The sequence below is a fragment of the Dickeya aquatica genome (assembly GCF_900095885.1).
Lineage (GTDB): Bacteria > Pseudomonadota > Gammaproteobacteria > Enterobacterales > Enterobacteriaceae > Dickeya > Dickeya aquatica.
In genome coordinates this window covers 403,455-461,125 of the sequence record NZ_LT615367.1, presented here as the reverse complement: position 1 = coordinate 461,125, position 57,671 = coordinate 403,455, and the positions used below count along the sequence as shown (strand labels likewise).

Sequence of the window (57,671 nt, the reverse complement as noted above, 5' to 3'; positions counted from 1 at the left end):
AGTGAAAACATGAACCTACCTCTTCAGTAAGGCCTCATCCGTGAGGTCGTCATGATTCCTGTTATTGTTTTCTGCCTCCGCGCGGCCAGAGTCCGCGCCAGCGGCACCGATGTTTCCCGGTGAACAAAAACTGCCTGAGCAGCAAAAAATCTTTTAAAAACAGCCTTGTTACGTTGAAGCTGTGACCAACAGCTCCATGGGTATAAAGACAAATTGATGCCGGTAACGATGGAGCATTTCTTGTTTACAACCTTAAAAGCACCCTATTACCCGGCTACTTTGCTATTCAGTCCGCCGCAACCAACCCGGTGTCTGCACGGTAGTAATGCGCCGCCTCACCCGGCGTGAGCAGTAATACCTGCGCGCCGGGGCGATGCAGGTGTTGCCGGAAGCGTTCCAGTTCATCGCCCTGTAACGTCGGCCAGCCGTTTTGGTGTTGCTGCCACCAGTTCTTGCGTACCGACAGGCGGCTTCTCTCCCAGCTAAACTCGCCGTCGCCAGCGTAGGGCTGCGGTAGCGCATCACCACTCTCGGCACGCCAGGCCAGATACACATCCTGCGATTCTTCGCCTGTGCGGGTGAACAGCTCGGCGTCATCACTCCAGCCGCGCTGTGCGGCGGCCACGCAGTACCCCAATGAAAACGTCAGCGAAGATTGCGCCGCAACGGTGCGATCGCCCAGTTGCTTGCCTTGCGCCTGATAATCCCCCTCCTCCAGTATGGCAGGGGCCGCAATACGCTGCTCATACACGCTGTCTATCAGCAAGCGCGCCTCATCCGGCATGCGTAACGCCCCGCGCTCACGCAGTATTGCCTGGGTGCGCCACAACACCGCCTGATGCGAATACACCGCACCGGTGCCACGCAATTCCGCGCCCAGCCAGTCGCGCCCGGCATCCGGTTGCCACGCCGGGGCCAGCACCCACAACACCGGCGCGGCGCGCGCGTCCCGCGCTGGCGCGTCGTCACCCGGCGGTTTACAGCGCCCGTCCGCCCGGCGAATATGCCGTTGCAACCGCCCCGCGCGCTGGATTAACAAATCCACCGGTGCCAGGTCGCTTATCATCACGTCCACATCGATATCCAGCGATTGCTCGACCACCTGCGTGGCAATCAGCACCTTGCCGCTCCGCGTCTCGCCGTTGCTGTGTTTGCCAAAGCGCTCAATCGCCCTGTCTTCAATCGCGATACGGTCACAAAACGCAAACCGGCTGTGGAACAGCAACACGTCATCTGCGGCTATCTCACCGCCCTGACACAGTTGTTGCCAGGCGGTTATCGCGTCGTCCACCGTGTTGCGCACCCAACAGACACACAGCCCGCTCGCCACCGCCTGACGAATGCGCTCAATGGCCTCAGCACGCTGGGATAACCACGCCACCTCGACGGTACGGCGCACCTCGGCACGGGTTGCCACCGGCCATTCATGCAGCGCCTGCGCATTGACCTGGGTAAACCACGGATAGTCGGCCTGCTCTGCCAGTTGACCAGCCGGTTGCTGCACACCCCGGTAAAACGCCTGCACCAACCGCTCGCGCTGCGATGCCGCAAGCGTAGCCGTCAGAACGATCGCACTGCCGCCCTGGCTGGCGTGGAAAGCCAGCAGGTTTTCCAGCAAGCGGCCGGTGTAGGCATCGTATGCATGCACCTCGTCCAGCAGCAGGATTTTGCCGCTCAACCCCAACAGGCGCAGCGACTGGTGCCGAAACGGCATCACCGCCATCAATGCCTGATCGAGCGTGCCGACGCCCACATCGGCCAGCAGCGCTTTCTTGCGCGAATCGGCAAACCACTGGTTGCACGCGGCACTGGCGCTCCCTTCATCCGGGCCGTAGCGCACCGGCCCGGCCTGCTCTGCGCCCCATAACGACAACCGGAAATCCGCCACCATATCGCGCGCGCCGTGCGCCAGCATCAGCGAAGGCAAACCGGACTCGCTAAACAGTGTGCGATAGGCTTGCGATAACCGGCGGTACATGGCGTTAGCGGTCGCCATGGTCGGCAGGCCGACATACAGCCCGTCGCCATATCCGGCGCTCAATAAGCGATGCGTCAGCACCAATGCCGCCTCGGTCTTGCCTGCCCCGGTGACGTCTTCCAGTAAAAAAAGCTGCGGGCCGGGCGTGCTGATATCCACCGTCATGGCCTGCTGCTGCAACGGTGTCGGCTGGCTAATAAAAGGAAACAGCGCTGGCATGCCCTGAAACGGCGCAACGTCGCAGGCGGCGGGCAGACGCAGCACCGCGTTTTCCGCCTGCGGTAACGCATATTCACGCCAGTAATCCGCCAGCGCCATCGGCTGTGAGCAATAAGGGAAATCGGCCTGTGAGGAGCCTATCCAGTCCGCCAGTACCACACAACCGGCCAGCGGCCAGCTGCGCTGCTGCAAAAGCGCGCGCCAGCTTTTATCGCTAAACGCATCGGGAAACGCGGTTAACTGCGGGAACACCGTGCGCAAATCGGTCAGGTAAGCCTGCGCTGCCAGAATGTCATCCGGGTGAAACGCCAGCGCACCGTTATCGTCTTCCAGCGGCGGCTGACCATGGTGGCCGCACATCAAGCGCAGCCACTGATCCATCACATGATGGAATTTATCCGCGCGGGCAACCGCCGGTAGCCAGCCTGCGTCCTGCTCCCAGCGCTCGTAGAGCCGATGACGCCATAACCATAGCCCTAGCGAATCATGCCGCACTGGCGACGCATGCCCGGTGGCACGCACCAGCGGCGCATCAGGGTTCTGGTATAGCCGTTGAAAACTGCGGGCAAATTTACCGATATCGTGCCAGGCCAAAAACCATGCCAGCCATAACGCGGCGCGCTCTTCCTCTAATCCCAGCGACCGCATGTGCCCGTGAACATGAAAACGATGATGTTTCACCAGCCAATAACCACAGGCCGCCACATCCAGACAGTGATAAGGCAATAAATGATACGGCGCAGTGTTTTCATTTTCAGAAGACGACTGTGCTTTACCCCAATAATGAAAATAAGGTGCAAATAACCGCTCCAAATGGACTGCCTCAGGCATGACATACCTCATCGGCTGATGAGTGATTGACTATAAAGTATGGAAAATTAATATTCTGTGACAAGATAATTTTTATAAATAAAAAAGCGACTTAACAACACTGTTGTTTTAATTAGCGAAGGAATAATATCTTTAGGTTATATTTTCACACTTCTTTTCCCTGCCCTGTTGATTGCATTATTCGTTTCACGGATATAGCACCTCGGCCAGAGAGCCACCCACAAAAATTAGTGCTAATGCCGCAACACATTGCCTGCCATTATCAAAAATGATCCTCCTCAATTTTTGCTGTCACTCACCTGGCAACACGTCAGGCCCAACTCAGCCCAGGCAAGAGGAAAACCCGGAAATCAGGATTGCTTATCAACCGATTCGCTCACTGTGGGTGAATCATATAAATGATGGCGTCAGGTCATCCTCTGGGAAAGAATAGACTGACTAACGTGCGGTCGTATTAAGAAAGGCTGTTAAAACGCTCTTTTTAAAGGATGCCATTCTGAACAACGTTATATCAGACTCATGGCAATAAAACCGATAAAAAAATATAATCACAAGAAAAATAATTTCATATAAATTAATTACATTTCTGCATATGACATTCTTAAAATCCGCTTCCAATCATTTTTCTTATTCATCAATTTATTGATTGACTGTTTGCTTTAACCAATGATACTCATGTTATCGAGATGATATTTAAATACATCTTTTTAACAATTCACCTGCATTTATTAAAACCATTCAACTAGGAAGTGAGGTTTTTTATGAGCAAAGCTAACGACATCGCGAGTTTGTATAAAACACCGAAAATGGTTAATAGCGACGATGTAGAAGGTAATAGCTTTACCGATATGCTTTTACAGACGAAAGCAACTGCATCGGCTGCTTTTGATAAACTCGCTTATTTAGCGGGTATCAAAAATGCACCGGCAGACGATAAATATGCACAACTGAATACCAGCAGTCTCAGCGAACTGATGAAGAGCGCTAAAAATGCCGGGTACGATGTTGAAATCGTAAGTATCTAATGACCAGGGGCAATCTTTATGATTGCCCCAATTTTATTGGAGAGGCCGTTAAATGAAAAATGAAATTGATGCGATTAACCAGAAAATAACTATTGATGGCCTTCGTTGGGTTCCTCGCTGGCGAGTTAACAACGGTAAGTCGGATTCATTTGTCGTACCTTTTTCAACAACCTACCCAATAAACATTGTATTTCACGGTGAGAGTGAGTTTAAATATGGACAATACGGAATTCATTTAGGGCAACAAGATACGCTCACATTTCTGGGGCATGAAGACCAGGTTATTTTGGCCAAGTTTATTGATTGCCGAGCGAATTCGCCAACATTCAGGCAAGCTTTAACATTTACTATCAAGCCATCGTCCTCTAAAACCCTTATCATTCCACCCGGTGTTGCCCATACGTTCCATAACCTGGAAAATGTCTTCACGCTAAATTCATATACACTTTTCCTTCCAGATATTGATATATTATCCAGTGCCAATCTGAACTGGTCGCCAGGGAATGACGTGATTAATATCCCTGAAGACACTTCTCCAGCAGAGGTACATGGCTATCATCCAATGACCGAGGAAGCAGCCAGCATTGTCTATTATCGTATCGGGGAGTTCCAACAGGAAAACCTTAAAAAACATAAATTCCAACATTCAGAAACCAGAGAGTTCTTATTAGATGATGGAAGTAAAATCAATCTGAGGATAAGAGAAAAAATTGATGACAGTGCAACAGTAAAATTTCCCCAATCAAAAATTACTGGTGTCGAATTCAGAGAAACCCCATCAATAAAGACGGGAAAAGAGAGTTGTATTGTACCGTTAACCCGAAAATCTCCAATGTATATTGTTGAGCATGGCAATCAGCATTATGACTTTGATTCTTATGGTTTACATTTAGGTCAGGAGGATCATCTAACCTTTTTAGGGAAAATGGATCATGAAATAAAATTAAAACTGGTTGATATGAGGAAAGGCTCGGATACCCTGTTTATTGAAGAAGAGTTAACATTTACCCCTCACCCTAATGTAGAATTAGTCATACCCTGTGGGGTTGCACATGCCTTATTCAACATGGCAAATATCATTACCGTCAATCGGCCTATCATATTTCTCAGCCGCGACAAAGAGTACATCCCCGGTCATGATGTTATTGACTGGCCAATCAATAATAGAGAATACATGAGCTACAGCGTGAATGATGTAGAGGCTGATACCGCGTACTATGAATTTCTGGTTTCTCAACAAAAAGAAATTGCCCGTGAAGAGCCAACACATAACACGCCAAAGTCTGTCATTGTTTTTGATGAAAGCTCAGGAAAGCATGTTAAGGTCCTCTTAAAGGAAAAAGTATAAAGGTCACTTATGAACGTCCCATTCTTTTTTATGTTGTTTTTAGTTTTAACAGCAGATGGACTAATGGTTTTTCTGACTCCCGTTATTGTCTATCAACTTACCGGAAGTATTGGATACTCAGGACTATCATATGCCCTATGGTGGTTGCCGAGAGTAATTATTATTCCATTAGTCGGGACATTTATTGATAAACTGGGTATTCGCCCATTATCCATCATGTCTGATGTCATTAAATCAGCAGGGTGCATTTTTCTGGCACTGACGGAATTCTCATCCAATTTGATGATAGCAATCTCATTTGGAATCATTGGGAGCATCATATCCATCGGTAATTCCCAAACGATTATCACATACGAAAAATTAGTATCATCACTCAGTAAGACTAAAGATCATCACGCCAACCTGATTTCAAGAATGGATTTTTTAGGCATGATAGTCGGCCCGTTGATGGGTATGTTACTCATTGAGTATGGATTTAAAATAGCACTCATATTACCCTGCGTATTTTATATCATGAACGCAATTTTCTTTTCCCTTGAGAAGAAAGATCTCGGCACTTCAGCTACTGAGATAAAACAACATGCTGCCGAGAAAAATGACCGTGGAAACGGCATAAAAGACTGTGCACTTTATCTTCTTTCGACGCCAATACTCATCTTTTCTGTTTTCTTAGCCGTAGGTAATAACATGTTTGATGGGTTGGTTGAATCAAGCGGCGCAGCCTTAATTGAAAGAGGAATGAACCTTCCCGTCAAATACTTCGGTTTGATAGATGTTGCCGCTGGTCTCTGCGGGGTTTTGGGTACGTATTGTTATAGTTATTTAAGACCACTCCTCGGCAGGAAGGCGCTTTTACTACTTGCTATTATGATTATCGCTTCCAGCTCAATATCATTGATAGCATTTAAGGAATCGTTTATCGTCTTTATTGGTTGTTATGCTTTATCAATAATAGGTAAAGTTTTCACCGGAAATATTTGTCGCATGATTCGTATTGAAGTTATCAATCCGAGCATGTTCGCCAGTACATCGTCATTGATCGTTTTATTAAACCAGTCAGTGCTTCCCATTATAGGTCTTATCTTATATATCGCAGGTGATTCAACACAGTTTGTTTATCTCTTGATGGCTATTAGCATTGTTATTTCCTCAGGGGCAGGATTTCTTCTATATAAAAGAATGATGTTACCTGAAGCGAAACCGGACGCTCCTCAAGCGACCTAAATAGCGTGGTGTACTCATACTGCACAACTCTTGTTAAGTAGAAAACCACCCTACGATCAACGTTGATAAACCCGTACCCGATTTCAGTATGGCGCGGGTTTATTGAACGCAAATACACTTCCGTTTTATCTACCGGACTGATAAAGCCTGCCGGACATCCTGCTCATAACGCTCCTGGCCCTACTTTAGCGCATCATTAAGTTGATTAGCTAAACCGTTTCTTCTATGTTAGCAAACAGTTTAGTCATTCTGAAAAAGAGAGCCATCATGTCTCATAAAGTATGGGTTTTGGGCGATGCCGTCGTTGACCTTATTCCTGAAGACGAGGAACGCTACCTGAAATGCCCCGGTGGCGCGCCGGCCAATGTTGCCGTCGGCGTGGCGCGCCTTGGCGGCGCAAGCGGCTTTATCGGCCGGGTGGGCGATGATGCCTTTGGCCGCTTCCTGAAACAGGTGCTGGCGCAAGAACAGGTAGACATACGCCATATGCTGCTGGATAACGAGCACCGCACTTCCACTGTGGTCGTGAGTCTGGATGACCACGGTGAACGCACCTTCACGTTTATGGTGCGGCCCAGCGCCGATCTGTTTTTACAACCGCAAGACCTGCCCGCTTTCAAGCGCGGAGAGTGGTTACACCTGTGCTCCATTGCGCTCGCGCGCGAGCCGTCACGCACCAGTGCACTGGAAGCGATGCGCCGCATCCGCGCAGCGCAAGGCTGGGTCAGCTTTGACCCCAATATTCGCCCTGACCTCTGGGGCAACGAAGAGGCGTTGCGCGCCTGTCTGGATAGCGCGCTGGCGCTGGCCGATGTCGTGAAGCTCTCCGAAGAGGAGTTCTGGTTTCTCAGCGGCAGCACCGACATACACCAGGGCGCAGCCTTGCTGATGCAGCGTTACCCCATCAAGCGGTTGCTGATTACGCAGGGCGGCGACGGCGTCTGGCTGCATGACGGCCAGCAATTGCGCCATTTTCCGGCGCTGCGGGTAGACCCGATAGACACCACCGGTGCAGGCGATGCGTTCGTCGCCGGCATGCTGGCAGCGCTGGCACGTTACGACGACCCTTACCAGCCGGGAGACTGGCAGGCCGTACTGGCGCAGGCACAACGCTGTGGTGCGCTGGCGACCACGGCGAAAGGCGCGATGACGGCCCTGCCGTTTGCCGAACAGTTGTTCACCCTTTAACCGATTGCCATTAACCCGGTATGGCGCAATCACGTCTGGCCGGGTTTTGCAAACGCGATCACAGTTAGCACAGCAGGACAATAAAATTCCTTGCCAATTCCCTCTCTGCCCATTTAGTTTTCGTTGGCATAACCGGTTTAGCAATTTAGCAAAACAAAAAAACCACTCCAGCCAAGGGAACACAACAATGATAAAGCCAGGTTATCTTGCCACCGCCGTGGGTCTCGCCCTCTGTACCACTCAGGCATTGGCAGCACCTTCTGACAGCATTGAAGCGCGCCTTAACGCGCTTGAGCAACGTTTACAGCAAGCAGAAAGCCGCGCAAAACAGGCTGAAGCCCGCGCCGACGCAGCGGAAAAGCAGGCCAAACAGCTGGCGGCCCGCACCACGCAGGTTGAACAGAAGACCCAGCAGGTCGAAAACGTCACTCAACAGGTGGCGCAACAGACCCAGCAGGTCGCCGCCCGCGCCACGCAAAACGAACAACAAACCCAGCAAGTGGCGCAGAAAACCGCTGCCCTTGCCAGTAAAAGCAGCCTGGCCGATGGTTTTGAATTCCACGGCTACGCCCGTTCTGGCCTGGCGGTACATAACTCGGCGACCAGTTCACAAGCGGATATCGGCCCCGGCATGACGCCCGCCGGCCAGACCGGTGGTCATGTCGGCCGGCTCGGTAACGAAGATGACACCTATCTTGAGCTGAAACTTGAGCACCGCACCAGGCTGGATAATGGCGCGACCACCCGCTTCAAAGTGATGATGGCCGATGGCCAGCGCAGCTATAACGATTGGACGGCCACCACCAGCCAGTTCAACGTACGCGAAGCGTTTGTCGAACTTGGCTCACTGCCCACCTTTACCGGCGCGTTTAAGGACACCACGCTGTGGGCCGGTAAACGGTTTGACCGCGATAATTTCGACATCCACTGGATTGACTCCGATGTGGTGTTTCTGGCCGGTACTGGCGGCGGGATTTATGACGTCAAACCGGTCGATGGCTGGAAAACCAACCTCTCGGTCTATGGCCGTAGCCTCGGTGAAATCAGCGCACTGGATAATGAAATTCAGAACTATGTTGTCACCAGTAACAACAGGGTCGGCCCGTTCCAGTTCATGCTCAGTGGCCTGCATGCGCGCAACAACGATGCGAAGGAAAACACCGGTCGTAACAACGCCAACGCCGTCACCAACACCAATGCCGGTGATAGCGGTTATCACGCGCTGGTGGCCTGGCACGGCGACAGTTTCTACGGCCTGCGCGACGGGACATCCAAAGTGGCGTTGCTCTATGGTCATGGGCTGGGTGGCGAGGTGAAGAGCATCGGCTCTGACGGCAACCTGACGCAGAACGCCAACACCTGGCGGCTGGCGACCTATGGCACCACGGCGTTGAATAACACCTGGAGCTTTGCCCCGACGATTCTGGCACAAAGCAGTAAAGATCGTTATGTGCAGGGTGATGATTACCGCTGGATAACATTTAATGCGCGCTTCATTCAGGAAATCACCGAAAATTTCGCCATGGCGTATGAAGGCAGCTATCAATATATGGACCTGAACCCTCAACGCTATTTGGCACGTAATCAGGTCAGCGGCGGGTTTTATAAACTGACGGTAGCGCCAACGTTCAAAGTGGGCAATATTGCCAATTTCTTCAGCCGCCCGGAATTGCGCTTTTTTACCAGCTACATGAACTGGGATAAACGGCTGGATAACTACTCAAGCAGTGATGCCTTTGGCTCAACCGGCTTCAAAGCTGGCGGCGAATGGACTTTCGGCGTCCAGATGGAAACCTGGTTCTAACCATTAACGGGGCCCGTCACCGCCAGACGGTGACGGACATATGCCCATCGGTTATTGATAATGAGGAATAGTATGGATATTCGTGCCACTGCGGCCTCCCTGCTCCCGTTACTGGGTGGTAAGGACAATATCGCCAGCGCCGCCCACTGCGCCACTCGCTTGCGCCTGGTGCTAAACGATGACGGGCTGGCGGATAAAGCCGCTATCGAAAAGGTTGACGGCGTAAAAGGGTGTTTCCAGAATGCGGGCCAGATGCAGATAATCTTTGGCTCAGGCCTGGTGAACAAAGTGTATGCGGAATTTATTCAGGTCGCCGGTATCACCGAAGCCAGCACCCGTGATACCGCGACGCTGGCCGCGCAAAAACTCAATCCGCTCCAGCGGTTAGCCCGGTTATTGTCCAACATTTTCGTGCCGATTATTCCGGCGATTGTGGCCTCCGGGCTGCTGATGGGCCTGCTGGGTATGATCAAGACCTATGGCTGGGTCGATGCCGGTAGCGCCATTTTCGTGATGCTGGACATGTTCAGCTCTGCGGCGTTTATCATTCTGCCCGTCCTGATTGGTTTTACGGCGGCGCGCGAATTTGGCGGCAACCCCTATCTGGGCGCAACGCTGGGCGGCATTCTCACTCACCCGGCGCTCACTAACGCCTGGGGCGTGGCCGGCGGTTTCAAGACCATGCATTTGTTCGGTCTGGAATTCGCGATGATAGGCTATCAGGGCACAGTATTCCCGGTGCTGCTGGCCGTCTGGTTCATGAGCCTGGTGGAAAAGCGGCTGCGCCGCATGGTGCCAAACGCGCTGGATATCATTGTCACGCCTTTTTTGACCGTGATTATTTCCGGTTTCGTTGCCATGCTGGTGATTGGCCCGGCCGGACGCATGCTGGGCGATGGCATCTCATTGGTGCTCAGTTCACTGATAAGCCACGCAGGTTGGCTGGCGGGGTTGCTGTTTGGCGGCCTGTATTCCGCCATCGTCATTACCGGTGTTCACCACAGTTTTCATGCTATTGAAGCCGGGCTGTTGGGTAATCCATCGATTGGCGTGAATTTCCTGCTGCCTATCTGGGCCATGGCGAATGTGGCACAGGGCGGCGCGTGTCTGGCGGTGTATTTCAAAACGAAAGACAGCAAAATCCGCGCTATTGCCGTGCCATCTGCACTCTCTTGCCTGCTGGGCATCACCGAAGCGGCCATTTTCGGTATCAACCTGCGCTTTATCAAACCGTTTTTGGCAGCGCTGACCGGTGGTGCGCTCGGCGGAGCCTGGGTGGTCGCTAACCATGTCAACATGACGGCTGTGGGCCTGACCGGTTTTCCGGGGCTGGCGATTGTGCAGGCCGGTTCGCTACTGAATTACCTGATTGGTATGGTGATCGCTTTTGGCAGCGCCTTTGTACTCTCGCTGTTGTTGAAATATAAGACGGACAACGCATAGGAAAATGCATCACATGAAGGAAATCCACCTGTTAAAACGCATGGCGTACTCGCTGATGTCCGGGCCATTGCGGCAGTCGTATGATCCGCATCGGCCGCAGTGGCACCTGTCGCCGTTGGTCGGGCTGATGAATGACCCTAACGGCTTTGTGCAGCATAAAGGACGTTACCATCTGTTTTATCAGTGGAACCCGCAGGCCTGCGCCCACGGAGCCAAGTTCTGGGGGCACTGGAGCTCGGCGGATCTGGTGCACTGGCGTCACGAACCCGTGGCGCTGGTGCCTGCCGAGAGCTATGAAAGCCACGGCTGCTACTCTGGCTCTGCGGTGGTCGATAACGACCGGCTGGCGCTGATATATACCGGCAATGTGAAGTATGACGATGGCTCGCGTACCGCTTATCAGTGCCTGGCCTATGCCAACCCGGAAGGTGAGTTTGACAAAACCGGCCCGGTGTTGTCGCTGCCGCAAGGCTATACCGGCCATGTGCGTGACCCGAAGGTCTGGCAGCATCAGGGCCACTGGTACATGGTGCTCGGCGCACAAGACCTCGATTTACAGGGTAAAATCCTGCTCTATCGCTCACCGGATCTGCGCGACTGGCAACGGCTGGGAGAGATTGCCGGTTCGCGGCTCAACGGACTGGGGGATTTCGGCTACATGTGGGAATGCCCGGACCTGTTCACACTGGGCGATGCCGAGGTGCTGCTCTGCTGCCCGCAGGGACTTCCTGCCGAAGAGGAGCGCTATCTCAACACGCATCAGTCTGGTTATTTCGTCGGCACGCTCGATTACACCGCGGCGCGTTTTAACCATCAGGCATTTCATGAACTGGATGTGGGGTTTGAATTTTATGCCCCGCAAACCACCTGTGATGAAAAGGGCAGAAGATTGCTGTTTGGCTGGATGGGTGTGCCGGATCAGGATGAATTTTTCCAGCCTACGATTACCCACGGCTGGATCCACACCATGACCTGCCCGCGTGAGCTTACGCTGCACGACGGCAAACTTTATCAGCAACCGGCTCGGGAACTGCAAAACCTGCGCCAGTCAGAACACTTGTGGCAAGGCGTGGCTGATTACGCACCGGTGCTGCCGATAAGCAGCGCAGAGCTGACGCTGGAAACACAGGGCGAATTCCAGATTCATTTTGCCGGGCTCATGGTGCTGTGCTGGGACGGTGAGCGCCTGACGTTAAGCCGCCGTAACCGGCGTACTCATGAACCGGAACACCGCTACTGGCATGATGGCCCGCTGCACCATCTGCACATTTTATGCGACCGCTCCAGCATAGAAATTTTCATCAATCACGGCAAAGGCGTGATGTCATCACGCTATTTTCCCGACAGTGACGCCACCGCAAGCTTCAGTGGTTCGGGGCGTATCACGCTGCGGCACTGGTTGTTAGCCCCGTGCGTGATAGAATAGGACTCCTTTTTTATGCCATTGACGGCGTATCACGCTCTTAAGATATCACGGTGAAACCAACCAAACGCGTCACAATCAGCGACATCGCCAGGCTGGCAGGGGTCTCAAAATCCACTGCCAGTCTGGTACTTAATGGCCGCAGCAAAGAGTTCCGCGTGTCGGATGAAACCCGCGACCGGGTGCTGGCCCTTGCACAACAGCAACGTTACCAGCCCAGCATTCATGCCCGCTCCCTGCGCTCAAGCCGCAGTAATACGCTGGGGCTGGTGGTGCCTGAGATGACGAACTACGGTTTTGCCGTGATCTCGCGTGAACTGGAGTGCCTGTGCCGGGAAGCCGGGTTACAGTTGCTGATAGCCTGTACCGATGAAAATGCCGCGCAGGAAATGATGGCCGTCAATAGCCTTATCCAGCGGCAGGTGGATGGGTTGATAGTCGCCTCCAGCATGTTAAGCGACGTCGAATATCAGAAAATCAACCAGCAATTACCGGTATTGCAGTTTGACCGGGTTATCGGTGAATCCACGCTGCCGATGGTGGTGTCTGAGGCGGTGGAGTCAACCGCAACGCTGGTGGAAAATATCGCGCGCCACCACCCGGATGAATTCTATTTCATCGGTGGCCAGGCGCGAATCTCGCCGACCCGTGACCGTCTGGCCGGTTTTCAGCTCGGGCTGCAACGCGCCGGGCTCGCCTGCCCGGCCGAGTGGATTATTCACGGCAGTTACCACTCCAGCGCCGGTTATGAGATGTTTGCGCAACTGTGTGCCAGACTGGGGCGACCGCCCAAAGCACTGTTTACCGCCGCCTGTGGCTTACTCGAAGGGGTATTGCGCTACCTCAACCAGCACAACCTGATGGATTGCGATATGCGGTTGTGCAGCTTTGACGATCACTATCTGTTTGACTGCCTGCCAATGAAAATCGACACCGTCGCACAGGATTGCGAAACGCTGGCGCGCAGCAGTTTCGAGATGATAAATCAGCTTATCGCCGGGCAGCCACTGGCCGAGAGCCGGGTCTATGTGCCCACACGTCTGCACTGGCGTCACCCTGGTTTGCATGACTGAGTTGCGCGGCCAAGCCTAACCTCAGTTCGCACCTCCCATGGATAAAAAAACCACCGCCGCTGGCGGTGGTTCGCCTCACGCCCCCGATTAAATGCAAGGCGCAAGCTGTTATAGCATCAAAAAACGGCTGGGGTTATCGACCGCGCCGGGAGCCGTACACTTCAGCGTACTTTCTCTGAGCCCATCAGGCCGATTTTGAGATAGCCCGCCTCACGCAGTGAGTCCATCACCCGCATCAGGGTTTCATAATCGACGCTTTTATCCGCCTGAAAAAACACCGTAGTGTCTTTATTACCCTGCGTTTTGGCCGCCAGCGCCTGGGGCAGCAATGCTTCACTGACGGGATCTTCTCCCAGGTAAAGCTGCTTATCGGCTTTTACCGTCAGGAACACCGGCTTTTCCGGGCGCGGCTGGGGAGTGGCGCTGGAAGCGGGCAAATTCACACGCACATCCACCGTTGCCAGCGGTGCCGCCACCATAAAGATAATCAACAGCACCAGCATGACATCAATAAACGGCGTGACGTTGATATCATGCATTTCGCCGTTTTCACTCTGCCCGTCATTCAAATGCATCGCCATCGCGTTACCCTACCCGCAGCGTGTGGGCAGGCGTGCTCACACGAGCGCCATTGCTGGCGGCGATATCCAAATCACGGCTTTGCAGCAACAGTACCTGGGCCGCCACATCACTCACGACAGCCTTATAACTGGCAGTCCAGCGCGCAAATACGTTGTAGATAACCACCGCCGGGATAGCCGCGACCAGACCGATAGCGGTGGCCAGCAACGCTTCGGCAATACCCGGAGCCACAACCGCCAGATTGGTGGTCTGCGACTGGGCGATACCGATAAAACTGTTCATGATGCCCCACACTGTACCGAACAAACCGATAAACGGCGCGATGGCCCCAACGGTTGCCAGATAGCCGGTACCACGCCCCATCTGACGCCCGGTCGCCGCGACCTGACGTTCGAGACGAAAAGCGGTGCGCTCTTTAATACCAGCGTTGTCATCGGAACGGGCGGATAGCTCTTGCTCGTTACGGGCATTGGCCAGCAATTGCAGCGTCACACTGCCCGGCGTAAACACCCCGGCAATATCCGTGGCATCATCCAGCGTGCGGGCTTCACTGAGTGCCTGATATTCGCGGCGAATACGTTTTTTCGCCGTCATCAGGCTGAGACTTTTACTGAAGAAAATCGCCCAGGTGACGACCGATGCCAGCAGCAGCCCAATCATGACGGCCTTAACCACCACATCAGCATGCTGGTACATTCCCCAGACAGATAAATCGGTACGCATCATATTACCGGCTACAGCAGTCGTTGCGGGGGTCGCGCTGCCAGTGGCCAGCGGTAGCGAAGCCGGTGCCGCCAGCGCGTGCCCTGCCATAACGATTGACAGCGTCAAGACCACAAGCCGCCCGGCCGCTGCCCGAAACACGCTGCCGGGCTTGTGCCAGGCTGAAGAAACCCGTTGTTTAGTATTATTGTCAGCCGTATACACGCTGTGCCTCCACCAATTATCTCTGCTATCCCTTCGGGCTATATCGCCCTTCACTGGCGAAAATGATACCAAACCCAGAATTAATTGATAGTCGTTCTCATTATTATTTGCGTATTTCCCCTCCCGAGCAGGTGATGGTCATGAGACCTCTTCATCTGGCGGAAAAAGCCCCCCTAACGCCCTCTCAGCCGTGATAACGTAGGAAAAAGTGCCAAACATGTTTTAGCGACAGGTGATTGCTTTATGACAAGTAAGAAAATAGCCACCACGCTGGTGGCTGCCGGACGCAGCAAGCGCGTCACCCAGGGGGCCGTCAACCCGGTGATTCAACGCGCCTCTTCTCTGGTATTTGACAGTGTGCAGGAAAAAAAACACGCCACGATTAACCGCGCCAAAGGGGGGCTGTTCTATGGCCGCCGAGGCACCCTGACCCACTTTGCCTTGCAAGATGCCATGACCGAGCTGGAAGGCGGTGCCGGTTGTGCGCTCTACCCCTGTGGCGCGGCCGCGATTGCCAACGCCATCACCTCATTTGTTAGCGCAGGCGATCACCTGTTAGTTACCGGTTCCGCCTACGAACCCACGCAGGATTTTTGTAACAAAGTGCTGGGTAAAATGAACATCCGCACCACCTTTTTCGACCCGATGGTTGGCGAAGGGATTGCGGCACTCATTCAGCCCAACACCCGGGTGGTGTTTCTCGAATCTCCCGGCTCCATCACGATGGAAGTGCAAGACGTTCCGGCCATTGTCGCCGCCGTTCGCCGCGTAAACCCGGATATTATCATCATGATCGACAATACCTGGGCCGCAGGGGTGCTGTTCCGGCCGCTGGCGCTCGGTGTGGATATCTCGATTCAATCGGCAACCAAGTATATTGTCGGGCATTCCGATGCCATGTTAGGCACGGCGGTCGCCAATGCCCGCTGCTGGGATCAACTGCGCGAGCAATCCTACCTGATGGGGCAAATGGCTGACGCCGATAGCGCCTATATGGCCAGCCGGGGCTTACGTACTCTGGGGTGCGTTTGCAGCAGCATCAGGAAAATGGCCTGCGTATCGCTCACTGGCTGGCAGAGCGCCCAGAAGTGGCTGTCGTCAAGCATCCTGCACTACCGGGCTGTAAAGGCCATGCGTTTTTCACCCGGGATTTCAGCGGCAGCAACGGGTTATTCTCGTTTGTGCTACGGGAAAAACTCAGCCCCTCGCAACTGGCGAACTACCTTGACCACTTCAGCCACTTCCGTATGGCGTATTCATGGGGTGGTTTTGAGTCGCTGATTCTGGCTAACCAACCCGACGATTTAGCCTCGATTCGCCCGGCCGGTGGCGTCGATTTCACCGGTACGCTGATTCGTCTGCATATCGGGCTGGAAGACAGCGATGACCTGATCGCCGATTTGGAATCCGGTTTCAACAGATTGCAGAAAATGTGACGCCGCCAACTCTTCACCCCTTGCAAGCCGCTGTGGTAAGCGCGCTAAAGCGTATATGATGAACAGTAACAATGATGACAATACGTTTACCTTTTTTACCCTATGCTGAGGTTCGTTTTTTCGGGCTTCAGGACGACGCAGCCTTGGCATAGCGTATCATCAGATACCGGGCCTTTTGCTACGCGGCTTTAGGGGTTAAGCAAACCAGACAGGATGCATTATGAGTGTTGTACATGAAATCGTTGATGCGCTGTGGCGGCATGACTTCAGCGCTTTGGCCGATCCGCAAGTGTTGTGGTTTATTTATGCCATTTTGTTCACCACTCTGTTTCTGGAAAATGGTTTGCTACCTGCCTCCTTCCTGCCGGGAGACAGCCTGCTATTGCTGACCGGGGCGTTGATAGCCAAAGGAGTGATGCACTTCGCTACAACGATAACCCTGCTGACGGTAGCGGCCAGTCTCGGTTGCTGGTTGAGCTATCTGCAAGGGCGCTGGCTGGGCGATACCCCGCTGGTGAAAAAATGGCTGTACCAGCTCCCCGCCCACTATCATCAACGCACCCATGACTTGTTCCACCAGCACGGTTTGTCCGCGCTCCTGGTGGGGCGTTTTCTGGCCTTCGTGCGTACCCTGCTGCCGACCATCGCCGGTGTTTCCGGCCTCAGCAACACCCGTTTTCAGATTTTCAACTGGTTAAGCGGCTTTCTGTGGGTCGGTGGTATCGTTACCATGGGATATGCCTTCAGCCACATCCCGCTGGTCAAACGCTATGAAGATCAGGTGATGGCGGTGCTGTGCATTCTGCCGCTGGTGCTGTTATTGAGCGGCCTGGTGGGCGTACTGCTGATGGTATGGCGCAAACGCCGCGCCATTGCCTGACCTCCTGAGATACGGCCAGCGATCATGGCCGTATCGCTACCACGCATTTCTTTCCATCACCGCCTGACCGGAACGCAGCCTGGCCACTTCATCGCCCGGCGTTGCGCCAAAAAAGCGTTTGAACTCACGACTAAATTGCGAGGGGCTTTCGTAGCCAACCTGCATCGACGCGGTATTGGCTTTCAGGCCATCCTGTAACATCAGCAAACGGGCTTTGTGCAAGCGGTAGGATTTCAGGTATTGCAGCGGCGAGGTATTCGTCACCGCTTTGAAGTTATGGTGGAACGCCGACACGCTCATATTCACATCCATCGCCAGCGCTTCAACGCTCAGGCTATCGGCATAGTGATTTTCAATATGGCGCAGCGCACGCGCTATCTGGCTGAAATGGCTGTAGCGGTTCATCAGCGCCTGTAGCGAATCACCGCAAGGGCCACACAGCACATGGTAAAGAATTTCGCGCACAATCCACGGCCCGAGCACTCTGGCATCACGCGCATTCGCCATCGCTTCCAGTAGCCGCTCCGCTGCGCATAACACCGCATCATTTAGCGGTACGCTGTTTATACTGGTGGTATCCGCGCGGCGCTTTTCACCGTACCCGTCATCCCCCATTTCTATCAGCAGGTCTTGCAGGATAGGGATATCCACCCGAATGGAGATACCAACAATCGGGTTTTCCCGGCTGGCAAAACTTTCGCACTCAAACGGCAGCGGTACCGTCATCAGCAGGTAGTTTTCCGGGTCATAATGAAAACGCTTACCGCCCAAATAGCCAACCTTATGCCCCTGAAAAATAATCACGATACAAGGGTCATACAGCACCGGCGTGCGGGCTCCGTGGCGATCGGTGTAGATAACCTTCACCTGAGGGATCGGCGTCTGGCTGATGCAATTCGGGCTGGCGAAAGGCATCGCCAGATTAATTAAGCGCTGGCGTGTAGTTAAGTTTTGCATATATTCATCTCATTCTGACAACAGAAATAAAATGACATATAACCCCCACATAATCACCCTTTCCTTCTATTTTTTGCAGAAACAGGCAATACATAGCGAGAAATGAGCATTGCCGGAAACGCCCGGGAAGACGAGAATAAAATCCCTATTTTGGCAGGTATGCGTTGAGGATCGTCATGAACCAACCCATTGAATTACTTAAACAACATCGCAGTGAACGTAGCTACCTGGATAAACCGATCCCGCAAGAGGTGTTGTCGGCGATTATTGAGAGCGCGCATTTAGCGCCAACCTCCGTCAATTCCCAGCAAGTTTCGATTGTCGTCACCCAAGACCCGGCTCGCCGGGCTCGCATCGCAGAACTGGCAGGCGGGCAGCCGTGGATTGCCAAAGCGCCGGTGTTTCTCACGCTGGTACTGGATATGCATAAAACCGCCACCGGTATCGCCATGAGCGGCAGTGAGCAACACGCCCATGAAAGCGTCGAGAGCATGATTTCCGGTGCCACCGACGTTGGCATCGCGCTGGGTACGCTTATCGCCGCCGCGCACGCTTTTGGCCTCGGCATTGTGCCGATAGGCGGCATACGTCGCCAGCCGCAAGGCATCATTGACCTGCTGGAGCTACCGCCACTGACCTTCCCGGTAGCAGGACTGGTGCTGGGATATGTCGATAAACCGGCCAGCCAGAAACCGCGCTTGCCGCTATCCACATTCCGCCATGACGAGGTCTACCAGCGCGAGGCGCTGGCTGGCGCAATTGAGCAATATAACCAACGATTAATGGAGCACTGGCAGCAAACAGGACGTCACGACGGTGAGCCCTGGGGCAGCAATACCGCCAGCTACTATCAACACGTCTATTTTCCGAATGTCCTGCCGGCACTGTTACAGCAGGGCTTTAAACTGGATCAATAAAATCACAAGAGAGACAACCATGCAGAACTTTACGCTTCATACCCCGACGAAAATTCTCTTTGGCGAAGGCCAAATCGCCGCCCTGGCAGCGCAGATCCCGGCGGATGCGCGCATCCTTATCACCTACGGCGGCGGCAGCATCAAACAAAACGGCGTATTCGACCAGGTGATGACGGCACTGGCAGGCCACAATGTGCTGGAATTTTCCGGTATTGAACCGAACCCGACTTACGAAACGCTGATGAAAGCCGTAGACATCGTGCGTAAGGAGAACATTGACTTCCTGCTGGCCGTGGGCGGTGGCTCCGTCGCCGATGGCACCAAATTTATCGCCGCCGCCGCACACTACAGCGCGGCTGAAGATCCGTGGCATATTCTGCAAACCTGGGGCGCAGAAATCACTCAGGCGCTGCCACTGGGCGTGGTGCTCACCTTACCGGCCACCGGTTCGGAATCCAACAGCGGCGCAGTGATTACCCGTAAAACCACCGGCGACAAACAGGCGTTTATGAACGACCTCGTGCGCCCGGTCTTTGCCGTGCTTGATCCGGTTGTCACCTATACGTTGCCTGCACGCCAGATAGCCAACGGCGTTGTTGATGCCTTCGTGCACACCGTTGAACAGTATCTGACCTACCCGGTCGATGGCAAAGTCCAGGATCGCTTCAGTGAAGGGCTGTTGCTGACCCTGATTGAAGAAGGCCCGCGCGCGCTGCAAGAGCCGCAGAATTACGCGGTGCGCGCTAACGTGATGTGGAGCGCGACGATGGCGCTCAATGGCCTGATTGGTGCCGGTGTTCCTCAGGATTGGTCAACCCATATGCTGGGCCATGAAATCACCGCCATGCACGGTCTGGATCACGCCCAGACGCTGGCGATTGTGCTGCCTGCCATGCTCAACGAACGCCGGGTGCAGAAACGCGAAAAACTGCTGCAATACGCCGAGCGCGTCTGGGGCCTGCGCGAGGGTACGGATGATGAGCGTATCGACGGGGCTATTGCTGCAACGCGCGCTTTCTTCGAAAAAATGGGCGTCCCTACCCGCTTCTCCGACTACCAGCTTGATGGCAGCTCGATCCCTGCGCTGGTGGCGAAACTGGCAGAACACGGGATGACGGCGTTAGGCGAACACCAGGATATTTCGCTGGAGATAAGCCAGCGCGTATACGAGGCGGCTCGCTAACTCACGCAATGCCGGTTTTTCGGCTACGCTTAAGAAGATGTCCGGGCGGCTCATCGGCCCGGACTGTCTTCGGCGAAACACGCATTCAGACGCCGCCGCTCAGGCAGCGTCACCATCCTGACACCTCGCCTTCGTTCTGCCACACTGCCGGGCTTCACCGCCACAGGCTCAAAAGGTAACCTCACAAGGAGAACACCATGACGATGCAACCGCTGGTCAAACTGGCTGATGGCAATGTGATGCCCCAATTGGGCTTAGGCGTCTGGCAGGCCAGCAATGAGCAGGCCACTGCTGCCGTCACCGAAGCGCTCAATATCGGCTATCGTGCCATTGATACTGCCGCCATTTACCGTAATGAGGTCGGTGTGGGTCGGGCATTGCAGAGCACCGACATCCCGCGCAGTGACCTGTTTATCACCACCAAACTCTGGAACAGCGATCAGGCGCATCCGCGTCAGGCGCTGGAAGAGAGCCTGCGTAAATTGCAGCTGGAGTATGTTGATTTATATCTGATTCACTGGCCGCTGCCGGAACAGGGAACCTATGTGGAAGCCTGGCGCGGCTTGCTTAATCTCAAAGCACAGGGGCTGGCGCGCAGCGTCGGTGTGTGCAATTTCCATCCTCACCACCTGCAACGCCTGAAAGAAGAGACCGGGGTAATGCCGGTTATCAACCAGATAGAACTGCACCCGTTGTTTCAACAGCGCATGCTACACACGTGGAATACCACGCATCACATTCAAACCGAGTCATGGAGCCCGCTGGCTCAGGGCGGTGACGGCGTATTTGACCATCCGGTGATTCATCGGCTGGCGAAAAAGTATGGCAAAAGCCCGGCGCAAATCGTCATCCGCTGGCATTTAGACAGCGGCCTGGTGGTTATCCCCAAATCCATTACGCCTGCGCGTATTCGGGAAAACTTCACCGTGTTTGATTTCAGGCTGGAAAAAGAGGAACTGAGTGAGATAGCCACGCTGGACTGCGGCAAACGGCTGGGGCCCGACCCGGATCTACCGCGCACTGACGCCGCGCGTAAAGTATAACCCAGCGCTCCCGCCCCTATCGCGTGGGCGGGAACAGCGGGCCTGCGTTACGGTTGCACCACTAACTGACCGGTTGACCCTCTGTCGGCCATTTCCAGCGTCTGGCTGTAATAGAGAAAGGGGAACTGGGCGGTAGAAAACTGGCCAAAATAAACCAGCAGTTCAACATTATTGTCTACCCATACCGTGTCTTTCCAGCCGCTGTCCTCTGGTGGCGTCAGCCCGCCGTTGACGCTACGCACCAAAAACGCAGCCCCCTGAATGTGAAACGGTTGTGGCTGGTCAGCATGCACTATCCAGCGCTCATAACGCCCTTGTTGGGTTTGCACATCGACACGGTTCACATCCCAAAGAGCTCCGTTAATTCCCGGCTGGCTGTCCCCCAGGCGAAACTCGCGCGTGCGGCTGACCGCGCCTTCCATCAGGTTATCGGATAACAATCGAGCAGGCAGAGTATTGGTGACCAGCGGCAGTAACCCGGTTGGCCGCAACGTCAGCACATTCGAGGACACCAGAATATTCGAAGGCTCAAACAGGCCACGCAGGCGCTGCATAATCGTGGCCGACGCCCCGGCCGTCAGGGTGACGTCACTGCCCTGCGACATGTCTATCAACACTTCACGACGCTCACCGGGTGCCAATGAAAGCTGATTGAGCACCATCGGCGCGGGCAAAAAGCCCTGATCGTTGGCGATAAGGCTCATCGGGCGTCCGTCGCTCATGCGCATCACATAGCGACGGGCATTCGAGGCATTCAATAAGCGCAACCTGACCCAGCCGCGAGAAACCTCGACAAACGGGTTCTGCGCGCCATTGACCAGCAGCGTATCGCCCATAAAACCGCCGTTGCCGGGCGGGTTGTAGAGCATTGCGCCAAAATTATCCAGCCGCTTGTCCTGAAGAATGAGCGGAAAATCATCCACCCCATAGTGATTGGGAACAGGCAGCGATTTACTGCTCTCATCTTCCACCAGCCACAAACCGGCCAGACCATTGTAGACGTGCGATGCCATACGGTTGGGCGTATTGGCGTGATACCAGCAGGTCGCCGCCGCCTGGCGAACGGGCAACACCGGTGCCCAGTCCATATTGGGCTGGATAAGACGCCCGCCACCGCCCATCAGTGACCCAGGCACTTGCAGGCCGCTCACCGTCATCGCCACCGGCTCGTTCAGGCGGTTACTGTAAATCAGCTTCACATCATCATTGCTGAACACCCGCACCGTCGGGCCGAGATAGCGCCCGTTAAACCCCCAGGCCGGATTTCTGCGTTCACCAGAAAACACCCACTGTGCGCGCTGAAGGGTCAGAAAAACCGGTTGCCCGCGACGGGACTCCAGCAACGGGGGCACCGGCAGCGGGTTTTGCCCACCGGATGCCCGCGCCGTCAACGGCATGGCTCCGGCACACAGGGCAACCCCGCTTGCCTTAAGGAACTGACGCCGGTTCAATGACATAATGACTCCGAAACACTGTTCAATCCGTTATCCATAACGGGACACCTTCTCGCTTTCGCCCCAGAATTAGCGTTTATCCGCCGCTTCCCGCTGAGCGACTTCTTCATCCAGCGCGGCAATTTTTGCTGCCATCACCTCATGACAGTGAGCCGCCAGCTCACGCACCTGCTCTTTGCTGTAAGCACGGGTGTCAATCGGCGGCAGCATCTCAACAATTACATGACCGTTGTTCCAGCGGTTGAGTTTGATTTTGTTATGGGTGGTGGACACACAAATGGGCACCACCGGCACACCGGCAGCAATTGCGGCATGAAATGCGCCGGTCTTGAACGGCAGTAAACCGCGCCCGCGGCTACGGGTGCCTTCCGGGAACATCCACACGGAAATGTCATGCTCTTTAATGTGCTTCACTACCTGGGCGATGGTGCCGTGTGCTTTGGCACGGTTATCTCTGTCTATCAGCAAATTACCGGCCAGCCAGTACAGCGGGCCGAAAAACGGGATCCACACCAAGCTTTTTTTGCCGACCGTAACCGTGCCGGGCATCACCATATTGGCCGCTGTCACCATGTCGTAATTGTTCTGATGATTGGCGATATAGATACAGTTACCGTTAAAACCGGATGCCTGTGGCTGGCGCAGCTCCAGTTTAATACCGAACACGACGGACAGACGGCCAAACAAGCGGCCAAAACGGGAGACATGACGGGGGTTCTTCGGGGTAAACAGGCAATAGACAAACCCCACCAGAGACACCACCACACAGAAGACGATGACCACTAAAAACCGCAAAATGAATAACATAGCAACCTCATGAGCCAATAGCCGCCGCTAGTATAACGACTTGGCGCAAAAACACACGGCGAACCTGCCAGCGATGCCGGCTGCGGCCCGCTTCGGGCTATCCGCCGCCAGACGAAAGAGCAAGGTCTTAGGGCTGCGCGGGGTGCCTGTCGTACACGACATGCAGTACACGACATAAAGTACGCGGCAACCACGCGCCGTTGCCCTGTCAGGGGCGCTTACTCTTCACTGCTGTTACGGCTGTGCGTACCTTCACCGGGCGAAGGCGGTTGCAGACTGACCGGCACATCAACATCGATGCGATCAACTCGCTGTAGCCCACGCGGTAACGCCGTGCCTTTGCAGCCGCGGCTGGCCTGATATTTTTGCAGCTCTTCCGGGCGCAGTGAATACTTACGCTTGCCTGCGTAAAGCGTTACCGATGCCTGTGGCGCTATCGTCATCAGCCACTGCACCCGGTCTTCACCACGGGCCAGCTCTGCGGCGGCGATAGAAACCATCTTGTTACCTTTCCCTTTGGAGAGCACTGGCAAGTCAGAGACAGGGAACAGTAATATCCGACCGGCGGCGGTAATGGTCAGCAGCAGGTCATCGTCACGCACAATCTCCAGCGGTGGCAGCACGCGCGCATGGTCTGGCAGCGTCAATAGCGCTTTGCCGACGCGGTTGCGCGCAACAAGGTCGGCAAAGGTACAGATAAAACCGTAACCAGCGTCAGACGCGAGCAACAGGCGCTGGTCATCCGGTGCCATCAGCACCTGTTCAACGCTTGCGCCCGCAGGCAGCGTCAGTTTACCGGTCAGCGGCTCACCCTGACCGCGCGCGGAAGGCAGCGTCAGCGGGTCAAGTGCGTAACTGCGCCCGGTGGAGTCGATAAACACCACCGGCTGGTTACTCTTACCACGCGCCGCCGCGCGAAAGGCATCACCGGCTTTGTAGCTCAGGCCAGACGGGTCAATATCATGCCCTTTGGCACTGCGTACCCAGCCCATTTCCGACAGCACAATCGTCACCGGCTCAGAGGGCGACAAATCATGCTCGCTCATGGCTTTGGCTTCACCGCGCTCTTGCAGCGGCGAGCGGCGCTCATCGCCATAGGCTTTCACGTCATCCTGAAGCTCTTTTTTCAGCAGGTTGCTCATCTTACGTTCAGAAGCCAGCACCGCCTGAATCTGGTCACGCTCTTTGGCCAGTTCATCCTGCTCACCGCGAATTTTCACCTCTTCAAGCTTCGCTAAATGACGCAGTTTCAGCTCCAGAATCGCCTCGGCCTGAATATCGCTCAGGCCAAATTTCGCCATTAAGACCGGTTTGGGCTCATCTTCGTTGCGGATAACCTCGATGACGTCATCAATCTTCAGGAACGCGATCAGCAGGCCTTCCAGCACATGCAGCCGTTTGAGCACTTTATCCAGGCGGAAACTCAGGCGACGGCGCACCGTGTCACGGCGAAACGCCAGCCATTCGGTCAGGATCTCACGCAGCCCCTTCACCGCCGGGCGGCCATCCAGACCAATCATGTTCATGTTGATGCGATAGCTCTTTTCCAGATCGGTGGTCGCAAACAGATGATTCATGACCTGATCAGGATTAAGGCGGCTGGAATAGGGCATTTGCAGCACCAGCCGCGTCGGATTCTCGTGATCGGATTCATCACGCAAATCATCGATCATCGGCAGCTTTTTCGCCCGCATCTGGCTGGCAATTTGCTCCAGCACTTTCGCGCCAGACACCTGATGCGGTAAGGCGGTAATGATAATTTCAACTTTCTTCTTGTTGTCATCATCTTTTATCGACTCTTGCTTCCACACCGCCCGCATACGCACCGAGCCACGGCCGCTTTCGTACATTTTGCGAATGTCATCACGCGCAGTGATAATTTCTGCTTCGGTCGGGTAATCGGGAGCCTGTACGTGCTCTAACAGCACGGCCAGCGAGGTATCAGGGTCGTCAATCAGCGCCATCGCCGCGGCCGCCACTTCCCGCACATTGTGCGGCGGAATGTCGGTGGCCATGCCCACGGCAATACCGGTGGTACCGTTCAGCAGAATATTCGGCAGCCGCGCGGGCAGCATTTTCGGCTCTTGCAGCGTGCCGTCGAAATTGGGCACATAATCTACCGTGCCTTGCCCCAGCTCACGCAGCAGCACATCGGCATACTTCGACAGGCGCGATTCGGTATAACGCATGGCGGCGAACGATTTGGGATCGTCCGGTGCCCCCCAGTTGCCCTGACCGTCTACCAACGGGTAGCGGTAGGAGAAAGGCTGCGCCATCAGTACCATCGCCTCGTAACAGGCGCTGTCGCCGTGCGGATGATATTTACCCAGCACGTCGCCCACGGTGCGGGCGGATTTCTTGAATTTCGCGCTGGCGCTCAGCCCCAGTTCCGACATCGCATACACGATACGACGCTGAACCGGCTTGAGGCCATCGCCAATAAAGGGAAGCGCCCGATCCATGATGACGTACATGGAGTAATTGAGGTAGGCGTTCTCAGTAAATGTGTGCAGCGCAAGACGCTCTGCGCCGTCATGAGTCATGTCACTCATTGATAATCCTTAAACCGTGGCGTATCGCCATGTTCAAAAAACTCGCTTATTGTTGCGCGATGAACCACAACGTGGCAAAACCGACCGGACAACACTGACCGGATAGTAACGTAAGTTGTGTCTCTCTTCACGGCATCCTGTTACCGCAATGCGTTGTTCGATTCAACACCCGCGATTATTGACTATTTGGCAATAGTGTTGTGCGCCACCGCACGTTTTTCCCCATCACGCAATTAGATAGACTGATCTTCAACGCTTGTTTATCTCATTTGAGGTCATCTGCCATGCAAAACGTACTCATCATCAATGCCGGAAAAGCCTTCGGCCATTCCAAAGGGGAACTCAACCGTACCCTGACCGATGTCGCCGCCACGTTCCTGCGCGACAAAGGCCGCGAGATCCGCATCACCACCGTCGATGACGGTTACGACATCGAACAGGAAGTGCAGAATATTCTGTGGGCCGACGCCGTCATCTACCAAATGCCAGGCTGGTGGATGGGTACCCCCTGGATCCTGAAAAAATACATCGACGACGTATTCACTGCGGGACATGGCTCTCTGTACGCCAGCGATGGCCGCACCCGCGCAGACGCCAGCAAGAAATACGGTTCCGGCGGCTTATTACAGGGCAAACACTACCTGCTGTCGCTAACCTGGAACGCCCCGCTGGACGCCTTCACCGACCCGGATCAGTTCTTCCACGGTGTCGGCGTGGACGGCGTCTACCTGCCGTTTCACAAGGCCAACCAGTTCATCGGCCTGTCGCCGTTACCCACCTTCATCTGCAACGATGTCATCAAACAGCCGGACGTAGAGCAGGACATTGCCCGCTACCGCGCCCACCTCGATCAGGTATTCGCCTGATCCCCGGTTTGCGGCCCTCGGCGCGGCATTCACTTCACCACTACAGTGGATGCTGCGCCACTTTTTCACTGAGAAAATCCAGAAAACAGACAATCCGGCTGGCCAGCTCCGTATTGCGGTAGTACACCGCATTCACCGGCAGACGCCGGTCTAACGTCTCTTGCGCCAGCACCTGCACCAGTCGCCCCGCCGCCACATCATCCCGGGTCATGAAATCCGACAGCCGGACAATCCCCTCTCCACACAACGCCAGCTGGCGCAGCATTTCACCGTTAGACGCGGCAATTGTCGGTGAAATGGGGTAATCATCGCCAAATGCGTTGCGTAATGGCCAGAGATTGAGCGACTCGGACTGGGTAAACCCCAGCAAGGTGTGGCCCGCCAGTGCATCGACACTGAGTGGCGTGCCGTGACGGCTCAGGTAGGCAGGGCTTGCCAGAATGCGCAACCGGGTGGCACCCAGCGGCCGGGCATGGATACTGGAATCGCGCAGTTCGCCGATGCGAATCGCGATATCGGTATGCTGTTCCAGCAAATCGATAATCACGTCATCGGTATTCAGTTCAAGCGAAATACAGGGATAACGACGACGAAACTCCGGGATTAACGGCACGACCACATGCTGCATAAATGACGCGGCAGCGTTTATGCGCAACCGACCGCTGGGTGTCCTGCGGCGCAGCGCAATTTGCTCTTCCGCCAGTTCGACCGAATACAGTGCGTCCCGAGCATGTTGCAAAAAGATCTTCCCCTCTTCCGACAAGGCCTGACGACGGGTAGTTCGGTGCATTAACGTCATGCCGAGCTTGCTTTCCAGACGACCCAGCGCCCGGCTGATCCCCGAGGTAGTCTGCCCCAATTGTGCAGCCGCCGCGGTGACAGACCCACAGTCCACCACCACCACAAATGCCTGCATCTCTTCCAGCGTGACTTTCATCGTATCCGTTCGTCAGACGTCAAGCTCGGCCTTGTCGCCTTTTTCCTGCAACCAGTTACGGCGGTCTTCGGCGCGCTTTTTCGCCAGCAGCATATCCATCATCGCCAATGTCTGCGCCATATCCTCTTCGTTCACGGTGAGCTGCACCAGGCGGCGGGTGTTCGGGTCCAGCGTGGTTTCGCGCAGTTGCATCGGGTTCATTTCCCCCAGGCCTTTAAAGCGCTGCACGTTCGGTTTGCCCTTTTTACGCTTGAGCCGGTCGAGAATACCGGCCTTCTCTTCTTCATCGAGCGCGTAATAAACCTCTTTACCCAAATCGATGCGATAGAGCGGCGGCATGGCGACATAGACATGGCCGTGCTGCACCAGCGCGCGGAAATGGCGCACAAACAGCGCACACAGCAGTGTGGCGATATGCAGACCATCAGAGTCGGCATCCGCCAGAATGCAGATCTTGCCGTAGCGCAGTTGGCTGAGATCGTCACTGTCAGGATCGATACCGATCGCCACCGAAATGTCATGCACTTCCTGCGACGCCAGCACTTCATCCGACGACACTTCCCAGGTATTCAGGATCTTGCCTTTGAGCGGCATGATAGCCTGATACTCGCGATCGCGCGCTTGCTTGGCCGAACCGCCTGCGGAATCCCCCTCCACCAGAAACAGCTCGGTTTTATTCAGATCCTGCAAGGTGCAATCCGCCAGCTTGCCGGGCAGCGCCGGGCCGCTGGTGAGCTTCTTGCGCACCACTTTTTTAGCCGCGCGCAAGCGCCGTTGGGCACTGGCGATAGCCAGTTCCGCCAGTTGCTCCGCCGCCTGCACATTCTGGTTCAGCCACAGGCTAAAGGCATCTTTCACCACGCCGGAAACAAACGCCGCCGACTGGCGCGATGACAGCCGCTCTTTGGTTTGCCCGGCAAACTGCGGGTCTTGCATCTTCAGCGACAGCACATACGCGCAGCGCTCCCAGAGATCTTCCGCGCTCAGTTTGACCCCGCGCGGCATCAGGTTGCGAAACTCGCAAAATTCGCGCATCGCATCCAGCAAGCCCTGACGCAGGCCATTAACGTGGGTGCCGCCCTGCACGGTCGGGATCAGGTTGACGTAACTTTCGCCCAGCAATTCGCCGCCTTCCGGCAGCCACAGCAGCGCCCACTCCACCGCTTCGGTGTCACCGGGAATGCTGGCGACAAACGGTTTTTCCGGCAGCGTCGTCAGGCCGTTTACCGCTTCGCACAGGTAATCACTCAGCCCGCCCTGATAGCACCAGCGTTGCTCGGTGTTGTTGACGCCATCTTTAAAGACGATTTCTACCCCAGGGCACAGTACCGCTTTGGCTTTGAGCAGGTGCGTCAGGGAGGTGACGGAAAAGCGCGGGCTGTCAAAAAATGCGGCATCAGGCCAGAAATGTACCCGGGTGCCGGTATTACGACGCCCACAGCTGCCCGTTACCGTCAGTTCCTGTACTTTGTTGCCTTTTTCAAAGGCGATGTCGTAGACCTGCCCGTCGCGGCGCACGGTGACTTCCACCCGGGTAGACAGCGCGTTCACCACCGAAATCCCCACCCCGTGCAGGCCACCGGAGAACTGGTAGTTTTTGTTGGAGAATTTGCCGCCTGCGTGTAAACGGCACAGGATCAGCTCAACGGCGGGCACGCCCTCTTCCGGGTGAATATCGACCGGCATGCCGCGACCGTCATCGATCACTTCCAGCGACTGATCGGGATGGAGAATGACGTCTATGCGGCGGGCATGACCTGCCAGCGCTTCATCAACGCTGTTATCAATCACCTCTTGCCCAAGATGGTTGGGACGAGTGGTATCGGTATACATGCCCGGCCGACGGCGTACCGGCTCCAGCCCGCTGAGGACTTCAATCGCATCAGCGTTATAACTTGATTGCGTCATGGTTTGAATGAATGTTGTCGTTGTTTGAATGAATGTTTTCGTTGTTTGAAAGCAGACGATATCCCGCGATTATACGTAGCAAAGGCGATAGGCCAAGCGCAGATCACCGGCCAGAAACCGAGTCAAAAAACACGGCGCTCACAAGCCGGATATCACAGGAATTCGGGTGATGGCGCAGTCTCAGCCATTGCTGCCTGCGCCTTGAGGTGTCAGTCTGTCGTCAATCCGAGGAAATCAATAATCGGCGCAAAATAGTGCTCAAATCCCACAAACGCATGATTACCACCAGATTCCACCGTCTGCCGACAGGCCGTGTAGTAGGCAACAGCCTGACGATAATCCAGCACCTCATCCCCGGTTTGTAACAGGCACCAGAGCAAATCTGGCGATTCCAGCGGCCCTACCTGCATCACCTTGAGATCGTAAATGTGCCGAGACTCTAACACATATTGCTCGCCGGTGTAGGGGTTCTGCTGTTGGCCCAAAAAATCCTGCAACAACTCATACGGCCGTACCGCCGGGTTTACCACCACCGCAGGCAGGTGAAAACGCTGTGATAGCCAGGTCGCGTAGTACCCGCCAAGGGATGAGCCCACCAGCCCTAAAGGTCGGCCTGCCCGCGCCATCACCATATTCTCAATGAGCTCGGCGGCCTGCGCCGGATAAGGGGGCAGTTGCGGCACCACCATCTCGATATGCGGGTGTTGCTGGGCCAGCCACTGCTGGATGGCCGTCGCCTTGGCGGACAGAGGGGAGCTATTAAAACCATGAAGATAAAGCAGGGTAGGCATCAGTAACCGTCCGAATCCATATCCGGCAGGAATTCACAGCCTTCCAGACGACCAATACGGGTTTCCACCGTGCCGTCTGCCAGCAGATCAAGATAACGCCAGCCGGGTGCGACATTATCGATAGTAAAATTGGTGCAATGGGGCTTGAACTGAACGCAGGTTGACGGCGTTGCCAGCAAGCGGCGACCGTTCCAGTCCTCATCCAGTTCCTGATGAATATGACCGCACACCACCGTTTTCACCCGAGGATAATGCGCCAGCAGCGCATCCAGACTGTGCGCATTGCGCAGGCTATGCTGGTCAAGCCAGGTGCATCCGGAAGGCAGCGGATGATGGTGTAACATCAGCAGCGTGTGCCGTTCAGGCTGACCTTGCAGGCTACGCTCCAGCCATTCCAGTTGGTAGTCACTGAGCGCCCCGTGCGGCACACCGAATACCTGGCTGTCGAGCAGAATTACCTGCCATTGCTCCCCTAACAGCACATGCTTAGAAGGCGCAATACCGCAACGGGCTAACACATCAACCATCGCAGGCTGGAAGTCATGGTTGCCAGGCAGCCAGACACAAGGGGCATTAAAGCGGCGAATGCCATCAGCAAAATGCGTGTAGGCTTCCTGCGTATGATCCTGCGCCAAATCCCCTGTGGCGGTGATTAAATCGAAGGCGTCCTGCTGGGCGGCAATCGCATCCAGCACCGCATGATAGCTGCGATAAGTGTCTACGCCGAGCAGTGTCCCCCGCTCGTCGGCAAACAGGTGGGTATCTGTTATTTGTAAAATCCTGATTCTGGCCCCACGCGCCACAGGAAGTGTCAACAGGCTTTCCAAATAGTGTCCTTCGGTCTTTGCAATCTGCCTAACAACGTCATAAAACCATCGCTCTCACTCGGCGATCGGTATAAACGCGAGCACAATCAAGATAACCGTTATCAAGACGGTGGGTATCAATATGCCTGCGCGCTAACAAACGGGAACCGACAATGAACCCCAGGCCAGACAATACCTGAGCCAATCGGCGAGAAATTGATTAATCTGATGCTTTTCATCACGTTGATGTAATTTTTTATTCGGATAATCATAACGTGCCTTAAAACGGAAGATCTGCTGCGTGGAACACACTTCCGCAACCCTCGCATCGTAATACAGCCGCACCACCAGTGTTGGCAGGCTCCAGTAGCTGACCGTGGGGGCGACCTGCTGAATTTCCACCAGCGCGGTATAGCGCGTAGACTCCAGAATCGTTAAACGATAACGGGCTCCCTGCACCTGATACTCCACCGCGGCCCCCACCTCTTCACTGCGGGGCAACAGGCGGCGCAACTGGGCGAAATTCACTTCGTTCAGGCGCATCATTTCAGGGAAATCCGGGGTATAACGCTTCATGGCTCGCCCACCCAGGCTTTTTTCAGTGATTCATGGTGCAATGCCAACCATTGCAAGGCAATGACAGATGCAGCGTTGTCAATAATCCCCTGTTCGACCCACTGATAACTTTGCTCACGGCTGACCACATGTACCCGGATGTCTTCATTTTCTTCTGCCAGCCCATGAATACCGCTGGCCGCTGTCGCATCCACTTCGCCGACCCAGATTGCCAGCCGCTCACTGGTGCCACCGGGGCTGGCCAGATAACTGAGTGCCGGGCGACAGCGCCTGACCGCCAGGCCCGCCTCTTCCTGCGCTTCGCGCCGGGCGACCTCTTCTTCGCTCTCGCCAGGCTCAATCATACCGGCCACCAGTTCGAACAACCACGGCGACGGGCTGGTGTCGTAGGCGGCGATGCGAATTTGCTCTATCAGCACCACTTCATCACGCACCGGGTCGTACGGCAGCAGCACGACGGCATGGCCGCGCTCAAGAATCTCCCGGCTGACCTCACCACTCATGCCTCCGTGAAACAAGCGATGGCGAAAACGGTAGCGCTGCAATGAAAAAAAACCTTTATACAGCGTTTCCCGTGCAATAATTTCTACATCATCCTGGCTGAATGTACCGGGATGGGCGCTTGGCAAGGCCATAACTCAACTCCTATGGACAATACGGCGGGCAAGCCATTTTGTGTGGCGAAAACATAGACAGAGGCTCACCATTTTGTGCAATATTTATCGTGCCGACCCGATAAGGATAGTCAGGCACGGAAAATTATCGGTTAAGGATGAGAGGTTCCGGGTATTAACGCAATGCCTTTATACCCGCCAGCGCCCTGTCATGCCGGAGCGGCGCTCACCGTGCCGTCAGGCATTGTGCCCGACCCCAAACCGTTAAGTAAAATAGGCTTTTGGGATAACCGCAAGCAAAAGATGGCACGTTCAGCCACCTAATGCGATTGGCCGATTCTGATAGAATCGGCAAGTCTCTCATCTCCAGATGGCGCAACCCTAAGCAACTTTGCTGCACAACAAGGAACGCAAATGAAGAAATTGCTCCCGCTTCTTATCAGCCTGGGTCTGTTCGGCTTTAGCGCCGCAAGCCAGGCAGAAGATCTGTTACAGGTTTATCAGCAGGCCAAAACCACCAATCCAGACTTACGCAGCGCTGCCGCCACCCGTGATGCGGCATTTGAGAAAATCAACGAAGCCCGCTCTTCCCTGCTGCCACAGTTGGGGCTGGGGTCTGACTACACCTACACCAACGGCTACCGCGATCGTAAAAATATCAACAGCAATGCCACCAGTGCCTCACTGCAACTGACGCAATCGATTTTCAATATGTCGCTGTGGCGCTCTCTGACATTACAGGAAAAACAAGCCGGTATTCAGGACGTCAGCTATCAGAGCTCTCAGCAGACGCTGGTGCTCAACACCGCCACGGCGTACTTCAACGTCCTGCGCGCCATTGATGCCTTGTCGTATGTCAGCGCACAGAAACAGTCTATCTACCGCCAGTTAGATCAAACCACCCAGCGTTTTAATGTCGGCCTGGTCGCCATTACCGACGTGCAAAACGCCCGCGCGCAGTATGACAGCGTGCTGGCCAGCGAAGTGAGTGCCCGCAATAATCTCGATAACGCGATGGAAACCCTGCGTCAGGTGACAGGAAACTTCTATCCGCAACTGGCCGCACTGAATATTGACCGCTTCTCACCGCAAAAACCGGATGCCGTTAACGGCCTGCTGAAAGAAGCAGAGAACCGCAACCTCAGCCTGTTGTCAGCGCGCCTGAGTCAGGATCTGGCTCGCGAGCAGATTCGCTCGGCAGAAACGGGGCATTTGCCAACGCTGAACCTGACCGCCTCAACTGGCGTAACCAATACCGATTATTCCGGCTCACGGGCTGTGGGCAGCAGTTTCAACAGCTCATATGTCGGCCAAAATCAGGTCGGCCTGAACTTCTCGCTGCCTATCTACAGCGGCGGGGCCACCTCGTCCAAAGTGAAGCAGGCGCAATACAACTTTGTTGCCTCCAGTGAAAGCATGGACAGCGCCCACCGCTCCGTGGTTCAGACACTGCGCTCGGCACACAACAACATTTCAGCCTCTATCAGCAGCATCAATGCATATAAACAGGCGGTTATCTCTGCACAGAGCTCACTGGATGCGATGGAAGCCGGTTATCAGGTGGGGACGCGTACCATCGTCGATGTGCTGGATGCAACAACCACGCTGTATAACGCCAAACAGCAGTTATCCGGTGCCCGTTACGATTACCTGATTAATCAGCTAAATCTCAAACAAGCACTGGGAACATTAAATGAGGAAGATTTGCGTACACTGAACGCACTGCTCGGCAAGCCGGTTCCTACTACCGCGGCCATTGGTGATGATGCCCCCGCCCAAGCCACTCCGGCTGGCGCTAAAGTCTCGGCTAAAGCCAAATCCTGATATCGCCAGCAAGGGGAAACACCCGTGTTTTCCCTTGCGCGCTCTGTCGCGCTAACCGGGAACTGATGCCGCCGGATTTATTCCGTTTCTGTCCGCCCATCATGTTGGATTAGCGCACCCACGGCGAATAACAGACACCCATCACAACCAGCGTAATGTGTGTCTGCCCCGTCATCCTACCTGCACTGACATCATGCTCAGTGACCCCATAACGATACCGTCCGTCGGCACCGAAACAGGCTCATCACCATTCCAGCTTCCCAACACATACAGCAGCGGCAGGAAGTGATCCGGCGTTGGGTTAGAGAGCGCCGCATCATTATGCTGCATGAAGTTCACCAGCGGATGCTCCGCCGCCTCGCCTTGCCAGCGCAGATTGTCGCGGACAAAATCATTAAACGATGACGCCCAGCTATACGCAGAACCATCGCCCTGCCATTTAATCATGCGCAGGTTATGTACCACATTGCCACTGGCGACGATCATAATGCCCTCATTGCGCAACGCCGCCAGTTTACGCCCCAACTCGTAGTGATACGCCGGAGGTTTGGTGCCATCAACGCTCAGTTGCACGACGGGAATATCGGCCTGCGGGTAGACTTTAATCAACACCCCCCACGAGCCGTGATCCAACCCCCACTCACGATAATCGGCAAACACCGATACCGGTGCCAGCACTTCCTGAATGCGCTGAGCGACCTCGGGTGCGCCGGGAGCTGGATAGTGTGTGTCGAACAGCGCTTGCGGAAAACCACCAAAATCATGAATGGTGCGAGGTTTATCCATCGCCGTTACCGCGGTGCCACGGGTATACCAGTGAGCAGAGACCGCCACAATCGCTTTGGGACGCGGCAATGTTGCCCCGAGCTTTCCCCAGGCCTGCGTATATTCGTTTTCTTCCAACGCATTCATCGGGCTACCGTGGCCCAAAAACAGTGCTGGCATCCGGGAAGTGCTCATAGCGATATCCTTAGTAACAAAGTGAATGTCTCAACAACCGATAGTGCTTACTTTACCGCTACTGTTTTCCCGAAGCTGTCGGATTCCGGTGATGGTGATTGTCAATAAATTTGATGGTGTGACGATAAAGCCAGCGAGCGGCGCGAACGTTCGGCCCGGCGGGCAAAACACGCGAGCCCAAAAAGGGACGGGACAAAGCGTAAAAAAACCCCCGTCAGGCAGCGCCTGCGGGGTTAGCAATGAGGTGAAGTTGACCGATAAGCCGGGTTCTGTCGTGGACAGCCATTCATCTAGGCCAGCAATCACTCACTGGCTCAAGCAGCCTACCCGGGTTCAGTACGGGCCGTACCATGTGAACCCCTATTTGGCCTTGCTCCGGGTGGAGTTTACCGTGCCACGGACTGTTACCAGCCGCGCGGTGCGCTCTTACCGCACCCTTTCACCCTTACCTGATCCCGCTTGCGCGGGCCATCGGCGGTTTGCTCTCTGTTGCACTGGTCGTGGGTTTCCCCCCAGGCGTTACCTGGCACCCTGCCCTGTGGAGCCCGGACTTTCCTCCCCTTCATCTGTCTCCCCTTAACGGAGGACGGCAACAAAGCGGCGACTGTCTGGTCAACTTCGGCGCGGATAATAGGGCAAATCGGCTCGCTTGTCATCCCTGATTATCGTCGCCGCCATCCTGCTCCAGCGCATAGCGATACAACGCATTCTTCTTCACGCCATGAATTTCCGCCGTCAACGCCGCTGCTTTCTTCAACGGCAGCTCGGCTCGCAGCAGTTGCAAGGTGCGCAACACCGCTGCCGGTAACGCCTCCTCGTCCGGCTGATGGCCCTCAACAATGAGCGCCATTTCGCCTTTACGGCGGTTTTCATCTTCCTGCACCCACGCCAGCAGTTGCGCAACCGGCGCGCCGTAAATCGACTCCCAGGTTTTGGTCAGCTCTCTGGCCAGCACCACATAACGCGCGGGCCCCCACACCTGTACCATGTCCTGCAAGCTGTCGAGCAAACGGTGAGTGGATTCATAAAAAATCAGCGTGCGCGGCTCTTCTTGCAACGCACGCAGCGTATCCTGACGGGCTTTGGTTTTCGCCGGTAAGAATCCCTCATAGCAAAACCTATCAGACGGCAGGCCTGCCGCTGACAACGCAGTGACTGCCGCACACGGCCCCGGCAGCGGCACTACGCGAATACCCGCCTCACGACAACGGCGCACCAGATGATAGCCGGGGTCGTTAATCAGCGGTGTACCTGCATCTGAAACCAGCGCAATGCTCATTCCCTGCTGTAACCGGGTTAACAGTTGTTCGGCTTTATGCTGCTCATTGTGATCGTGGAGTGCGAACAGGCGCGCATTAATCGCGAAATGTTGTAACAATAAACCGGTATGACGGGTATCTTCTGCGGCTATCAGATCAACCTGTTGCAGCACCGTCAGCGCGCGCTGCGTGATATCCGCCAGATTGCCGATGGGCGTAGGCACAATATAGAGCGTTGAGGCGGAAATCTGTGCTTGTTGGTCTTGATTCATTGTTTCATCCGGGTTGCCGATTTAATATTGAGCATCGTTAAAACATCACTGGATACAGTATGCTTCCGTTAAATTCTGTCCGAGCCCATGCAGGCCGTTTGGTGCCTGTCATTCTGGCGGCGCTGTTTCTCGCTGGCTGTCCCGGCCAGGCTCCACAAGGCCCTGCAACGACGCAGCTCGCTGAAGGCAAGGCTGGCGCGTCCTCTGACTACTACCTACAGCAGATGCAGCAAAGCGGTGATAATACCAAGGCTGACTGGCAATTACTTGCGATTCGTGCCCTGATTCAGGAAGGTAAACTCGCACAGGCCGGTGAGCTGTCGGGTACCTTGCCGCCACAATTGAACGACAAACAGCGTCAGGAACAGCGCCTGCTGACAGCAGAGCTGGCCGCTGCGCAGAATGACATGAACACCGCCAGCACGCTACTGGCGCAACTGGACGTAAAAGCGCTCACCCCTCAACAGCAAGAGCGTTACTATCAGGCGCAGATCAAAGCCGGACAAAACCAGCCTTCGCTGGCGCTGATCCGCGCTTATATCGGCCAGGAACCGCTGTTGCAAGGTGACGCCCACCAGCACAACATCGATCAGACCTGGGCGGCGCTGACCCGCTTATCCCCGCAGGATTTAGCCTCGATGGTGATTAACGTCGATGAAAATACCCTGCAAGGCTGGCTTGATTTGCTCAATCTCTGGCAAACCAAGGCGCAGGTTCCAGGCGATTTGCAAGCCGCGATTGATGACTGGAAAAAACGCTACCCTCGCCACCCGGCGGCCAAACAGTTACCGGTACAGTTAGGCGGCAATGCCGTTTCCCCCATACAACCGGGTGCCGCGCTACCTGCCAGCGGCGTTAACGCAATTGCATTACTGCTGCCGCTAAACGGCCAGGCGCAGGTGTTTGCCAATGCCATTCAGCAAGGTTTTAGCGCGGCCAAAAACGGCCAGGCGTCGTTGGATATGCCAGCGCCATCCACCCCGACGTTACCCGTTGCAGCGGCTGGCACTACGCCGACAGCCGCGCCCGTGATGGCACCCGTCACCCCCGCGCCTGCCGCTATTCCGCCAGTAGCCGCTGCCAGCAGCGTCCCTGTCAGAGTGTATGACACCTCAAATCAGTCGCTGGCGAATGTGATTGCTCAGGCGCAAAAAGACGGTGCAACCACCCTTGTCGGGCCGCTGCTGAAAAATGAGGTAGAGCAACTCCCTGGCCTGAATCCCTCGCTGAATGTACTGGCGCTCAACCAGCCAGAGCGTGTCCAGCCGAACCCAAACATCTGCTATTTCGCACTCTCGCCGGAAGATGAAGCCGCAGATGCCGCCCAGTTCATGCGCAAACAGGGCAAACAACACCCGCTGATTATGGCTCCACGCGGCAATCTGGGCGATCGCGTCGTGGCAGCATTCGCTAAATCCTGGCAGCAGCAAGGCGGTGGGGTGGTACTGCAACAGCGTACCGGGGGCGTTTATGAACTCAAACAGGCGCTCAATGGCGGAGCGGGGATCCCCCTGAATGGGCAACCGGTTCAGACCGTCGCCGCCGCGCCTGCCGCATCCACCACCGTGGGTGGGCTCACTATTCCGAACCAGGCACCGCCAGTCGCTAATGTCACCAGTGACGGCAATGTGGATGCGGTTTATCTGATTGCCACGCCGGATGAACTGGCGCTTATCAAACCGATGATAGACATGCGCAATAAAGGCGCAAACCGTCCGGCACTTTATGCCAGCTCTCGCAGCTATCAGGCCGGTCTCGGCCCGGATTTCCGCTTTGAAATGGAAGGGTTGCAGTTCAGCGATATTCCTCTGTTGACCGGAGCAAGCCCTGCGCTGATGCAGCAGGTCAGCAACCAGTTCCGCAATGATTACTCGCTGGTCAGGCTGTTCGCCATGGGGATGGATGCCTGGAAACTGGCAAACAATTTCGCCCAGTTGCATCAGCCGGGAACCACTTTATCGGGCGCAACCGGAACGCTTGGCTCCACAGCGGATTGCATCGTCAACCGTAAGCTGAGCTGGCTCCAGTTCCGTCAAGGGCAACTGGTGCCGGCATCCTGAACCGACGACTCACCGGCGGCCAGTACGAACAGTTGGCTCGCCACTACCTCGAACGGGCAGGGCTGACGTTTGTTGCGGCGAACATCGCGGTACGTGGCGGGGAGCTAGACTTGATCATGCGTGATGGCAGCACCTGGGTGTTTGTCGAGGTGCGCTATCGCCGCAACAGCGTGTTTGGCAGCGCGGCAGCCAGTGTCACGCGACAAAAACAGCGGCACCTGTTACATGCCGCTGCGCTATGGTTGTTGCATCAGGGCCAAAGTTTCGACACTGCTGATTGCCGTTTCGATGTACTGGCCGTCACCGGAACACAGGTAGAGTGGCTTCCCAATGCATTTGGCCAGCCAGACTAAGTAACATCGTGATTTTCAACTTCAAAACAGGTTAAAAAACGTGCTGGAGAGAATTAAAGGTTGTTTCACGGAGAGTATCCAAACCCAGATTGCCGCGGCTGAAGCGCTGCCTGATGCCATTTCGCGCGCCGCCATGGCGATGGTGCAATCCCTGCTCAATGGCAACAAAATTCTGTGCTGTGGTAACGGCACTTCTGCTGCCAACGCACAGCATTTTGCCGCCAGTATGATTAATCGTTTTGAAACCGAGCGCCCGAGCCTTCCGGCCATTGCACTTAATGCCGATAATGTGGTCTTAACGGCAATCGCTAACGATCGCTTGCATGAAGAGGTTTATGCCAAGCAGGTACGAGCATTGGGTCAGGCCGGTGATGTGCTACTGGCGATATCTGCGCGCGGTAACAGCCGGGATATCGTCAAAGCGGTAGAGGCCGCCGTCACCCGCGATATGACTATCGTCGCACTAACGGGTCACGATGGCGGAGAACTCGCCGGGTTGCTGGGGCAGCAAGATGTTGAAATTCGCATTCCTTCTCATCGCAGTGCCCGTATTCAGGAAGTCCACATGCTGACCGTGAACTGCTTGTGCGATCTTATCGATAACACACTTTTCCCACACCAGAACGATTAAGGAGTGCTCCATGAGGATCTTTTATTGCATCGCCATGCTATCAGCCTGCCTGATGCTGCAAGGCTGCATTGGCGCAGTCGCCGTCGGTAGTGCGGCCGTGGCCACCAAATCCGCAACCGATCCCCGCACCGTCGGCACCCAGGTTGATGATGGCACACTGGAGGTCAGAGTATCTAACGCACTGGGCAAAGATACCCAGCTAAGCAAAGAGGCCAGAGTTTCGGTTACCGCTTATCAGGGCAAAGTGCTGCTGACCGGCCAGACAAACAACACCGAACTGGCAAACCGGGCAAAACAAATCGCCATGGGCGTTGAAGGGACTACCGAGGTGTACAACGAAATTCGTAAAGGTACGCCAATCTCTCTCGGAACGGCATCCATGGATACCTGGATTACCACCAAAGTGCGCTCCCAGTTGCTCGCCAGTGATACGGTGAAATCCTCCAATGTGAAGGTGACAACGGAGAATAGCGAAGTGTTCCTGCTCGGGCTGGTTACTCGCCGTGAGGGCACCTCTGCGGCACAAATCGCCAGCAAGGTCAGTGGTGTTAAACATGTGACTACCGCCTTTGGCTACCTTGACTAGCACAACCGCCAACCTTGTTCCCTTCGCTACAGGGCAGCAGCTTTCGCTGCCCTGACTCCTCAACCCGCTGATGGTTTCCCCACCAACCGCCCCTGACTATTTTCCAGCTACCGCGTTGTCATTCACGTTCACAGGGCGCGATAACAGCCAGCTCGACCAGCGAATGTCAGGGCTGATACCCGTCGTACTTTCCCGCTCACCGCGCAGAAAGTGCACAAAACCAGCCTGAAGGATAATAGCCTGATAACGTGGCGAACCCGTTGCGCGCTCAGCCTGCAACAGCAGGGGAATCAATACACCACTCTCTCTGCCCATCGTTTTATATGGCCATGGACGCGCAGCATCCAGATAAGGGGCCATAAAATCGAGAGCAGACAACAGGCTACTGCCACGGGGCGTCTTGGCATGCCATAAATCTTCACTATTGCGCGCCGCCAGCACTGCCATCAGGCTGGCAGCCTGAAGATTAAACACGCTGTAATGAAACGAGCGGGTACGCGCCAGCTCTTCCGGCTGGGAACCGTCTGCGGCCAGTTGGTGCGCCAGTTTCTGACGCACCAGCGCTATCATCGCGCTTACCGTCTCGGTTTTACCCAGATAAGCTGCGATCCCGGCGACCTGTACCGCATACCAGGTACCATGATTATTTCTGGCCGCCGACTCCTGCTTGCCTGAAGGGCTGTTCTGTAACCATGACAAATACTCCGTCATCCATTGCCGTATCGACTGCTCATCGTCTGGGTGCCAGCCCGGAGCCTGGCGCAATATCAGCAACGTATCGACAATACGGGTAGCGAAATAGCGCCCATCCAAAACCCCGGCCCCACGACCATGCCCCTGATTATGCCCCGGAATAGCTTGCGCATAGTTCAGATTAGGGTTCATACGTGTCTGCGGGTTAATAAACCAGGTGCGAATCATCGTGATAGCCTTGTCCGCGTACGCGGGTTTACCCGAAAAATACCACGCCAGTGCCAATACTCTGGCTCGTTGGGTGAATGTCGCCATACGAACCGCATCCGTTTCCTCACTCTTGGTCGCCGGATTCACCTTGCCATCACGGCGCACCCAGGGCAGCCCATTTTTCTGCTGTGGGTCTGGCCACCAATAGGCAGCCAGACTCAGGTAATCATGCCGATCGCCACTCCCGGGTATTGAAAGTTTTTGAGTAACCGACAGCAGTGGCGATTTCAACGCCTGATCGGCTGCATGCAGCAACGCCTGATACGCCTGTTGTGTCTGTGGGAGAGCACGGTGCTGCTGAAGCTGCTGTCTGGCCTCAACAAGGGCATCATGCTGCAAAAATACATAAGCAGAATTGTCGTTTTTAGGCGCGGTAGCACCTAAACCTGCCGCACTCCACCATAATGAAAGTGACATCAGCAACACGATACCAGGCCGCATCTTCGTCTCCTTAACCTCATACCATTATGATTTTTATTAATTTTTTTACAGAATACGATTCTACCGGAAACAGACTCCCCGACGGAGCCTCTTCAGCCTGCACGCCGTGGCAAAATGGTATTCACACGGCAGATTGCTGATTCCGCGCTGACAACGCCGAAATCTCCCGCTGTCTCACCACATTGTAAAAACGGCTGACATCCCGGTGACGAACAGATGGAAAAATATAAACGTGGCGTGAAGTGAGTCAAAAAATGGAAACCGCTCCCTAATATCAGGAGCCTGTTTCCAGCACGTTAATATAATTGGTTAATTTCCAGAAACCCTGGCCCGCCAATCTGATGCATCTGGCGTAAAATCCATTGCTGGCGACGCACAACATAACCTGATGGCTTATTGGCATGATAACGGATTGGATTCGGTAACACCGCGGCCAGCAGCGCAGCTTCTGATGCCGTTAACCGACTGGCTGGTTTATTAAAAAACCGCTGTGATGCCGCCTCAATGCCAAAAATACCGGGCCCAAATTCAACAATATTCAGGTATACCGTCAAAATGCGTCGCTTAGTCCAGACCATTTCCACCGCAACCGTTAACCCCGCTTCCAGCCCCTTGCGCAACCAACTGCGTCCATCCCACAGCAGCAGGTTCTTCACCATTTGCTGAGACAGCGTAGAGGCACCGCGAATGCGGTTTTCATGCTGTTCGTTGTGCCGAAGTGCCGCTGAAATAGCCTCAAAATCAAACCCCCAATGACGGGGAAACTTTTGATCTTCTGCCGCCATCACCGCCAGCGGAACCACCGGGGCAATCTCCTCCATCGCAACCCAGTCTGAATGTGCGATATAACTAAAATCCCCATCCAGCCAGGCGCTCATCTGCCGGTCTATCATCACCGCAGAGAAAGGAACCGGTAAAAAGGCAAACAGCACGATAGCGGCCAGCCATAACGCAACCGCGCTGCACAGTATGCGCAATCCCCAGCGCCTGACGGGCATCCACCATCGGTTCATCCCGCTAGTTCGCTTTAGCAGACGCGCTCGCATTACGCCAGTTCCAAAACCTGCGCCACCAGTTTCTCAATCCCGGTCGCAGCCTCTGCAATAGAGTTGGCTAGCATGTAGGCTGGCGTGGTCACAATGTTGTTGGCAACATCAACAACCACATCATCAACCGGGCAGATAACGTGTATGCCGCCCATCTCCGTGATGGCCTGAGCAGTCGCTTCATCATGACCAATTGTAAGCTGCACCGGAGTATTCAGCAGTTTTGGCAGGAGGGCCGGAGCGATACAAATAAAGCCGATTGGTTTACCTTTCTTATGAATTTCCTGAGTAAGTATTTTCAGGTCGTTATCAACCTCACAGGCCGCACCACGTACGGCAAAATCACTCAAATTTTTTGCAGCACCAAAGCCACCGGGCACAATCAGCGCATCAAGCTGTTGCGGATCGGCACTGGATAACGGTTGAACATTGCCGCGGGTAATACGCGCTGACTCCGCTAAAACATTGCGTTTCTCACCGGTTTCCTCCCCGGTCAGATGATTGACCACATGGCTCTGAGCCTTGTCAGGTGCAAAACAGACTGCACACGCCCCCGCACGATCAATTGCAAGCAGAGTCAAGACAACTTCGTGAATCTCTGAACCATCATAAACACCACATCCGCTGAGTACGACACCGACTTTTTTCATCACTCAAGCCTCATTTCATTACATCAACTAATTGATTTTTTGATTGACAAACACTAATCTACATCACACATTTTAATGATTCTTGTAACAAACGACGCCATATTTGCTATGGTGTGTGTTGCCAGAATAATGGGATTTCAAAACTGCTTGCGTACCAACGATATCTGAGAGCGAACGCGAGCTTACAGCTTTCCCTGGTGTTGGCGCATAATTCGCGCACCCCGGCTTCGGTCGGGGTCATTTTTTTTCAGCCTCTGAAACCCATTCCTTCAGCACCTGAACATCCTGCTGCCAGTCATGTTTCAGCTCATCCACCCACTCTTGTACGTTGTCCCACCATGCTGGCAATGTCGTCGTTTGAATCTGTTGCGCAACCTGTTGCAGATGGCGTAACCCCACTGAGCCTGCCGCCCCTTTGATTTTGTGCCCTTCTTCCGCAATCCCTTTCTGATCGCGCGCTGTCATGTTGGACTCAAGAATCGCCAGATAGCCTGGCATCATCTGTTCAAACATCGCCAGACTTTGATGAATCAGTTGCGGCCCCACCAGTTCGAGATATTGCTCCAGCATCGGAATATCCAGTATCCGCTCGTGCATTGAATCTTTATCCACTGTATCCACTCTCAACTCTGGTTGTGCATGATGATCCCAATACTGCTGAATCACCGCCGTCAGTGCCGGTACGGACAGTGGTTTACTCAGCACATCATCCATCCCGGCATCGAGGTACTCTTTTTTATCCTTAAGCACATTGGCTGTCAGCGCCACCAGCGGCGGCATTGTCTGGCCGGTATAACGTTCACGCAGACAGCGCGCCACATCCAGCCCCGTCATGTCGGGCAACTGAATGTCCAGCAGCACCAGGTCAAACTCATCCGGGTCGAACATATCGAGGGCATCCTGACCGGTCATGGCGACTTCCACACTGCTGCCAAGCTTCTCCAGCACCGAGCGCGCCACCACCACGTTGAGTTCAATATCCTCAACGAGCAGGACATGCAGCGCTGGCAGTGGTAATGCATCCTGTGAGTCTTGCTCATCGGCTTCGCCCTGCACGGCAGGTGCCTGTACCGTTAACGTAAAACAGGAGCCTTTACCCAGTTCACTGCGTACCTGAATATCCCCTCCCATGCTCTGTGCCAGACGCTTGGAAACCGCCAGACCGATACCGGTGCCGGTAGCAGGCTTGCCGCCATGCTGGTCTTTCACCTGATAGTACATAGAGAAAATTTTCTCCAGCTCGTCAGCGGGTATGCCCATTCCCGAATCTTCGACCTCGAAGCGCAGGCCGTCTCCCTTATCGTGCCAGACGCGCACCGCCACATGCCCTTCTCGGGTAAACTTCACCGCATTACTCAGCAAGTTCCAGAGAATCTGGCGCAGCCGCGTTCCATCGGTAATGATGGTTTTGGGCAAAGGCTGATGCAGTTCCATATCCAGTTGTAACCCTTTGGGCTGAGCCAGCAGCCCGCCCAGATTTTCCAGGTCCACCACAAAGCCGACAAAATCTACCGGCTGGTTATCCAGTTGAACCTTGCGCCGTTCCTGTTTATCCATTTCGATAATATCGTTGAAGATATTGCCAAGGGTGATGGCGCTGACATGAATCGTCTTCAGGTATTTTTGTTGCTCGGCGTCCAGATGGGTATCCAGCAGAATGCGACTTAACCCGACAATGCCATTAAGCGGCGTACGAAGCTCGTGGCTGATCGTTGAGATAAAGGTGGTCTTCTCCCTGCTGGCGTTCTCTAACGCGTCCTGATAGCGCTTACGCTCGGTAATATCGCGGCCAAACCCCATCAGCCCGTGCCGCTTACCCATGCGGTCGTAAAAAGGGACTTTGCGCAGCTCAAAACAGGCCTTGCGCCCATCGGGATAAACCAGCCATTGTTCGTACGTCAGCGAGACGTTATGACGGAACACTTTTTCATCCGTTTCCATTACTTTTTCGGCAATGTCTGGCGGATAAACATCTTTGGGTGTCAGGCCGATAAGCTGTTTCTGGCTCTTGCCAAGCAGCAGTTCCATCGCCCGGTTACAGCCGGAAAATTCTTTATTTTCATTGCGGTAGTACACCAAATCTGGCGAGGCATCCAAAAAAGAGCGCAGCAGCGCTGACTGCTGTTCCAGCTCTCGTTGCGCCTGCTCACGCCGCGCCATCTCCTCGCGCAATTTGGCCACCATCAACAAACGGGCTTCCTCAGCCTTGATACGATCGCTGATTTCCTGATTCAGTTGGGCTATGTTGCCCTGTAATTGCTCATTCAATTCCTGATCGCGCTGGCGCATTTCTTCAAGCTTTGCCACCAATCGCGACAAGCGCTGGCGCGACTCTTCAAGCTGTTCGACGACAACAGACAGGAAATACACTGCCCAGGGGGTAATAAGTAACCCGAAGAAAATCGATCGCACCACATCGATATCTTCAACTTTGCCGCTCAACAGCAGCGTCACTGCCATCTGTACCACCAGCGCCAGCAACACCAGCACCGACGCCAGCAGCAGAGAAAAACGAACCAGCCCCAGTTTCACCATTAAATCAACGTAGTACTGGGCCAGCAGCCTGATTTGTCTCATAGCAGTTTTCCTTAATCATCAACACCGAAATGATACCGTAAAAAAATCATGCCGGCGGTAAATGTGCGGTCAATTTGCGAGCGGTACTCAAGGTTAAATAGGCGTGTAATGAAACGGTTGCCCCAGAGCGGAACCCTGCTCACCCCGTTGCAGGAGATAATCATGAACGCCAACCATGCCGGTCCAGCGATTTTCACACCATAACGGTGCCAGCAAGGTTGGCCGACGGGCACTGGCAGAAATACGGTGATAGACCACATCCGGTGGCGTATGGCGAATCATCTCTCCGGCAACGGCCACATACTGCTCGAGCGTCAATGCCGATAAACGCCCCGCCTGCCAGGCTTTAGCCATGACGCTCCCCGTCACAATGTGCAGCGGATGCAGTTTTATTCCCTCAACCCCCACGGCCACCACCTGTCGTAGCGTCTCCAGGCAATCCGTAGCGGTTTCCCCCGGCAGCCCGACAATCAAGTGGGTACAGACTTTCAGCCCTCTGTCACGGGCGCGCTTTACGGTGTGCTGATAGCAGGTGAAATCATGTCCGCGATTAATACGACGCAGTGTGCGATCGTGTGCGCTTTGCAGCCCAAGCTCCAGCCAAACCTCATAACCTTGCTCATGGTATGCAGCCAGCAAATCCAACACTGAATCGGGCACACAATCGGGCCGGGTGCCAACGCACAAGCCAACCATATCAGCCTCGGACAACGCCTGACGATACATGGAGTCCAGCACCTGCACCTCGGCATAGGTGCTGGTATAGGCCTGAAAATAAGCCAGATAACGGCTTGCGCGATTAACTTTTCCGGCTTGTGCCGCCAGTTGGTCGGCAATGCTTTGTTGCTGCATCTGTTCATCGGCAAACGAGGCGACATTGCAAAACGTACAGCCGCCTCGCCCCAGCGTGCCATCACGGTTTGGGCAGCTAAATCCGCCGTGTAAGGTCAGTTTGTGAATCTTTTCACCATAGCGGCGTTGAAGATCACCACCAAACATATTGATTAATTTTTGCAATTGCATATTCTGATTCTTCATTTCACAAAAAATCAGCCTACCTTCTGTGCCTGAAAACGGCGATGACCGCGATCAATCCACTCCGGTTTACACAATTGCATGTTTATTCGTTTTTATTGAAAATAAAATCATAGCAATGCTGATTAATTTTTCTTATCCGTAATGCGCATTCCATTAAAAGATGAGCATCAAATAAAAAACAGTGTCATACAGCAAAAAAACCACAACAAGCAGAATAACATGCCATAAAGTCAGTCTTGTATAGCATGCATAGATAAAAACTCGCTAATTGCATAGTGATAGCGCTCACAATTTATGGTATCAACTTCTCTCGCCAACGTCTTATTTTTATTAAAAAATCTCTTTTATTTCATAAACATAAGCAAATATTATCCCTAAAGTGCTCTGTCAGGCGGGAGATTTGACCTGAACCGGGTTTGTCGTTAATTTGGGAATCCGCTGGAAGCTTTCCTGACGAGCCAACGTCTCGTCATATTTATGCAGTAAGAAGAAGACTCCCTCATCAAGCAAGTCACACCACTTGTGAGACCTTACAAGAGGCAAGACAAAGAGAGCGGCGCATACCACTGATGCCATCGATTATGGTGCAGTGAGAAAGTCGCTCCCGGTTAGTGCGCGGTAAAAATACCCGCCCACGGTGGTGTTTTGAGTGATGAGTGAAGTCCTACAAGAGCCTGGGGAGGTTCACTGAGATATGTTGTACGATGCATCCCATGAAAGAGACAACTGTGGTTTCGGATTGATCGCCCATATAGAAGGTGAACCGAGCCATAAGGTTGTGCGCACGGCGATCCACGCCCTGGCGCGTATGCAGCACCGTGGTGCGATCCTTGCTGATGGCAAAACGGGTGACGGCTGTGGCCTGCTGCTGCAAAAACCTGACCGCTTCTTCCGCCTGGTCGCCCAGGAGCATGGCTGGCGGCTGGCTAATAATTATGCGGTAGGCATGCTTTTTCTCAGCGAAGATGAAGAGAAAGCCCGCGCAACCCGCCAGATTGTAGAAGAAGAACTGCAAAATGAAACCCTGTCGGTATTGGGCTGGCGTGAAGTGCCGACCAACCCGGACGTATTAGGTGAGATAGCGCTTTCTTCACTGCCCCGCATCGAACAGATTTTTGTCAATGCGCCAGCAGGCTGGCGTCCGCGCGATATGGAACGCCGCCTGTTTATGGCACGTCGCCGCATTGAAAAGCGTGTGCAGGATAAAGATTTCTATATATGTAGTCTCTCCAATCTGGTGAATATCTACAAAGGTCTGTGCATGCCCGCTGACCTGCCGCGGTTTTATCTGGATTTGGCGGATCTGCGTCTGGAATCGGCTATCTGTCTGTTCCATCAACGCTTTTCAACCAATACCGTACCGCGCTGGCGGCTGGCGCAGCCGTTCCGCTATCTGGCGCACAACGGTGAAATCAACACCATTACCGGCAACCGCCAGTGGGCTCGCGCTCGTGCCTACAAATTCAAGACCCCGCTGATTCCCGATTTGCTGGATGCCGCACCGTTCGTCGATGAGAGCGGTTCAGACTCCATGTCGCTGGACAACATGCTGGAACTGTTCCTGGCCGGGGTAATGGATATCGTACGTGCCATGCGCCTGCTGGTGCCGCCAGCCTGGCAGAACAACCCGAACATGGACCCGGAACTGCGTGCCTTCTTCGACTTCAACTCCATGCACATGGAGCCGTGGGATGGCCCGGCCGGTCTGGTGTTGTCCGATGGTCGCTACGCCGCCTGTAACCTTGACCGCAACGGCCTGCGCCCGGCGCGTTATGTCATCACCAAAGACAAGCTGATTACCTGTGCCTCCGAAGTGGGTATCTGGGATTACCAGCCTGATGAAGTGGTAGAGAAAGGCCGTGTCGGCCCCGGCGAGCTGATGGTTATCGACACCCGCACCGGCCGCATACTGCACTCCACCGAAACCGATGACGACCTGAAAAGCCGCCACCCCTACAAAGAGTGGATGGAGAAAAACGTTAAGCGTCTGGTGCCGTTCGAGGAGTTGCCGGATGATCAGGTGGGTAGCCGTGAATTCGACGATGGCCTGCTGGAAACCTATCAAAAGCAATTTGGCTACAGTTTCGAAGAACTGGATCAGATACTGCGTGTGCTGGGTGAAAATGGCCAGGAAGCGACCGGCTCAATGGGTGACGACACGCCATTTGCCGTGTTGTCGAGCCGCCCGCGCATTATTTATGACTATTTCCGCCAGCAGTTCGCACAGGTGACGAACCCGCCTATCGACCCGCTGCGTGAAGCACATGTGATGTCACTGGCGACCTGTATCGGCCGTGAAATGAACGTGTTTTGCGAAGCCGAAGGCCAGGCACACCGCCTGAGCTTTAAGTCACCGATCCTGCTCTACTCCGATTTCATTCAGTTGATCAATCAGGATCCCGAGCACTATCGCGCGGAAAAAATCGACATCACTTTCGACCCACAGCAACACTCGCTGCAAAAAACCATCGAGAAACTGTGTGACGAAGCCGAGTACAAAGTCCGTGCCGGTGCCGTATTGCTGGTGCTGACCGACCGTGGTATTGCACAAGACCGCCTGCCCGTACCGGCACCGATGGCCGTCGGGGCGATTCAGGCTCGCCTGGTCGAAAAGAGCCTGCGTTGCGATGCCAACATCATCGTTGAAACCGCCAGCGCGCGTGACCCGCACCACTTCGCGGTGTTGCTGGGCTTTGGTGCAACCGCCGTCTACCCGTACCTGGCTTATGAAACGCTGGCGCGGATGGTGGATAGCCACACCATCGAAAAACCGTATCGCCTCGTGATGCAGAACTATCGCAACGGCATCAATAAAGGCCTGTACAAAATAATGTCGAAGATGGGGATTTCTACCATCGCCTCTTATCGCTGTTCAAAACTGTTTGAAGCGGTCGGCCTGCATCAGGATGTCTCTTCGCGCTGCTTCCAGGGCGTTGTCAGTCGTATCAGCGGCGCTAACTTCAGCGATTTCGAACAAGACCTGCAAAATCTGGCCAAACGGGCATGGCTCAAACGCCATAAACTCGATCAAGGCGGTCTGCTCAAGTTCGTCTACGGCGGCGAGTACCATGCTTATAACCCGGATGTGGTAAAAACGCTGCAAACCGCGGTACAAAGCGGTGAGTACAGCGACTACCAGCAGTACGCCAAACTGGTCAATGAGCGCCCGGCTTCGATGCTGCGCGACTTGCTGGCAATAAAGCCGAAGGACGGCGCTGCCATTGCCCTTGATCAGGTTGAGGCTGAAAACGAACTGTTCAAGCGTTTTGACACTGCCGCGATGTCAATTGGGGCATTGAGCCCGGAAGCACATGAATCGCTGGCGCAAGCCATGAACAGCATCGGCGGTTACTCCAACTCCGGCGAAGGCGGTGAAGACCCGGCACGTTACGGCACCAATAAAGTCTCGCGCATCAAGCAGGTCGCTTCTGGCCGCTTCGGTGTGACACCGGCCTATCTCATCAACGCCGATGTGATTCAAATTAAGGTGGCACAAGGGGCGAAACCGGGTGAAGGCGGCCAGTTGCCGGGTGACAAAGTTACCCCGTATATCGCACGTCTGCGTTATTCCGTGCCGGGTGTTACCCTGATTTCACCCCCGCCGCACCATGATATCTATTCGATAGAAGATTTGGCGCAGCTGATTTTCGACCTGAAACAGGTCAACCCGAAAGCGATGATCTCCGTCAAACTGGTGTCTGAGCCGGGTGTCGGGACTATCGCTACCGGTGTAGCAAAAGCCTATGCCGACCTGATTACTATCGCCGGTTATGACGGCGGTACCGGTGCCAGCCCGCTGACGTCGGTGAAATACGCCGGTTGCCCGTGGGAGCTTGGCCTGGTCGAAACGCAGCAAGCGTTGGTGGCCAACGGCCTGCGTCACAAAATTCGTCTGCAAGTTGACGGCGGCCTGAAAACCGGTACGGATATCGTGAAAGCCGCGATTCTGGGTGCCGAAAGCTTCGGCTTTGGTACAGGGCCAATGGTGGCGCTGGGCTGTAAATACCTGCGTATTTGCCACCTGAACAACTGTGCCACCGGTGTCGCGACTCAGGACGACAAGCTGCGTCGCGATCACTATCACGGCCTGCCGGAGCGTGTGGTGAACTATTTCACCTTCATCGCCCGCGAAACCCGTGAGCTGATGGCAGAGCTGGGCGTGCCGCGTCTGGTTGACCTGATTGGCCGCACCGATCTGCTGGTCGAGCTTGATGGCATTACCGCCAAACAAAACAAACTGGATTTGTCACCGCTGCTGCACACCGTGGCTCCACAGCCGGGTAAAGCGCTGTATTGCACAGAAAGCAACCCGCCGTTCGACAAAGGGCTGCTCAATGCCGCGCTGGTCGAGCAGGCTCAGGCACACGTTGACGCCAGACAAAGCAAGGCGCTCTATTTTGACATCCGTAACACCGACCGTTCTGTCGGCGCGACGCTCTCTGGTGCTATCGCGGCGAAACACGGCGATCAGGGCCTGGCGAGCGATCCTATCAAAGCCTACTTTACCGGTACGGCAGGCCAGAGCTTCGGCGTGTGGAATGCCGGTGGCGTTGAGTTATCCCTCACCGGGGATGCCAACGACTACGTGGGTAAAGGCATGGCAGGCGGCGTCATTTCGGTGCGCCCACCGGTCGGGTCAGCTTTCCGCAGCCATGAGGCCAGCATCATCGGTAACACCTGCCTGTATGGGGCCACCGGCGGCAAGTTGTTCGCCGCAGGCCGTGCTGGCGAGCGTTTCGCGGTGCGTAACTCCGGGGCGATTACCGTGGTGGAAGGCATCGGCGATAACGGCTGTGAATACATGACCGGCGGTATCGTCTGTATTCTGGGTCGCACCGGCGTGAACTTTGGTGCCGGTATGACCGGGGGCTTTGCCTACGTGCTGGATGACGACGGCGAATTCCGCAAGCGTGTCAACCCTGAACTGGTGGAAGTGCTGGATGTCGAGAATCTGGCTATCCACGAAGAGCACCTGCGTGGATTGATTACCGAGCATGTCCAGCACACCGGCTCACAACGCGGTGAAGAAATTCTCGCTAACTGGCCGGTATGGGCCTCGCGGTTCGCGCTGGTGAAGCCGAAATCAAGTGATGTGAAAGCGTTGTTGGGTCATCGTAGTCGTTCCGCAGCGGAGCTGCGGGTTCAGGCGCAGTAAGAGGTCATCATGAGTCAGAATGTTTATCAGTTTATCGACTTACAGCGCGTTGATCCGCCCAAGAAACCGCTGAAAATCCGTAAAATCGAGTTTGTCGAAATTTACGAACCGTTCTCGGAAAGCCAGTCCAAAGCCCAGGCAGATCGCTGCCTGGCTTGCGGCAACCCTTACTGTGAATGGAAATGCCCGGTTCATAACTACATTCCGAACTGGCTGAAACTGGCGAACGAAGGCCGCATTATCGAAGCGGCTGAACTGTCTCACCAGACCAACAGCCTGCCGGAAGTGTGTGGTCGCGTTTGCCCACAAGATCGCTTATGCGAAGGCTCCTGCACCCTGAACGACGAATTCGGTGCTGTCACCATCGGCAATATCGAACGCTACATCAACGATAAAGCCATTGAAATGGGCTGGCGGCCGGATATGTCCTCGGTGCAGCCAACCGGTAAACGTGTGGCGATTATCGGTGCAGGCCCGGCGGGCCTTGCGTGTGCCGATGTGCTGACTCGTAGTGGCGTCAAAGCCGTGGTGTATGACCGCCACCCTGAAATCGGCGGGTTGCTGACCTTCGGTATTCCGGCTTTCAAGCTGGAAAAAGAGGTGATGACCAAGCGGCGCGAAATCTTCACCGATATGGGTATTGAGTTTCGTCTTAATACCGAGGTGGGCAAAGATGTGCCATTAAGCGACCTGCTGGCGCAATACGATGCGGTATTCCTCGGCGTCGGTACTTATCAGTCAATGCGCGGCGGGCTGGAAAACGAAGATGCCAGCGGCGTGTATGACGCGCTGCCGTTCCTGATTGGCAACACCAAGCACCTGATGGGATTTGCCAACAGTGAGCAGGAACCCTACACCTCCATGCAAGGCAAACGCGTCGTGGTGCTGGGTGGCGGCGACACCGCAATGGACTGTGTACGCACATCGATTCGCCAGGGCGCGACCCATGTCACCTGTGCTTACCGCCGCGATGAAGAGAACATGCCGGGCTCGAAGCGCGAAGTAAAAAATGCGCGCGAAGAGGGTGTGGAATTCCGCTTTAACCTGCAACCGTTGAGTATTGAAATCAATGGCTCTGGAAAAGTGTGCGGCGTGCGCATGGTCAGAACGGAGCTGGGCGCACCGGATGCCAATGGTCGTCGCCGCCCGCAGCCGGTTGCCGGCTCCGAGCATGTGCTGGAAGCGGATGCCGTTATCATGGCGTTTGGTTTCCGCCCACACCAGATGACCTGGCTGGCAGAGCATGGCGTCGAGCTTGATGCACAAGGGCGCATCGTCGCGCCGGAACAAAGCGATAGCGCGTTCCAGACATCAAACCCGAAAATTTTCGCCGGTGGTGACGCCGTGCGCGGCTCCGATCTGGTGGTCACAGCGATTGCAGAAGGGCGTAAAGCCGCTGACGGCATCATGAACTATCTGGAAGTCTAAACCCGCGACCCCGCGGTTTAACGCTAAAGGCAAGGCCAGTAACGGCCTTGCCTTTTTTATTGACCACGCAGGTCAGGAAAAACCGGGGCTGCCATAACACCAGCGCATAAAAAAAGGCACGGGTATGTGCCTTTTCTGATCCGGATTATTGAATCACGCTATTTAACAACGTTATTTAACAACACGTAGCGATGGCCTGCCACCTCTCGGCGGCGAAGGAGGTTCGTTATCAGGCTGCTCTTGCTGCGTGTCTGCGGATGATACATTGTCCACCACTGACATCAGCGCCGGTTTTGCATCCTCTTCACTTTGTTCCTGAGTAGCAAACTCATCAACCGCTTCATAAGCAGGCTCTGGCTCGAACATGGTGCCAGCACCATTCTCTCTGGCATAAATCGCCATGACGGAAGCCATTGGTACAAATACCTGACGGGGAACACCGCCGAAACGTGCATTAAAACGAACGCAGTCGTCAGCCAGTTCCAGGTTACCCACCGCTCGCGGCGCAATGTTCAGCACTATCTGACCATCACGGGCAAACTCCATTGGCACCTGCACACCGGGAACCGTGACATCAACCACCAGATGAGGCGTCAGTTGGTTATCCAGCAGCCAGTCATAAAATGCGCGCAATAAATAGGGACGGCGCGCAGAGAGCTGAGACAACGTCATGTCATTACCCTCTGGCTTGTAACCGAATTTCCCGCTCGGCCTCAGTCAGAGAAGCGAGGAAAGCATCACGTTCAAACACCCGCGTCATATACGCTTTCAGCTCTTTGGCACCTGAACCACTCAGTTCAATGCCCAGCAGCGGTAAACGCCACAACAGTGGAGCGAGATAGCAATCCACCAGGCTGAACTCTTCACTCATGAAATAGGGTGCTTCATTGAAAACCGGGGCGATGGCCAGCAACTCTTCACGCAATTGCTTACGCGCGGCTTCCGCCTCTTGCGCATTACCACGATCGATGGTTTTCATCAGCGAATACCAGTCCTGCTCAATGCGGTGCATCATCAGGCGGCTGTTGCCACGCGCTACCGGATAAACCGGCATCAGCGGGGGATGAGGAAAACGCTCATCCAGGTACTCCATAATGATGCGAGATTCATACAGCGTGAGCTCACGATCAACCAGTGTAGGAACAGAACCGTAAGGGTTGAGGTCAATAAGATCCTGCGGCAGATTATCCATGTCTACCTGTTCAATCTCGACACTCACCCCTTTTTCGGCCAGCACGATGCGGACCTGATGGCTAAAGATGTCGGACGGACCGGAAAACAGCGTCATCACCGAACGTTTGTTGGCAGCGACAGCCATGAAAACCTCCAAGTTATCGAAAAAATACGGCGAATAACCGATCATATGATCCTGCAGGCCCTGCCGCGTTGGGTTCCCTGTGTTAAGGAAACCGGACGACATCTGTCGTTCTGTTGAAATCGTTCGCTGGCAAGCAGGCACAAAACCGGCAGATAGTGTACCAGATTCTGTTTGTTTTGTGGGGGATAAGCACACTTTCATGAATAACTCACTGTAATAACAGCGCATTTTTTCATGCTGAAATGTGGGTAAAAAAAAACCGGTGACAGGCACCGGTTTTTTCTGCATTGATTTCGCTGCCAGGCAGCCAGAAATTAACGCTTGGAGTACTGCGGACGGCGACGTGCTTTGCGCAGACCGACTTTCTTACGTTCAACCTGACGAGCATCACGGGTAACAAAGCCCGCTTTACGCAGTTCAGAACGCAGAGACTCGTCGTATTCCATCAGAGCACGAGTGATACCGTGACGGATGGCACCGGCCTGACCAGAAATACCACCACCTTTAACGGTGATGTACAAGTCCAGTTTGCCGACCATGTCGACCAGTTCCAGCGGCTGACGAACGACCATACGAGCCGTTTCACGACCGAAGTACTGTTCCAGCGTACGCTGGTTGATAACGATGTTGCCACTGCCCGGTTTGATAAATACGCGAGCGGCGGAGCTTTTGCGGCGACCAGTGCCGTAGTATTGATTTTCAGCCATTGCCTGTAATCCCGATTAAATGTCCAGAACTTGCGGTTGCTGTGCCGCGTGATTGTGCTCGTTACCCGCGTAAACTTTCAGTTTACGGTACATAGCACGACCCAGCGGGCCCTTCGGCAGCATGCCTTTAACCGCGATTTCAATTACACGCTCAGGACGGCGGGCAATCATCTCTTCAAAGGTCGCTTCTTTGATACCACCGATGTGGCCGGTGTGATGGTAATACATTTTGTCAGAACGTTTGTTGCCGGTTACAGCAACTTTTTCTGCGTTCAGAACGATGATGTAATCACCGGTATCAACGTGCGGAGTGTATTCCGCTTTGTGCTTGCCGCGCAGACGACGAGCCAGTTCAGTAGCCAGACGGCCAAGAGTTTTGCCGCTCGCGTCAACAACGTACCAGTCGCGTTTTACGGTTTCTGGTTTAGCTGTAAAAGTTTTCATTAAAAGCTTACCCAATTTAAGTTACACGTTGGTGAACACACAAACGCTTCAATAAATAGTGTTGAGGTTCACACGGCTATCTAGTCCAGCAAACCTACCCCTTCGAATAGCTATTGCCAGCGCGATTAAAGTTTCGGGAAAAAAACTTTGTTGTAACGTGGGGTCGCAGGATTATAGAGAAGTCGATGTCAAAGGTCGACTTTTTTCTCTGTTAAACGACACAAATATCAACGCTGCCTGTGCGATGGATTTCGACGCATGCCAGCTGAGCATTTCATCAGGTGGCCGATGATTTTTTATGGCAAATGCGGCTCGCTCAGATATTCCTGGCTTTGCATCTCCTGCAACCGCGACAAACAGCGCTGATATTCAAATTTCAGGCGCTCACCCTGATAAATCTCAAACAGGGCCGCTTGTGCTGATATCACCAGTTTGACCCGACGTTCGTAAAACTCATCCACCAGCGCCAGAAAACGGCGCGCCGCATTTTCATCCTGAGCGTGCATCACCGGCACATGGTGCAGCAACACCGTATGATAAAGCCGGGAGAGCACGATATAGTCATTCTGGCTGCGCGCATCAACACACAAGGTCGAGAAATCCACCGCCAGTACCCCATCTGCGGCATAGCGTGTCGTCAGCGGACGATGATTGATTTCCAGTATCGGCCCCGGCTCACCGGCCTCTCGCCCGCAAAGGCGGCTGAACATCACGCGCAGTTCCTCATCGGTTTGCGCACTTATCGGGGTGAGATAGAGGTGGGCTTGCGTCAGCGTCCGCAGCCGGTAATCAATCCCCGCATCCACATTGAGCACATCACAGTGTTGCTTTATCAATGCAATTGCAGGCAGAAAGCGAGCGCGCTGTAAGCCATTGCGGTACAGCTCATCCGGTGGAATATTCGAGGTCGCTACCAGAGCAATACCGCGTGAGAACAATGCACGCAACAACTCGGCCAAGAGCATCGCATCGGTAATATCCGAGACAAAAAACTCATCGAAACACAGAATATCCGTCTGTGCCTTGAAACCATCGGCGACTTTCTCCAGCGGATTTTCCTGCCCCTGCAACTGGTTGAGCTCTTCATGCACGCGCAGCATAAAGCGGTGAAAATGTAGCCGAAGTTTACGCTCAGAAGGCAGGCTTTGAAAAAACAAGTCCATCAGC

The 57,671-nt window shown here is 54.6% G+C and carries 46 protein-coding genes, 1 other RNA gene and 1 pseudogene (2 of these 48 cut by a window edge); 21 read left to right on the top strand and 27 right to left on the bottom strand.

Features of this window, described 5'->3' with window-relative positions; genetic code table 11:
• Together casA and DAQ1742_RS02080 are read right to left on the bottom strand one after the other, a co-directional pair.
• Positions 1 to 11 carry the 5' end (the start) of a type I-E CRISPR-associated protein Cse1/CasA gene (gene casA, locus DAQ1742_RS02085; protein ID WP_035339501.1) on the bottom strand. It extends 1,525 nt beyond the left edge of the window, so the window shows 11 of its 1,536 coding nt (coding positions 1–11); its start codon is at positions 9 to 11; the stop codon falls past the left edge of the window.
• Positions 12 to 286: 275 nt separating this feature from the next.
• Complete coding sequence (locus DAQ1742_RS02080; protein ID WP_035339500.1) at positions 287 to 3,028, bottom strand: CRISPR-associated helicase/endonuclease Cas3; 2,742 nt, start codon at positions 3,026 to 3,028, stop codon at positions 287 to 289.
• A gap of 761 nt (positions 3,029 to 3,789) precedes the next feature.
• Here DAQ1742_RS02080 and DAQ1742_RS02075 point away from each other — a divergent pair.
• The 8 genes from DAQ1742_RS02075 (at position 3,790) to DAQ1742_RS02040 (ending at position 13,556) form a co-directional block, all read left to right on the top strand.
• On the top strand, positions 3,790 to 4,053 hold the full coding sequence (locus DAQ1742_RS02075) for a hypothetical protein (protein WP_035339499.1): 264 nt from the start codon (positions 3,790 to 3,792) through the stop codon (positions 4,051 to 4,053).
• Positions 4,054 to 4,105: 52 nt separating this feature from the next.
• Positions 4,106 to 5,401: a dTDP-4-dehydrorhamnose 3,5-epimerase family protein gene (locus DAQ1742_RS02070; RefSeq protein ID WP_035339498.1), complete on the top strand. Its 1,296-nt coding sequence runs from the start codon at positions 4,106 to 4,108 to the stop codon at positions 5,399 to 5,401.
• 9 nt (positions 5,402 to 5,410) lie between these two features.
• The gene (locus DAQ1742_RS02065; RefSeq protein WP_035339497.1) at positions 5,411 to 6,625 is read left to right on the top strand and encodes an MFS transporter; all 1,215 of its coding nucleotides are present in this window, start codon (positions 5,411 to 5,413) and stop codon (positions 6,623 to 6,625) included.
• Between the two features lie 267 nt (positions 6,626 to 6,892).
• Complete coding sequence (locus tag DAQ1742_RS02060; RefSeq protein ID WP_035339496.1) at positions 6,893 to 7,813, top strand: aminoimidazole riboside kinase; 921 nt, start codon at positions 6,893 to 6,895, stop codon at positions 7,811 to 7,813.
• Positions 7,814 to 8,000: 187 nt separating this feature from the next.
• Positions 8,001 to 9,617, top strand: a complete 1,617-nt coding sequence (locus DAQ1742_RS02055; RefSeq protein ID WP_083960967.1) for a carbohydrate porin — start codon at positions 8,001 to 8,003, stop codon at positions 9,615 to 9,617.
• A gap of 72 nt (positions 9,618 to 9,689) precedes the next feature.
• Positions 9,690 to 11,060 carry a sucrose-specific PTS transporter subunit IIBC gene (locus DAQ1742_RS02050; protein WP_035339495.1) on the top strand — a complete coding sequence of 457 codons (1,371 nt, stop codon included), beginning with the start codon at positions 9,690 to 9,692 and terminating at the stop codon, positions 11,058 to 11,060.
• A gap of 13 nt (positions 11,061 to 11,073) precedes the next feature.
• Positions 11,074 to 12,486, top strand: coding sequence for a glycoside hydrolase family 32 protein (locus tag DAQ1742_RS02045; protein ID WP_035339494.1), 1,413 nt, complete (start codon positions 11,074 to 11,076; stop codon positions 12,484 to 12,486).
• Between the two features lie 50 nt (positions 12,487 to 12,536).
• Entirely contained in the window at positions 12,537 to 13,556 is a 1,020-nt protein-coding gene (locus DAQ1742_RS02040) for a substrate-binding domain-containing protein (protein WP_035339493.1), read from the top strand.
• A gap of 161 nt (positions 13,557 to 13,717) precedes the next feature.
• Here DAQ1742_RS02040 and exbD read toward each other — a convergent pair whose 3' ends face one another.
• Positions 13,718 to 14,137, bottom strand: coding sequence for a TonB system transport protein ExbD (gene exbD, locus DAQ1742_RS02035; protein WP_035339492.1), 420 nt, complete (start codon positions 14,135 to 14,137; stop codon positions 13,718 to 13,720).
• Positions 14,138 to 14,141: 4 nt separating this feature from the next.
• Positions 14,142 to 14,864, bottom strand: a complete 723-nt coding sequence (gene exbB, locus DAQ1742_RS02030; RefSeq protein WP_232046636.1) for a tol-pal system-associated acyl-CoA thioesterase — start codon at positions 14,862 to 14,864, stop codon at positions 14,142 to 14,144.
• 444 nt (positions 14,865 to 15,308) lie between these two features.
• Here exbB and metC point away from each other — a divergent pair.
• Both metC and DAQ1742_RS02020 read left to right on the top strand, forming a co-directional pair.
• Positions 15,309 to 16,501: pseudogene (gene metC, locus DAQ1742_RS02025) on the top strand (cystathionine beta-lyase).
• A gap of 220 nt (positions 16,502 to 16,721) precedes the next feature.
• Complete coding sequence (locus tag DAQ1742_RS02020) at positions 16,722 to 17,381, top strand: DedA family protein (protein WP_035339490.1); 660 nt, start codon at positions 16,722 to 16,724, stop codon at positions 17,379 to 17,381.
• 36 nt (positions 17,382 to 17,417) lie between these two features.
• Here the strand turns inward: DAQ1742_RS02020 and DAQ1742_RS02015 are convergent, their stop codons facing one another.
• Positions 17,418 to 18,338: an AraC family transcriptional regulator gene (locus DAQ1742_RS02015; RefSeq protein WP_035339489.1), complete on the bottom strand. Its 921-nt coding sequence runs from the start codon at positions 18,336 to 18,338 to the stop codon at positions 17,418 to 17,420.
• Positions 18,339 to 18,514: 176 nt separating this feature from the next.
• Here DAQ1742_RS02015 and DAQ1742_RS02010 point away from each other — a divergent pair, with 176 nt between their 5' ends.
• From DAQ1742_RS02010 to dkgA, 3 genes are all read left to right on the top strand, one after another.
• A complete protein-coding gene (locus DAQ1742_RS02010; RefSeq protein WP_035339488.1) occupies positions 18,515 to 19,255 on the top strand; it encodes an NADPH-dependent oxidoreductase in 741 nt (246 codons plus the stop codon).
• Between the two features lie 19 nt (positions 19,256 to 19,274).
• Complete coding sequence (yqhD, locus tag DAQ1742_RS02005) at positions 19,275 to 20,438, top strand: alcohol dehydrogenase (RefSeq protein ID WP_035339487.1); 1,164 nt, start codon at positions 19,275 to 19,277, stop codon at positions 20,436 to 20,438.
• A 197-nt stretch (positions 20,439 to 20,635) separates the two neighbouring features.
• Positions 20,636 to 21,481 (top strand): 2,5-didehydrogluconate reductase DkgA, encoded by an 846-nt coding sequence (dkgA, locus tag DAQ1742_RS02000; RefSeq protein WP_035339486.1) that lies wholly within the window; start codon positions 20,636 to 20,638, stop codon positions 21,479 to 21,481.
• Positions 21,482 to 21,528: 47 nt separating this feature from the next.
• Here dkgA and ftsP read toward each other — a convergent pair whose 3' ends face one another.
• From ftsP to parC, 3 genes are all read right to left on the bottom strand, one after another.
• Positions 21,529 to 22,938 carry a cell division protein FtsP gene (ftsP, locus tag DAQ1742_RS01995; protein WP_035339485.1) on the bottom strand — a complete coding sequence of 470 codons (1,410 nt, stop codon included), beginning with the start codon at positions 22,936 to 22,938 and terminating at the stop codon, positions 21,529 to 21,531.
• 66 nt (positions 22,939 to 23,004) lie between these two features.
• Positions 23,005 to 23,742: a 1-acylglycerol-3-phosphate O-acyltransferase gene (locus DAQ1742_RS01990; protein WP_035339484.1), complete on the bottom strand. Its 738-nt coding sequence runs from the start codon at positions 23,740 to 23,742 to the stop codon at positions 23,005 to 23,007.
• Between the two features lie 218 nt (positions 23,743 to 23,960).
• Entirely contained in the window at positions 23,961 to 26,294 is a 2,334-nt protein-coding gene (gene parC, locus DAQ1742_RS01985; protein ID WP_051123989.1) for a DNA topoisomerase IV subunit A, read from the bottom strand.
• A 284-nt stretch (positions 26,295 to 26,578) separates the two neighbouring features.
• Here parC and DAQ1742_RS01980 point away from each other — a divergent pair, with 284 nt between their 5' ends.
• Positions 26,579 to 27,160 (top strand): NAD(P)H-dependent oxidoreductase, encoded by a 582-nt coding sequence (locus DAQ1742_RS01980; RefSeq protein WP_035339483.1) that lies wholly within the window; start codon positions 26,579 to 26,581, stop codon positions 27,158 to 27,160.
• 40 nt (positions 27,161 to 27,200) lie between these two features.
• Here the strand turns inward: DAQ1742_RS01980 and DAQ1742_RS01975 are convergent, their stop codons facing one another.
• From DAQ1742_RS01975 to nudF, 6 genes are all read right to left on the bottom strand, one after another.
• Positions 27,201 to 28,097 (bottom strand): LysR family transcriptional regulator, encoded by an 897-nt coding sequence (locus tag DAQ1742_RS01975; protein WP_035339482.1) that lies wholly within the window; start codon positions 28,095 to 28,097, stop codon positions 27,201 to 27,203.
• A gap of 12 nt (positions 28,098 to 28,109) precedes the next feature.
• Positions 28,110 to 30,005, bottom strand: a complete 1,896-nt coding sequence (parE, locus tag DAQ1742_RS01970) for a DNA topoisomerase IV subunit B (RefSeq protein WP_035339481.1) — start codon at positions 30,003 to 30,005, stop codon at positions 28,110 to 28,112.
• Between the two features lie 209 nt (positions 30,006 to 30,214).
• Positions 30,215 to 30,796 (bottom strand): esterase YqiA, encoded by a 582-nt coding sequence (gene yqiA / locus DAQ1742_RS01965; protein ID WP_035339480.1) that lies wholly within the window; start codon positions 30,794 to 30,796, stop codon positions 30,215 to 30,217.
• Positions 30,796 to 31,623 (bottom strand): 3',5'-cyclic-AMP phosphodiesterase, encoded by an 828-nt coding sequence (gene cpdA, locus DAQ1742_RS01960; protein ID WP_035339479.1) that lies wholly within the window; start codon positions 31,621 to 31,623, stop codon positions 30,796 to 30,798. The genes yqiA and cpdA overlap by 1 nt, the downstream gene beginning before the upstream one ends.
• 132 nt (positions 31,624 to 31,755) lie before the next feature.
• Positions 31,756 to 32,178, bottom strand: coding sequence for a DUF1249 family protein (locus DAQ1742_RS01955; RefSeq protein WP_035339478.1), 423 nt, complete (start codon positions 32,176 to 32,178; stop codon positions 31,756 to 31,758).
• A complete protein-coding gene (gene nudF, locus DAQ1742_RS01950; protein ID WP_035339477.1) occupies positions 32,175 to 32,813 on the bottom strand; it encodes an ADP-ribose diphosphatase in 639 nt (212 codons plus the stop codon). The genes DAQ1742_RS01955 and nudF overlap by 4 nt, the downstream gene beginning before the upstream one ends.
• Before the next feature lie 393 nt (positions 32,814 to 33,206).
• On the opposite strand from nudF, the gene tolC reads away from it, so the two are divergent.
• Positions 33,207 to 34,616 carry an outer membrane channel protein TolC gene (gene tolC / locus DAQ1742_RS01945; protein WP_067486540.1) on the top strand — a complete coding sequence of 470 codons (1,410 nt, stop codon included), beginning with the start codon at positions 33,207 to 33,209 and terminating at the stop codon, positions 34,614 to 34,616.
• 171 nt (positions 34,617 to 34,787) lie between these two features.
• Here tolC and ygiD read toward each other — a convergent pair whose 3' ends face one another.
• The 3 genes from ygiD to rsmI all read right to left on the bottom strand — a co-directional run bounded on the left by ygiD (position 34,788) and on the right by rsmI (position 37,107).
• Positions 34,788 to 35,576 (bottom strand): 4,5-DOPA-extradiol-dioxygenase, encoded by a 789-nt coding sequence (ygiD, locus tag DAQ1742_RS01940; protein WP_035339475.1) that lies wholly within the window; start codon positions 35,574 to 35,576, stop codon positions 34,788 to 34,790.
• Between the two features lie 242 nt (positions 35,577 to 35,818).
• Positions 35,819 to 36,196: RNase P RNA component class A (rnpB, locus tag DAQ1742_RS01935), an RNA gene on the bottom strand.
• 32 nt (positions 36,197 to 36,228) lie between these two features.
• The gene (gene rsmI, locus DAQ1742_RS01930) at positions 36,229 to 37,107 is read right to left on the bottom strand and encodes a 16S rRNA (cytidine(1402)-2'-O)-methyltransferase (protein ID WP_035339474.1); all 879 of its coding nucleotides are present in this window, start codon (positions 37,105 to 37,107) and stop codon (positions 36,229 to 36,231) included.
• A gap of 59 nt (positions 37,108 to 37,166) precedes the next feature.
• Here rsmI and DAQ1742_RS01925 point away from each other — a divergent pair, with 59 nt between their 5' ends.
• Genes DAQ1742_RS01925 through dolP form a run of 4 tightly spaced genes read left to right on the top strand, consistent with a single transcriptional unit; the run spans position 37,167 to position 40,737 of the window.
• A complete protein-coding gene (locus tag DAQ1742_RS01925; RefSeq protein ID WP_035339473.1) occupies positions 37,167 to 39,167 on the top strand; it encodes a penicillin-binding protein activator in 2,001 nt (666 codons plus the stop codon).
• Positions 39,164 to 39,520, top strand: a complete 357-nt coding sequence (locus DAQ1742_RS01920; RefSeq protein ID WP_180706309.1) for a YraN family protein — start codon at positions 39,164 to 39,166, stop codon at positions 39,518 to 39,520. The genes DAQ1742_RS01925 and DAQ1742_RS01920 overlap by 4 nt, the downstream gene beginning before the upstream one ends.
• Before the next feature lie 40 nt (positions 39,521 to 39,560).
• Complete coding sequence (diaA, locus tag DAQ1742_RS01915; RefSeq protein WP_035339470.1) at positions 39,561 to 40,151, top strand: DnaA initiator-associating protein DiaA; 591 nt, start codon at positions 39,561 to 39,563, stop codon at positions 40,149 to 40,151.
• Between the two features lie 10 nt (positions 40,152 to 40,161).
• Complete coding sequence (dolP, locus tag DAQ1742_RS01910; RefSeq protein WP_067486537.1) at positions 40,162 to 40,737, top strand: division/outer membrane stress-associated lipid-binding lipoprotein; 576 nt, start codon at positions 40,162 to 40,164, stop codon at positions 40,735 to 40,737.
• 96 nt (positions 40,738 to 40,833) lie between these two features.
• Here the strand turns inward: dolP and DAQ1742_RS01905 are convergent, their stop codons facing one another.
• The 5 genes from DAQ1742_RS01905 to DAQ1742_RS01885 form a co-directional block, all read right to left on the bottom strand.
• On the bottom strand, positions 40,834 to 42,141 hold the full coding sequence (locus tag DAQ1742_RS01905) for an alginate lyase family protein (protein ID WP_035339467.1): 1,308 nt from the start codon (positions 42,139 to 42,141) through the stop codon (positions 40,834 to 40,836).
• Positions 42,142 to 42,437: 296 nt separating this feature from the next.
• The gene (gene mtgA, locus DAQ1742_RS01900; RefSeq protein ID WP_232046635.1) at positions 42,438 to 43,139 is read right to left on the bottom strand and encodes a monofunctional biosynthetic peptidoglycan transglycosylase; all 702 of its coding nucleotides are present in this window, start codon (positions 43,137 to 43,139) and stop codon (positions 42,438 to 42,440) included.
• A 47-nt stretch (positions 43,140 to 43,186) separates the two neighbouring features.
• Positions 43,187 to 43,837, bottom strand: a complete 651-nt coding sequence (gene elbB / locus DAQ1742_RS01895) for an isoprenoid biosynthesis glyoxalase ElbB (RefSeq protein WP_035339465.1) — start codon at positions 43,835 to 43,837, stop codon at positions 43,187 to 43,189.
• A 237-nt stretch (positions 43,838 to 44,074) separates the two neighbouring features.
• Positions 44,075 to 46,414, bottom strand: a complete 2,340-nt coding sequence (gene arcB / locus DAQ1742_RS01890; protein ID WP_035339464.1) for an aerobic respiration two-component sensor histidine kinase ArcB — start codon at positions 46,412 to 46,414, stop codon at positions 44,075 to 44,077.
• 93 nt (positions 46,415 to 46,507) lie between these two features.
• Complete coding sequence (locus tag DAQ1742_RS01885) at positions 46,508 to 47,437, bottom strand: TIGR01212 family radical SAM protein (protein WP_035339463.1); 930 nt, start codon at positions 47,435 to 47,437, stop codon at positions 46,508 to 46,510.
• A 709-nt stretch (positions 47,438 to 48,146) separates the two neighbouring features.
• Between DAQ1742_RS01885 and gltB the strand changes: the two genes are divergently transcribed.
• Positions 48,147 to 52,607: a glutamate synthase large subunit gene (gene gltB / locus DAQ1742_RS01880; protein WP_180706216.1), complete on the top strand. Its 4,461-nt coding sequence runs from the start codon at positions 48,147 to 48,149 to the stop codon at positions 52,605 to 52,607.
• A gap of 9 nt (positions 52,608 to 52,616) precedes the next feature.
• Entirely contained in the window at positions 52,617 to 54,035 is a 1,419-nt protein-coding gene (locus tag DAQ1742_RS01875; protein WP_035339461.1) for a glutamate synthase small subunit, read from the top strand.
• Positions 54,036 to 54,206: 171 nt separating this feature from the next.
• Here DAQ1742_RS01875 and sspB read toward each other — a convergent pair whose 3' ends face one another.
• The 5 genes from sspB to zapE all read right to left on the bottom strand — a co-directional run.
• Positions 54,207 to 54,707, bottom strand: coding sequence for a ClpXP protease specificity-enhancing factor (sspB, locus tag DAQ1742_RS01870; RefSeq protein ID WP_035339460.1), 501 nt, complete (start codon positions 54,705 to 54,707; stop codon positions 54,207 to 54,209).
• 4 nt (positions 54,708 to 54,711) lie between these two features.
• Positions 54,712 to 55,353: a stringent starvation protein SspA gene (gene sspA, locus DAQ1742_RS01865; RefSeq protein WP_035345666.1), complete on the bottom strand. Its 642-nt coding sequence runs from the start codon at positions 55,351 to 55,353 to the stop codon at positions 54,712 to 54,714.
• Positions 55,354 to 55,667: 314 nt separating this feature from the next.
• Entirely contained in the window at positions 55,668 to 56,060 is a 393-nt protein-coding gene (rpsI, locus tag DAQ1742_RS01860; RefSeq protein ID WP_012883053.1) for a 30S ribosomal protein S9, read from the bottom strand.
• 15 nt (positions 56,061 to 56,075) lie between these two features.
• The gene (rplM, locus tag DAQ1742_RS01855) at positions 56,076 to 56,504 is read right to left on the bottom strand and encodes a 50S ribosomal protein L13 (RefSeq protein WP_012883052.1); all 429 of its coding nucleotides are present in this window, start codon (positions 56,502 to 56,504) and stop codon (positions 56,076 to 56,078) included.
• 296 nt (positions 56,505 to 56,800) lie between these two features.
• Positions 56,801 to 57,671, bottom strand: partial view of a cell division protein ZapE gene (gene zapE / locus DAQ1742_RS01850; protein WP_035339459.1) — the 3' portion only. It continues 257 nt past the right edge of the window; only the last 871 of its 1,128 coding nucleotides appear in the window; its start codon lies beyond the right edge, outside the window; it ends in the stop codon at positions 56,801 to 56,803.

Bases quoted from the DNA above. Each gene is read 5' to 3' on its own strand.
- dolP (WP_067486537.1), top strand. From the start codon at position 40,162: ATGAGGATCTTTTATTGCATCGCCATGCTATCAGCCTGCCTGATGCTG.
- DAQ1742_RS02010 (WP_035339488.1), top strand. From the start codon at position 18,515: ATGAACCAACCCATTGAATTACTTAAACAACATCGCAGTGAACGTAGC.
- rsmI (WP_035339474.1), bottom strand. From the start codon at position 37,107: ATGAATCAAGACCAACAAGCACAGATTTCCGCCTCAACGCTCTATATT.
- exbD (WP_035339492.1), bottom strand. From the start codon at position 14,137: ATGGCGATGCATTTGAATGACGGGCAGAGTGAAAACGGCGAAATGCAT.
- mtgA (WP_232046635.1), bottom strand. From the start codon at position 43,139: ATGCCCGTCAGGCGCTGGGGATTGCGCATACTGTGCAGCGCGGTTGCG.
- DAQ1742_RS01990 (WP_035339484.1), bottom strand. From the start codon at position 23,742: ATGTTATTCATTTTGCGGTTTTTAGTGGTCATCGTCTTCTGTGTGGTG.
- DAQ1742_RS01975 (WP_035339482.1), bottom strand. From the start codon at position 28,097: ATGAAAGTCACGCTGGAAGAGATGCAGGCATTTGTGGTGGTGGTGGAC.
- DAQ1742_RS01955 (WP_035339478.1), bottom strand. From the start codon at position 32,178: ATGAAGCGTTATACCCCGGATTTCCCTGAAATGATGCGCCTGAACGAA.
- DAQ1742_RS01885 (WP_035339463.1), bottom strand. From the start codon at position 47,437: ATGCAATTGCAAAAATTAATCAATATGTTTGGTGGTGATCTTCAACGC.
- gltB (WP_180706216.1), top strand. From the start codon at position 48,147: ATGTTGTACGATGCATCCCATGAAAGAGACAACTGTGGTTTCGGATTG.
- exbB (WP_232046636.1), bottom strand. From the start codon at position 14,864: ATGATGCGTACCGATTTATCTGTCTGGGGAATGTACCAGCATGCTGAT.
- DAQ1742_RS01875 (WP_035339461.1), top strand. From the start codon at position 52,617: ATGAGTCAGAATGTTTATCAGTTTATCGACTTACAGCGCGTTGATCCG.
- arcB (WP_035339464.1), bottom strand. From the start codon at position 46,414: ATGAGACAAATCAGGCTGCTGGCCCAGTACTACGTTGATTTAATGGTG.
- DAQ1742_RS02050 (WP_035339495.1), top strand. From the start codon at position 9,690: ATGGATATTCGTGCCACTGCGGCCTCCCTGCTCCCGTTACTGGGTGGT.
- yqiA (WP_035339480.1), bottom strand. From the start codon at position 30,796: ATGCCTACCCTGCTTTATCTTCATGGTTTTAATAGCTCCCCTCTGTCC.
- sspA (WP_035345666.1), bottom strand. From the start codon at position 55,353: ATGGCTGTCGCTGCCAACAAACGTTCGGTGATGACGCTGTTTTCCGGT.
- DAQ1742_RS01925 (WP_035339473.1), top strand. From the start codon at position 37,167: ATGCTTCCGTTAAATTCTGTCCGAGCCCATGCAGGCCGTTTGGTGCCT.
- parC (WP_051123989.1), bottom strand. From the start codon at position 26,294: ATGAGTGACATGACTCATGACGGCGCAGAGCGTCTTGCGCTGCACACA.
- tolC (WP_067486540.1), top strand. From the start codon at position 33,207: ATGAAGAAATTGCTCCCGCTTCTTATCAGCCTGGGTCTGTTCGGCTTT.
- DAQ1742_RS02055 (WP_083960967.1), top strand. From the start codon at position 8,001: ATGATAAAGCCAGGTTATCTTGCCACCGCCGTGGGTCTCGCCCTCTGT.
- DAQ1742_RS02065 (WP_035339497.1), top strand. From the start codon at position 5,411: ATGAACGTCCCATTCTTTTTTATGTTGTTTTTAGTTTTAACAGCAGAT.
- DAQ1742_RS02060 (WP_035339496.1), top strand. From the start codon at position 6,893: ATGTCTCATAAAGTATGGGTTTTGGGCGATGCCGTCGTTGACCTTATT.
- parE (WP_035339481.1), bottom strand. From the start codon at position 30,005: ATGACGCAATCAAGTTATAACGCTGATGCGATTGAAGTCCTCAGCGGG.
- rpsI (WP_012883053.1), bottom strand. From the start codon at position 56,060: ATGGCTGAAAATCAATACTACGGCACTGGTCGCCGCAAAAGCTCCGCC.
- nudF (WP_035339477.1), bottom strand. From the start codon at position 32,813: ATGGCCTTGCCAAGCGCCCATCCCGGTACATTCAGCCAGGATGATGTA.
- ygiD (WP_035339475.1), bottom strand. From the start codon at position 35,576: ATGAGCACTTCCCGGATGCCAGCACTGTTTTTGGGCCACGGTAGCCCG.
- dkgA (WP_035339486.1), top strand. From the start codon at position 20,636: ATGACGATGCAACCGCTGGTCAAACTGGCTGATGGCAATGTGATGCCC.
- elbB (WP_035339465.1), bottom strand. From the start codon at position 43,837: ATGAAAAAAGTCGGTGTCGTACTCAGCGGATGTGGTGTTTATGATGGT.
- DAQ1742_RS02020 (WP_035339490.1), top strand. From the start codon at position 16,722: ATGAGTGTTGTACATGAAATCGTTGATGCGCTGTGGCGGCATGACTTC.
- yqhD (WP_035339487.1), top strand. From the start codon at position 19,275: ATGCAGAACTTTACGCTTCATACCCCGACGAAAATTCTCTTTGGCGAA.
- DAQ1742_RS01905 (WP_035339467.1), bottom strand. From the start codon at position 42,141: ATGCGGCCTGGTATCGTGTTGCTGATGTCACTTTCATTATGGTGGAGT.
- ftsP (WP_035339485.1), bottom strand. From the start codon at position 22,938: ATGTCATTGAACCGGCGTCAGTTCCTTAAGGCAAGCGGGGTTGCCCTG.
- rplM (WP_012883052.1), bottom strand. From the start codon at position 56,504: ATGAAAACTTTTACAGCTAAACCAGAAACCGTAAAACGCGACTGGTAC.
- DAQ1742_RS02070 (WP_035339498.1), top strand. From the start codon at position 4,106: ATGAAAAATGAAATTGATGCGATTAACCAGAAAATAACTATTGATGGC.
- DAQ1742_RS02045 (WP_035339494.1), top strand. From the start codon at position 11,074: ATGAAGGAAATCCACCTGTTAAAACGCATGGCGTACTCGCTGATGTCC.
- sspB (WP_035339460.1), bottom strand. From the start codon at position 54,707: ATGACGTTGTCTCAGCTCTCTGCGCGCCGTCCCTATTTATTGCGCGCA.
- DAQ1742_RS01980 (WP_035339483.1), top strand. From the start codon at position 26,579: ATGCAAAACGTACTCATCATCAATGCCGGAAAAGCCTTCGGCCATTCC.
- DAQ1742_RS02075 (WP_035339499.1), top strand. From the start codon at position 3,790: ATGAGCAAAGCTAACGACATCGCGAGTTTGTATAAAACACCGAAAATG.
- DAQ1742_RS02080 (WP_035339500.1), bottom strand. From the start codon at position 3,028: ATGCCTGAGGCAGTCCATTTGGAGCGGTTATTTGCACCTTATTTTCAT.
- DAQ1742_RS02015 (WP_035339489.1), bottom strand. From the start codon at position 18,338: ATGCAAAACTTAACTACACGCCAGCGCTTAATTAATCTGGCGATGCCT.